Raw genomic sequence first — 43882 nt, forward strand, 5'->3', positions numbered from 1 at the left:
TTCATTCGCCAAGCGTCCACTTAATCTAAGCGGACACTAACGCCTCAAGGTACGCGTCAGTAGGCGGCCGTCGTCGTATGCATACTTCCTTTCGGGCTTTCGTCTGGTGATCACGGTCGACCGGGTAGGCGGTGGTGAGGAAGGTTCCGCGGGAAAGGCGCCGGCCCGATCCGCTCGCGGAGATTTTCGACGCCGAGATCGTGCCGCTGCTGCGGGCGGCTCCCGGAATGCAGAGCGTTTTTAGCTTGGCGTCGCGCTGAAGGGCGGGTGGCGAGAGCGCGCTGGGGTGGATCGCGACGGTGAGCTAAAAACGTGTTGGACTAAGCCGCCGGCACGGGTATCCGTTATGGGTTTTCAATTGGGGCCGCACCCATGAACAGGCATCGCATGGCGGTGCGGATGCGGTCGCGGACGCGGCGATTGAAGGCGTGGCGTGCGCCGAAAGCGGCACGGTCGGTTCCAGTATGTGAGGATCGGCGCCGCCCCTGCCTGGGAGAGGTTGCCGGTGATGACGGCGCACACTTTTGCGGGACCGGCTCAGTTTAGCTTCCGGGCGGGCCGGCGCGACTGCATGGGCGATGATCTGCGGCGGGACGATGGCGCTTGTAGCTGACGATCGCGCTGTTCATGCCATCAGTCTATGCCGCAAATCCCTGAACGCGAGTTAAGTTGATAACGCCGCTCAACCTGCCTTTGCGACCTCACGTGGAGTTTGCGACGCAAACCTGTAGTGCATGCAGCCGAGACACGGCGATCTGCGCGTCGCCAAAGTTCGGTAGTTGCGTTCATAGTCCCCGCGCAAGGAACCGTTAGACGTCTATTCAAACGCCCCCGCGCATATGATGTTTTGTGATTACGATTCCACGATCCCCGCCATCTCGACCACAGCGTGAAACAGCACGTCGCACCCTGCACCGGCCCATTCCGGATAGATTTCCTCAGCGTCATTATGCGACAGTCCATCGACGCATGGGCAGAAGATCATCGCGGTCGGCGCGACGCAATTGATCCAGCATGCGTCGTGGCCCGCGCCTGACACGATATTTCGATGTGTATACCCCAGCCGCTCGGCCGCATCGGGAACCGCTTTGACTACCCTTGTCGAAGGTGACCGGGTCGAAATGCCCGACCTGCTCGATCTCGAACTCGATATCGAGCACGTCGCAAATCGTCTCGATGCCCTCGCGGATACCCCCATCCATGGCATCCAGCACTTCCTTTGCCGGCGAACGGATGTCGATGGTGAAAACCGTCTTCCCGGCGATGATGTTGCGCGAGTTCAGGGAGATCTCCATGTGGCCGACCGCGCCGACCGCGTCCGGCTGGCAGTCCATCGATGAATGAACTCGGTGACCCGCGCCATGGCGAGGCCGGCGTTGCGCCGTTTCGGCATCGGCGTCGAGCCGGTATGTGCCGCTCTGCCGGTCAGCGTCACCTGCAGCCATTTCAGCCCCTGCCCGTGCGTGACCACGCCGATGTCGATGCCCTCGTCCTCGAGGATCGGCCCCTGCTCGATATGCAGTTCGAAGAATGCGTGGATCTTTCGGTCACCGACTTTTTCGTCGCCCTTCCAGCCGATGCGGACAAGTTCATCTCCAAAGCTTTTGCCGGCCTTGTCCTTGCGCTCATAGGCGTAGTCTTGCGTGATCATGCCAGCGAATACGGCAGACGCCATCATGGCGGGCGCGAAACGAGCGCCCTCTTCATTCGTCCAGTTCGTGACGACAACCGGATGCCTAGTCTTGATGCCGAGATCGTTCAGCGAGCGGACCACCTCGAGGCTGCCGAGCACGCCCAGTACCCCATCAAATTTGCCCCCTGTAGGCTGCGTGTCGAGATGGCTGCCAACATAGATGGGAAGCGCGTCCGGATCGGTCCCCTCGCGGCGAGCAAACATAGTGCCCATCTCGTCGATGCCTATTTCGAGCCCCGCGTACTCGCACCAGCGCAAAGCAACAGGCTGTGCTGGGCCGACGTTACCGGAGATCCACGGGCCAGCCCCATTACCAGGCTGACTTCGGTGCAGCTAAGGTTATTCAGCTCTGGCCATTTTCTGTTTCCGTTCTGTGTAGCCGTTGGCTTGCGGCCTAGGTCCGTTCTCTGGTCACCAGCTCGACCCATAGAGCAATTCCGTAGGGCAGGGCCTCGTCGTTAAAATCATATTTGTGATTATGAAGGGGGGCGGTCATACCATTGCCCATGAAGATGAAAGCGCCGGGCCGGGCCTTGAGCATGTAGGAGAAATCCTCTGCACCCATTGTGGGCGGCCTATTGCGCCGCACTGCAACTTCTCCATTCACGCGTGCCGCGGCATCCCCGAGAATGCCGGCCTGGACAGGATGATTGACTGTCGGCGGGTAACCACGGCGATAGTCGAACTCGGCCTCTGCGCCAAACGCCTTGGCGACGGAGGTGACCAGGTCGCCGACGCGGCTTTCGACTTTGTCGCGGCTGGTGTCTGACAAGGTGCGGACAGTGCCCTTCAGCACGACTTCAGACGGGATGACGTTGTAGGCATCGCCAGCGTGGATGGATGTGACCGAGAGCACGACCGGGTCTATAGGGTCGACGCTCCTTGACACGATACTGTGTAGTGCGCCGACCACGTGATTTGCGACCAGGATTGGATCGATGGTTTCGTGCGGCTGGGCCGCGTGTCCGCCCTTGCCGAGGATTTTGATGTCGAAGCGGTCGGATGCGGCGAGCATGACGCCGTCCGATATGGCGAAGGTGCCGACCTCCATGCCTGGCATGTTGTGGAGAGCGTAGACCTCCTCGATACCGAAACGCTCGAAGAGGCCCTCCTCGACCATTACCTTGGCGCCGCCGCCCCCCTCCTCCGCAGGCTGGAAGATCGCGACCAATGTGCCAGCAAAGGGGCGCGTTGCGGTAAGGTGCTTCACCGCCCCAAGCAGGATCGCCATATGCCCGTCATGCCCACAGGCATGCATGTGTCCGGGCACGGCCGAGGCGTAGGGCAGACCTGTCTCCTCAAGGATGGGCAGAGCGTCCATGTCAGCACGGATGCCGATGGTGCGACTGGTCGGTGCGGTTCGGCCTCGGATCACTGCAACGACCCCGCTTCGACCAATGCCGGTCGTAACTTCGTCGCACCCGAAGCCGCGCAGGAGGTCGGCAACGCGCGTGGCCGTCCGGTCGACGTCAAACAGAAGCTCAGGATGGCGATGGAAATCGCGGCGCCATTCGATGGCCTGCCCGCACACTGCCTCGCGTGTCTCGAAGGCCTCCGCGGCCACACTGTCGCTGCTCGGAATTGAAGAATCTTTTTTCGGCATCGCGGGGTTTCCTTCTCGCATCGATTGCTGTTTGTCCGATCCGCCCTCGCGTAGCCTCATCGGCGCAAGAGCAGGCCAGAGTGGCGGGTCAACAGGGCGACGCAGCCGAGCAAAACCACCGTGAACAATATCAGCAGCGTGGCAATTGCTGTGACCGTTGGGTCGACCTGCAGTTCCAGCCTATTGAACATAAGTTTTGGGATGGTAAAATTCGTGCCGAACAAGAAAATAGCCAGTACAACTTCATCGAAACTAACTATAAATACCAATATTCCGACAGCTGCAATTGATGGCATTACATTCGGTAATAGAACTCGAAGAAAGACTACTCGATCGCTCGCGCCAAGCGTCCGGGCAGCCTCCTCAATACGTCTGTCGAAAGAGGAGATGGCGACAGACATCATTATGACTACATATGGCACGCTTTGCAGAGTGTGCGCGATGATGACCGCAGTATGGGAGCCGAGCAGGCCAGTTCGTGCGAAGGTGATGTAGAGGGCGATCGCAAGGATGATCGACGGCAGAACCAGGGGGGCCATGAAGTTGGCCTCCATTGCCCATCGCCCGGCAAATCGACCCCGCACCAGTGCGTAAGCCGCCGCTGTGCCCATTGCGAGGGCGAGCGCCGAAGAGATGCTTGCGATGAGAAATGAATTCCACAGCGCGTTCAGCCAGGCCGGATCGTTGAAGAAGGCCGCGTACCAGCGCAGGGAAAAGCCCGGTGGCGGAAAGGTCAGCGACTGCGCAGAGGAAAACGACATCGGAACCACGATCAGGATCGGCAGAAACAGGAATAGGATCGCTGCGACTGCAAGCAGGACCACAAGAGTGCGCTCCACCATGGAAATAATCCGCTCCGCCCGTCCCTCCGATCGGTGCCCCTCTCCCCGTCGCGGCACCTCCTCGACCGAAGCAGCCGGATATCGCCCGTTGCTGTTCATACGCCCCTCTCCTTCGTCAATTCGCATCGCCAGCGCGCAGCCTTTGGTTGATCGCGTATAGAAGCAGGACTGTGATCATGAGTATGGTCGACAACGCTGCCGCTGTTTCCCAATTCGGAAGCGAGTTGATGAGATCGTCCAGCATGTTGGCAATCATGGTCACATTGCCGCCGCCTAAGATGGCAGGCGTGATGTAGAAGCCGAGCGACAGGATGAAGACGAGAGTCGCGCTCGCTGCAACTGCCGGCCCGCTCATCGGAAGGAAAAGGCGCCAGAAAATCGCGCGCCTGGAGGCACCAAGCGACGCTGCCGCCTGGAAGCATCTCTCATCGAACCGGCTGAATGCCGCATAGAGCGGAAGCACGAAAAATGGCAGCAGTACATTTATAGTGCCGATCAGAACGCCCAGCTCGTTGTAGATAAACCGGAGCGGCTCATCGACCAGTCCGATCGCAAGAAGCGCCCGATTGACGATGCCGTCATTTCCGAGAATGACAATCCAGGCATAGGTGCGGATCAATATGCTGATCCAAAACGGCAGCAACACAAGCACCAAACAGATCGAGCGTCCACGCGGCGACAGCCCCCGCATCCAATAGGTAAGCGGATAGCCCAGGATGATGCAGCCAAGCGTTGTCATGGCTGCAATGCGCATTGTGTTGCCGATCACCCGGAGATAGACCGGCGTTTCGAGAAGATAGAGGTAGTGCTGCGCTGTCGGCGTCGGGTTTGTGAAGCTCCACCCGAGCATGGTTAGGACCGGCAGATTGAACGCGAGCACCATGAATAGCAGGAGCGGGGCTGCCATGACGGCAAAACGCAGCTCTCCATTTTTCATGCGGGCCAGCCACATACCTGTTACTCCCCATCAAATCGTAAGGCGCCAAGCGAGTGCGAGAACGACGCCCGTTAAGCCTCCGCACCGAACCCAAATGACAACAGCTTGGGTTCGGTGCAGCGTTATTCCTGCTTCGGACGCGGTTCAGGTCGCCGCGTCGAGTTAACGGGCAAGCTTCCATTCTTGCCAGCGCCGCGCGACTTCCTCGCCGTGCTCGATCCACCACTTGCTGTCCGGCTGGAGCTGCCGATCCTTGTTATTGGGCGAAGTCGGCAGCTTGTCCTTGAGCTGTTGCGGCAGGTACTCGACCATCTGTGGGCTGGGACCGGGGTAGAAGACCCGTTCGGCAAAGATCGCCTGCTTCTCCGGATCGGTCATATCGTGCAGCGCCAACATCGCCGCCTCCACTTCCTGAGCAGGCGCTCCTTTCGGCACGACAAACCACGCAATGTCGACTAAAGCTTGGTTGTAGTTGAACTCGAGCGCAGGGTTGGCCATGATCCGACCATTCCATGCTAGACAATAGGAAACCTCGTTATCCACGAGGAGTTGCGTGGGCTGCTGACCCGAGGTCCACCATACCGAGACATAAGGCGCAATCTTCTCGAGGGAACGGAAGGCGCGATCAATATCGAGTGGAAAGACCTTATCGAGCGGAACGCCGTCCGCCATCAACGCTGCCGGAAGCACGTTCTCGGGTTCGTCCTGCAGGCAGCGCTTTCCGGGAAACTTCTTGACGTCCCAGAAATCCGCCCAGGTCTCAATCGGCTGCGTGCCCTTCTTCCAAGCCATGCCTGTCGAGAAATAACTCGCCCCAAAGCCGTATTCGCGCCGCGCCTCCGGGAACATCGGCAAGGGATTGATTTGGTCCCAGTTGAGCTTCTCCAACAGGCCGAGAGACAACGCCTGCTCATAGGTCTGGCTGTTTACGTCCCATAGCGAAGCGGTGACGGCACCTGATTCGACCATAGCACGAAGCTTGCCGAAGCTGGTGGGCGAGACATAATCGACTTGAATGCCGGTGCGTTCGGCGAACGGCTTGAGGAATGCCTCGACCGTAGCCTCATGGCTTGCGCCTCCGGAATCTGCAAAGGTGAATTTCTTCGCCGGCTCACTCGCTGCTATCGTTGGGTGAACCACTGTTGCGAGTGACAGGCATGAGATTGCCAAAGCAGTTGTTGCTGTAAAAAGAGATGTTATTTTCATTTGAGTTCTCCTCCTGGGTGGCATAATTATTACTTTTCACTTTCCCGGAGAAGCCACTCATCTTCAGGTCTCCAGGTAATACATACGCGATCCCCCGGTGAGAACTTGGGGACCACGTGCTGACACGACGCGATCATAGTGCCGATGGGCGGTGCCTGCACCGTGTAACGGACGATCTCACCGTGATAGACCACGTCGACAACTTCGCAATCGATGCCAAACCGGCTGGTTCGGGCGTCGGTCGTTGGTTTGAGGTTGATGCGCTCCGGCCGAACAACCATGGTCGCGCGGCTTCCGGGCAATGCGTTACCAGAGGGAAGCGGCAACTTCATTCCGCCGTCCAGAGTGAGAACCGCGCCGTCGCCCTCTCGCACCACAACGCCGTCGAGCAGGTTGGCGATGCCGAGAAAGCCCGCGACGAAGCGATTAGCAGGTTGCCTGTACAGCTCTGCCGGTGTGGCTATCTGCTGGATGAGGCCTTGTGCGAGCACAGCAATGCGGTCGCTCGTCGACATCGCTTCGTCCTGGTCATGCGTAACCAGGACGGTGGTCACGCCCAACGTGCGCTGCAGGCGGCGCAGTTCCACCCGGACCTCATCACGAAGCTTCCGGTCGAGCGCGGCCAGAGGTTCATCCAGCAGCAGAAGCCTCGGCCCGAACACCACCGCGCGGGCGATCGCGACACGCTGCTGCTGACCGCCCGAAAGCTGTGAAGGCTTCCTGTTCTCCAGGCCATTTAGGCGCACGAGGTCGATCACCCATTCGACGCGTGCCTTGATGTCGCGCTTGCTGATGCCGCGTACTGCCAAAGGGAAGGCGATGTTGCCAGCCACCGTCATGTTCGGGAACAATGCGTAGGACTGGAAAACCAAACCTATGTCGCGTTGGGCCGGGGGAACAAGGGTGACGTCACGTGATCCGATCATGATGCGGCCGCCTGTCGGTTGGACAAGTCCGGCAATCAGTCCCAGAAGAGTGGACTTGCCGGAGCCGCTTGGGCCAAGAATCGAAAGGAACTCACCCTCGGCCACCGTGAGATCGATACCCGCGACGGCGGATACCTCGCCGTAATCTTTGCGTAGCCCCGAGACCTCGATGACAGGTGACCGACTCGCTATTGGCTTGGCATTGCTAATTAATTGATGACTGGCCATGAGATCCTCGGAACATAACCCGCTCTGCTAAGCACGCGACGCGCCATCTCGCGGGCCGCGGCTAACACAGCATCCTGATCCAGTTGCGTCGCTTGGCCGTTGAGGAGCACCAGCTTTCCATTGACAAATACTGTCGAAGCGAGCGTGCTATGGCCGGTCAATAACAACTCTTGGACCGGATTGATGCCCGGCAGCGTTTCGGGCTCGCGATTGCTTCTGATCACGATATCTGCCCTTTTGCCGACCTCGATGGAGCCTATCATCTCGGACAGTCCGAGCGCCCGGGCGGCGTGTATTGTCCGCATTTCCAAAAGCCGCGTTGCGGGAATGTAGTGCTTATCCTGCCTGGCAACCAAGTATCCGATGTGTTCCAAGCCGCCGAAGGTCCACACTTTTGCTACGTCAACGCCGAAGACGACATTGCATCCGCGATCGATAAGCTCTGGAATACGGGGCTTCTTGTCGGAGCTGATGCCATAGTACATGGCGTTCCCAGGATGCCATACCAGCGACATGGCAGAGTCGAGAATGATGGGAATCTCATCATCACGGATCACGTTCATGTGGACAAACAGGCAATTTGGGCCAAGTAATCCTTGTCGAGCAAAGTGGACCATGCTGCTTCCGCCACCGAAGCGAGCATCCTCGCGCTTTGCCTGCTCCTCCGTGAAGTTGTGGTGCATGGTGAAGGTCACGCCAGCAGCATCGGCGCAATCTTTGGCGGCGCGCATTAGGTGTTCCGACTGGGAGCCCTCTCCGTAAATTGCCACGTGCCCGCGAACGAGCCCGTCAGCATCCTTATTGCGCGCCAGTTGCCCGCCAAGAACCTTAAATGCGCGCTCGGAGTCGTTCGGAATGCGCGCCGTTTTTGAGGGCCGAGAATTCCCGGCATCGCTCACATCCCAGAGATAAGGATCTGCTAGCCCGGCTCTAACTCCTACCGATTCTACGGCTGCAGCTGCCGCATCCGGTTCATAAACGGTACCTGGCTCGAGAAAGAAGGTGTAACCGCGTCTGAGCATCTCGAGGCCAACGACCTGAGTTTGGATATACTCATCTTCAGCCTCAAGTTGGTTCGTCCAGTCGGAAAATGCTAACGGTGCTGTGGTTTTCGGGTCGTCAGGTGCAATTCCTCGGATGAGGTGAATGTTCGCGTGATAGTGGCAGTCGATAAAACCCGGATGGATCACGGCGCCTTTAGCGTCAATCAGCCGGCGAGGCCGGAAACGGGCCGACAGCTCTGCATCACGACCGACGGCGATGACCGTTCTGCCATTGATCGCAACCGCACCGCAGCTGTAGACGGTGCGCTCGGCGTCCATTGTAATGAGATAGCCATTGCGGATTAGGGTGTCACAGGATTCTGGGACCGATTTGCCGGTCATAATTGGCTGCTCCCATCGACAGATGATTTCGGTAATTCGCGATCCCAGCAGTCAGCCCGAAGATCGGGCTTCTCCTCCTTGAGTTGCCGCTTGTCGACGCGTTCCGAGGGGGTACGTGGAAAGTTCTGCCGGTATTCGATGAAGCGCGGAACCTTGAAAGGCGCTAGATGACTGCTGCAGAAGGCGGCGATTCGCTCAGGCGGCAGTCCGGAGGGGTTGATATCGTCGACGAGTAGGATGTAGGCCTTGACCTCCTCGCCGCGGATTTCATCGGGCACCGGAACGACCGCCGCATCCTTGATCTCAGGCATCTGGCGGAGAACTGTTTCGACCTCTGCCGCGGAGATATTCTCGCCCGATCGCCTGACAACGTCTTTCTTGCGACCCATGAAATAGACGAATGAGCGAGCATCTTGCCTGACCAGATCGCCCGAATGGAACCAGCCATCGCACAGCGCTTCCTGCGTCGCGTCGGGCAATCGGAAATAACCGCTGAACATGCCAGGACCGCGGATCAGCGCTTCGCCGATCTGACCCGGCAGCACATCCTTGCCCACATCGTCGATGATCCGCAAATCGACCTCTGGCGCCGGTATGCCAATTGATCCCGACCCGATCATTCCGTCATGCATGTGCCAGGGCATACGGCAAATCGTGCCGGCCTCGGTGGAACCGTAATTGTCCAGCCAGGGAAACCCGAACCGTCCCACCAGCGTGGCGTGAAGATCCGCGGGAACGGCAGCGCAGATCGCATGATCCACACGATGCGCCCGTTCAAGGGGATGCGGCGGCGCCTTCGCGAGCAGCACTGGCATCGACGCGATGGCATGAACGCGCGTAACGTCAAAGCGATGAACGATGTCCCAGTATCTCGAAACGCTGAACCGGCGCGCAACCACCAATGAGCCGCCTGACTGAAGCATCATCAGAAGGAACAATGCTGGATCGGCATAGAAGAATGGTCCGGTGGAAAATGCACGGTCGCGACCACCTGGTACCATGCGTATGTCGGTATCGATCGATCGCAGCCAGCGTTCGTGACTGAAGAGACAGCCCTTCGGCACGCCGCTCGTGCCCGATGTGTAGAAGATCGCGATCATGTCATCGCGCTGGCATTGCGCGGCGCGCAGATCGAATGGTGCGGACCCGCGCTCCGGCGTCGGGAGCCCTCGTGGTTCCTGCCCGTCCAACGTGATTACCAAGCAGGGGTTTGGAAGACTTTTGGCCAGGCAAGCGAGTAAATCGCCGTTGCCGGGCTCGGTGATCAAGACAGTCGGCTCGCTGTCGCGGAGGATATACCCTGCGTCGTGCTCGCGCGCCGTAGGATTGATCGATACGAGTATGCCCCGGTTGGCCATCGCTGCGAACAATGCAACGAGATACTCGGTGCGGTTGCCGATCGCGATCGCGACACGGTCGCCCGGCTTGATGAGGGGGCGCAGATAGGCAGCGAAGCTAGAGGTTAGCTCCATGAATTCGGCGCGGCCTACCGTCACCCCGTCCTCGAACATAAGCAGCGGGCGGTCACCGTTGCGATCACACCCCGTGCAAAGCAGTTCGATCAGTGTCTTGGCAGAGCAGCCGCTCCACGGCGCTCCGGCATTCAAATGCGACACAGCTGCGCCGAGCTTTACGGCCTCGATCATGCTGCAACCTCCGCCCATCCATTGCTAACGATCCTGGTGCCCGCGCGGTCGACCGCCTCGAACACGTAATTCTTGGCCTGAAGAGTTGAGCCAGCAGGGCCGAGCCTCACGGAAATCGTCTGACCCGGCTCCATCAAGAGCAAGCCCGAGAAGCGCATAGCGAGCCTGCGCAGCCGCCGCGAGTCCCCTCCACAGCACAGATCGACCAGTGCGCGGGAAACGAAGGCCATCGTGCAGATGCCGTGAACGATCGGGCCCGGCAGACCGAGCGCCTTCGCGGCGTCGGCATCGAATGTATAGGGGCTCCGGTCGCCGGAAGCCTCTGCAAATCGCAGCGTTTGGTCAGGATCAAGCGGATAGACCAGCGTCGTGGTGAATCGATGCTTGGCACCGACTCCGCCATGGCCCGGCGCCATCCGACCGCAATCCTCGGCCGCGAACGCACCTTTTGCCAGGCTGTATTGGAAGTGCTCCGCGATCAGGTTCTCCCGTTGATCCTTCATGATCGCGTGGGTCACCACCACTGTGCCGATCGAGCGGCGCTGAATGCCGATGACCCGCGCCTCCGTGAGCACTGTCATATCCGGTTCGATTGCGCGGTGAAGGATGAGGTCATGTTCGCCGTGGAATGCGAAGCCGTCGAACACGGCGCGCCTCGCCCTGCCGATCACATCAAGCGCCGGAACGACCGCGAACACCGGCGGCGCAAGCATCCCTTCGACGTGAGATGGAATCGTATCATTGGTTGACCGTGCAAAGGCGGCGATTTGCTGCGTATCGACACCGAAACTGCCGATCTCCGGCTGGCCGCCGACCTGATCGAGAGCCCACGTCACGAACAGAGTCCTCCCTGATGCGCATGGAGGTCAGCAATCAATTCCTTCCCCGACGGGTGCGCAATGAGCCGGGGCGGAACCTCCCGGTCCAGATCCTCGAAGGCCCATTGTCCCGAAGGATTCATCAGATCGCTGACAACCTGCGGCAGGGACAGGATAAGCAACCGGCTGCCATAGACTTGGAAGAGTTGCCCATTCGCCGGACATCCCTTTGCGGCAAGCCACGCGACGACCGACGACACATTGCTCGGATCCAGCGGGTCGAAGCCGTTCTCGACGGGCGCCGTCTGAATCGATCCGATCATACGGGTGCGTGCCGATGGCGAGACCGCGTTCGAGCGCACGCCATAGCGACTGGCCTCGATCTCGATCACCCGAGAGAGTGCGACGATACCGAGCTTTGCTGCAGCATAATTGGCTTGGCCAAAATTTCCCCGATATCCGGAGACGGAGGACGTGTGGACGATGGAGGCGTCGATCTGGTGGCCGGCCTTCGCACGATCTCGCCAGTAGGTCACCGCATGCTTGGACGTCGCCGCGTGTCCCTTCAGGTGAACGGCGATCACGGCGTCCCAGTCCCTCTCTTCCATATTGGCAAAGGCGCGGTCACGAAGAATGCCTGCATTGTTTACCAGCACGTGCAGATCTCCAAAGGTGTCAATGGCGAACCTGACCATATCCGCCGCCGCGTCCCAGTCCGAGACGTCATGGCGGCTTACCACCGCCTCGCCGCCTCCAGCGCGTATTTCCGCTACGACTTCGTCAGCGGGCGAAAGTCCGGAGTGCGAGCCGTCGAGGCCCACTCCGAGATCATTGACGACCACCTTGGCGCCATGGCTCGCCAGCATCAGCGCATGCGAACGCCCGAGACCCGAGCCGGCGCCGGTGACGATGGCCACCCTCTCTTTCAGACGCGTCATTAAGCAAAACTCCCTGAGTATGGTTCGAAGACCGGCAATCGAGGCTGGACCCCACGTTCCAGCCAGGCGACCCTCACCCTGTCGCCAATTGAAGGCTCACCATTGACCAGCCTGGTCATTAGGCGCGGCCCCTCGTCGAGCTCGACAATTGCGCCCACATAAGGAGGAGGCAGTGTGGGCAGGACCTGCCGCCATACCTTGGTCTTGCTGAAGACTATACCGAGGCCAGAAGCCGCTTCCCATTCGAGGGTGTCAGAGTGGCAGCTGACGCAGAAAGGCCGTGGATAGAGACTGTTCTGACCGCAGTTCCGGCACCGCTGGAAGACCAACTCGCAACGCGCCGCGGCTTGCCAGAAGGGAGCGGAGAGAGGGTCCGAAAATTCTGCAACGAGATCCGTCACGGCCATGCCCTTTTTCAGTTCGAGCTAAGGACGAGGGTGGCTGCGGAGCCGAAACAGGCGCCGCCGATGCCGTGAACCACAGCAAGCTGGGGATCGGTCACTTGGCGAAGTCCCGCCTCCCCTCGCAATTGCCGTACCGCTTCGACGATCAACAGCAGGCCAAGCATCCCGGGATGATTGTAGGAGAGCCCCCCACCCATAGGGTTGACGGGCAGCTTGCCGCCCGGGCCAATCCGCTCGGGAGCAGCGAAGACTCCGCCTTCTCCTTTCCGGCAGAAGCCAAGGTCTTCCAGTTGCATGATCACCGCGATGGTGAAGTTGTCGTAAAGGAGGACCACGTCCATATCGTCCGGCACCACCCCGGCCATGCCATACGCTTGTCTGCTTGACGCTACACCAGGGGTGACCGTGGGGTCGGGTATCTGACTGACCATCCAATGCGTGACCTTTTCACCCATACCGAGCACACGGACGGCAGACTTACGGGCATCACGCGCCCGTGCGGCGGTCGTCACGACGGCGGCACCACCACCATCGGTCAGCAGGCAGCAGTCCAGCGTGCGCAAAGGCTCCGCGACATAGGGCGATTCCAAGACCTCGTGTTTCGTGAGCGGCGCGCGCACCCAGGCCTTGGGGTTCATCGCCGCCCATTGGCGGGCGGCAACGGCAACGCCGGCCATCTGGTCTTCAGTGGTGCCGTACTGGTGCATGTGGCGAGCAGCTATCAACGCATAGTTTCCGATGGGGCGCGGCAAACCGAAGGGGGCCTCGAACTGGCCACTTAGAGACCTGTCCTGTCCGAGACCCATCACACGGGAGCGCAAGCTACGCTGCCTAGAGGCGTATGCGATGAGTGCAACCTCGCAGCGCCCGGCCTGAACCGCAGCGAACGCGTGGTGCACGTAAGCCTCGAACGAGGCGCCGCCGATATCAGTGCTGTCGACGTAGCTTGGCTCAACGCCAAGGTACTCGGCGACTTCCGCTACCGGCTGCCTTCCAGAGACACTGACGAACAAACCACCGACGTCACGGGGCGTCATCCCAGCTTCATCCAGCGCCTCACGGCAGGCCAAGGCGATCATCGACAGCTCAGTCTGGTCTGTCACTTTGCCAAGCGGAGTCTCGGCAACGCCGGCGATAAAGACATCCTCTCGACCGCTTGCCATGATTACGTCCTCCATCGTCGTCCGAGCAGCTTGTGGGGACAATGCCTATAACGGAGCGCCGAGAATGTCCAGATATTTTCCACTATTCGGAAAGAACAATTTCAACATACGGAAATTACGCCATGAAGGTGCGCGCTTATCTTGGCCGCGCCACCGCAACGGCACGGGCCACGAGGAGGCAACGGAGTCTGCAGTCCATCTAGATTCACGAACACTATGGACATGGCTGCGAGCAGCCGTCGAAGGCGCTGGATCCCGCTGCGGGCGAGATTAGCCGTCGAGACCAAAAAGTTCCCGGCGCGCCACCGCCCCTGACGCATACATGCTCAGCACCCACTCAGCGCGGCACGAATCGCAAGCACCGCTACTCGATCGTCGATCCAACATTGATTCACGCTGACGTCGTCAGGGATGGCGGACAGCTTCACTGCTGCAAACTCAGCGTCGGGATCGACATACACGGTCTGTCCGCCATGGCCGCGCGCCCAAATAGTGCGACGGCCGGCATCTTCAATCCACCACTGGTTGTGATACGCGCCGACAGGCAACAATTGACGGTCGTCATCTTGGAGCTCGATTTTGCCGTTCCGCGTTTCTTCTATCCAGCTCTGGGGAACAATCTGACGCCCGCCCCAGGCACCTCCCTCAATCAGCAACTGGGCAAACCGTCCGAGGTCGCGCAGCGTCGCACACAAGCCTCCGCCGGCGATTCCGAAACCGGCATCGTCCACAACGATATAGGCGTCCTCTTCGGCCCCCATTGGTGCCCAGATCTCTTGGCTCATCAGGTCAGCCATCGACAGCCCGGACGCCTGCTGCAGGACAAAACCCAGCACTGAAGTCTCAATCGACCGATAATTGAACCGGGTGCCGTGCGGTCGCTCTGCTTTATCAAGCGAGAGCATCAGCTCCCAATAAGTGCGCGGCCAGCCTGGCAGGTGCTGGCGGTACCAGCCGGCGTATAGGGCTTTCCGCATGTGGGAGCCTTCGTTCAGCGACTCGTCGTAGACCACCCCGCTTGACATGTCGAGAAGGTGCTGCACCGTCGCCCCCCGGTAGGCGGTTACAGCGAATTCCGGCAGATAGTGCGTGACCTGTTTTGCAACATCGAGCAGACCTTTGTTGACCAAGATTCCGGTGAGCGTCCCCGTGAAAGATTTCGTCACCGACATCAGAAGATGCTGCTTGTGCCGGGCGAGACCATTCAAGTAACGCTCAAAGACGATCCGGCCCCGATGCAGCACCAGGAACCCGTTTGTAAAACCCCGCTGAAGGAATTCATCCACCGATCGCGTGGTACCGTCTTCGAAACCGATCACTATATCCCCGAGCGGCTGAAGGGACTCGGGCAGTGGCCGCACGGGCCCGGAGCCACGCCATACGGGAGCCGTTGGTGTCATCTCGCTCACGTGCTGAAAGGTCCACCGGTTCCAAGGTGACAAATCCCACCCATCTCGCGGGATGAGCGGCGCGCCGGGATTCCGTGGATCGCGAGGGTTAAGCGGATCGAGAGGCTTCGGGTCAGTCATATCGTTTCTTTCCCGCGGTCGTAACTGCCGCAAGGTTCAGATTGAAGTGTTGGGCTAGCGCAACCTTCCACTCCTGCCTGTGCTGCTGTGCGTCTTCGCGGTGCCTGAACCAGCATTCCTAGTCCGACGGAGCCGCCGATCTTGCTCTCAGGGCAAGTGGCTCAGGTAAACTATGACTACATCGTCCAGCGAGGATGTCCAGATCATTTTCCAATTTACGGAAAAAATAATGTCACTATACGGAAATCATGCTACACGCTCGGTGACCGCGTCGACGACTTCCGCGACGCGTCCGCGGGCATAAGGAGGTGATGGAAGTTGCGTACAGATATCGTGCGGTCCTGGGAATTCACGGCTATAGAGCATGGATATGAAAGCCGAGATGCTATCCTATATGCACTTGCGATTGGCCTGGGAGGAGATCCGCTTGATCCTGATGAGCTCCGGTTCGTGACCGAAAGCAGGCTTCAGCATCCCTTGCCGACTTTCGGCACGGTGCTCGCACGGCCGGCGCTCGATGAGCTTTTCGAAGCCGGCGAAATTGATCGCGTCAAGGTGGTACAAGGCGAGCAACGAGCGGTATTCGATCGCCCATTTCCTGCGTCTGGCCAAGTCGTCGGACGAGCGAAGGTTTCGGGCGTGTGGGACAAGGGTCCCGGACGTGGCGCGTTGATCAGATGGGATCATGAACTGTTCGACGCTCGTTCCGGAGAACGCTATTGCCTCTCACGCAGCATAACGTTCGCCCGGGGTGATGGCGGGTGCGGCGGGGATAACGGATTGCCTCCCCCGCCTCATTCTTTGCCGATGATGAAGCCCGAGGTGTTCTATGATCACGCCACGCTGCCCCAATCTGCCTTGATCTACCGACAGTTGGGCGACCGCAATCCGCTGCACAGTGATCCCCAAGTGGCGAGCCAAGCCGGTTTCAATCGCCCGATTCTGCATGGGTTGTGCACATATGGCATAGCCGGATGGGCGGTGATACGGACATTTTTGGACGGCCAGGCGGAGGATCTTGCCGAACTTGATTGCCGCTTCTCGAAACCTGTATTTCCGGGAGAAATGCTGCGAACAGAAATGTGGCAAGATGGCAACGTTGTCTCCTTCCGCGTCCTCGTATTGGGACGGGATATCGTCGCTATCGATAACGGTCGTGCACTGATCCGAAACTAAGAAACCACCATTTGCACGGCGTGTAGTGAATGGGCTTCGCTTCAATAAGTGAGAAAGTTGTTTGGGTATGTTTTCCGCCTGTGCTATTGGGGGCCAGCTATCGGAGAAGCGAAAGTGAGAACCGTAACCAGTGAAATGAATGGCGGACATCGTGCGCTGGCGCGGGCGGACTCACCATCCAAGATAGGCCGCAATTCGGATCGGGCCGCGGAAGGATCGAAAAGCCTGCGGCGAGCGCTGCTCTTGGTGCGCACCGTTGCAGCGCATGACGACACGGGCATGCGGCTGACAGACCTTGCAAGCTCGACCGAACTGCACACTACGACGACGCATCGCCTGCTTTCGGCCCTGCAGGATGAAGGCATGATCTCGTTCGATCCCAACACGAAGCTCTATAAGCTTGGCCTCGAGATGCTGCTTTTAGCGCAGTCGGCTCATCGCATGATGGTGAAAGACCAGTTGCATCCTGTTCTCATGGCGTTAGCGCAGGAGTGTGGGGAGGACGTTCATTCGGTCGTTCCGACGGGAGACGATTCTGTGCTCATTGACAAGGTGGAAGGCACCGAAGTGGGGCGCATTACGAGCCCGGCGATCGGATGCCGTCGGCCGATTGGCGTTGGTGCCGGTTCCATAGCCCTTTTGACCGCTGTTTCAGATGCGGAGGCACGCAGCCTATACGAGCGTAATTTGCCCCACTTGGCCAACGTCCGGTGGACGACGCCTGATCGCATATGGCGCGATATTGTTGCCGCTCGCCGCCGCGGCTTCTCGGTGGTCAAGGGCCAGTTGGTGAAGGACGCCACCGCAATCAGCGTCGCGGCGCTGAACAACGCCGGTGAGCCGGTGGCAAGTGTTACCGTATTTGGCCCCAACTCGAGGCTGAAACCGTCCAAATACGATCGGATCGCTGAACTGATCCGGCAAGAGATCATAGCGACGGGCGAATTCCGCACTGTTCTATGCCGGGCTCGATAGGCACGTTCGGGAATTTCCCTCTGCTGAACTCTATACCTGTACCCGGTGCGAATCATCAGCGCGGCTGCAGTGAGTCCCGAGAAAACAAGGACGCCCGGTCAAGCAGGGCAACGTAGAAGATTGCGCAAGCTCTCCGGCAGCGAAGAAACGAGAAAGCGACCCGCTACCATCGTTTGCGCCACGTAGACTGAACCGCCGCGCCTTATTGAAGCGAAACTCCGCAAATCAACGCCAAGTACCTATCTTTACGCGACCGCTGCCACCGTGATCTTGCAGGTACACGCTGGGCTAAACTTAATTAGCCGGAGCTATCACTCGACCTAGCCAAAGGTCATCTGCGAACAAAAGAAACCATCAACAGCAAGGCAATCACGCCGCGCACATTGAGCGCTGTCTCGACAGGAAACCATCGCTGCCGACCGCGACGGCGGCCGCGTCTACCTGCCGATATATGCCGACCTCGAGGGCGGGCTTTCCAAGCCTCGAGTAGCCGACGATCTTATGTTTGACGCCCACAATCAGCGGCACCTCGCGGATGGATAAGCTCGTCTTGATTTCGCGGGGTCCTCTGGGTCGTCCCTTGGTTCGATCTGGATGTGGGTACTTCGCTGAGGATGGATGTAGTCCTTGCGCAGTGTTGCAGAGTTCGCCAGATCGCGCGCCGGTTTCTGTCATTGCGAGGAGCACGCCGCGGCTCAGCGTTGAGGCCGGCGCGAGCCCCGGCCCTAATGAGAACGCTCTTAATCCAATCTGCGCCTTGCAGCTGAGCCTTTCGATACGGTTCTTGCGATCGTCCTCGCCAACGCAAAGCACAATCCCCTGACTGAACGCGGCGATGGCAACCCTCCGCAATTCATCGAGACGCTCTGTGCCCCGCCGCCGGCAACCAATGGGTGCGGCGATCAAGGTGTGATCGTTTCTCCCAGATCGCCGCGCTATAAACCAAAACGTTGCAACGTATCCTTCAACTAAATTTACAGAATCTTTGCGGCCGCAGGCTGCCGACAATGATACCTTCACCGCAACTTCTGAGAGCAGGCACGGATAAAAGCTGACCAATTTACGCTCAGAACGCCACTCGCACTCGGGGTTGGCTTGGATGTCAGCACGAGCAGGTGGAAAGCGGATGTGCAGGCGATCGAAACCTTTGGGCGCCTCGACATCCTGGTCAGCAACGCCGGCGTCCAGATCATGGCGCCGCTTGTCGAGTGAGGCGGCGATAAAGGATATCGCGTGTTCGCGTGGTGCGGTGTCCGGATGCCCGAAGTCGCGCGACAGTTACCCAAGGTAAGGAGCCAAAACATGTGCGGCATCTGTGGATGGATTGATTTCGATCGTGACCTAAGAAGTCCCGACGCGCGAAGGGAGCTTGCCCACATGACGGCCACCATGGCTTACCGCGGTCCGGACGACGAGGGGACTTGGATCGACGGGCCCGCGGCGCTGGGCCACCGCCGCCTTGCGGTCATCGACCTCGAGGGCGGCCGCCAGCCGATGACGCTCCAGGAGGACGGCCGACCCGCCTTGGTGCTCGTCTATGGCGGCGAAACTTACAACTACCGCGAGCTGCGTCAACGGCTCGTCGCCCTCGGCCATCGGTTCGACACGAGCAGCGACACCGAGGTGGTGCTGCACGCCCACCGCGAGTGGGGCTGCCGCGACCCCTGCACTGCGGTGGGCGAACTCAACGGGATGTTCGCCTACGCACTCTGGGATACCGCCAAGCGCGAACTTCTTCTCGTACGCGACCGGCTCGGCATCAAGCCGCTTTACTACTATCCCACCCAGCATGGAGTGTTGTTCGGCTCCGAGCCAAAGGCGATCCTCGCCAATGGTCTCGCGGAACGCATCATGGACGCCGACGGGCTTCGGCGCACACTATCTTTTGTCGCCGACCCGCATAACACCGTGTTCCGTGGTATGCGTGAAGTGCGGCCCGGCCACATCGTCCGCGTGACCTGCGACGGCATCCAGCAGATGACCTATTGGCAGCTCACCGACAGCGGGCACACCGACGACGTGCCTACCACCGTTCGGCGCGTCCGCGAGCTGCTCGAGGACACGGTCCAGCGGCAGCTCATCGCCGACGTGCCGCTAGGCACGCTCTTGTCGGGCGGGCTGGACTCCTCGGCTTTGACCGCACTGGCCGCGCGCTTCAGCGACGAACGGATCCGGTCCTTCGCCGTCGACTTCGCCGGCTACACTGAAAACTTTATCCCCGGCCCGTGGCACCCCACACCCGACGGGCCGTACGTGCACGAGGTCGCGAAATCCGTTGGTACCGACCACACGGACATCACGTTGTCCGCGCACGAACTCATGGACCCGAACGTGCGGGCCGCCACCCTCCACGCCCGCGACCTGCCGTTGACCATGGGCGACTTTGATAGCTCGCTCTACCTGCTGGTCCAGGCCATCGGGCAACACTCGACGGTGGTCCTGTCTGGGGAGGCAGCCGACGAGCTTTTCGGCGGCTACTTGTGGTTCCACGATCCCGCGCACGTCCAGCGCAACACGTTTCCCTGGATCGAAGACAGGGGCGATATCGTATGGCGGTCCCTAGACCACGGCCTGGTCGAAAAACTCGACCTCCCCGGCTACCTCGACGAGCAGTACCGCTGGGCACTTTCGGAAGTGCCGACCCTGACCGGGCCGGCCTCGACCGATCCGCAAGAACGTCGCATGCGCGAGGTCTGCTACCTCTTTCTCACGCGTTACCTGCCGAGGCTGCTCGACCGCAAGGACCGGATGAGCATGGCTTTGGGTCTCGAGGTGCGGGTCCCTTACTGCGACCACCGCCTCGTTGAGTACGTGTTCGGCACCCCATGGGCCCACAAGACTTTCGACGGACGCGAGAAGAGTCTGCTGCGGGCCGCCACCGCGGACCTGCTCCCGCAATCGGTGGTGCAGCGAGTGAAGAGCGCGTTTCCAGGTATCCAGGATGCCGCCTATGACAGAATGCTGCGCACGCGTTTCACTGCGCTGCTGAATGACCGCAATGCGGCAGTGGCGCCGCTGTTGTCCGTCGACCGGTCCCGCGCGTTGCTCAACGCGACCGACAACCTCAGGAGGGTAGAGCGTATCCTGACCCTGCAGGATTTCCTGACCGATTACAACGTGAGCCTCACGATCTGAGACGACGAACACTCTAGCAAAGGAGGTCCGGCGTCCGAATAGCGTTGGGCTCCCTGGCCAGGAGGCAGCAGGCCTGATATCGCGTGGCACTTATATGGGAATGGTTTTGTCAACGGCCTTTTTGCATCCAATTCCTAGCCTCGTTTGCGTTAGGAGGTCACTCCGCTGGCCCCTCGGGGCACGGGAACGGGACGTCGATACCGAGGGGAGCCTGCCGGGAGCGAGAGATACTCTCGCGTACTTGCATGCGGTGCGCTCTAGGGCCCGAACCATGAGCGAGCAAGGCTCCGGCGCGGCGCGATCATTCTTAATTACAGGACAAGCCCATGTGCCAAAGCCGGTACGCCACCGCCTCGGATCGTTCGGAACCCAGCGCGATTGGCGGCGCGCAGTGCGACGTGTGGCGGGACGATCTGGATGATACGCGCTCTCAACTTGATTGTCGCGCTGCAGCGACGCCTTGCGGGAGCTCGCCCATTGTAAGCATGCCCCACAGCGGATGAGCAGGCGTCGCGCCACGGCCACAACCATGGTCTTGCGCGTGCCGCCGCGACTATCCTCGGTCCGCAACCATTGCGCCAAAGCGCTGTCCTCCTGAAAGCGGAGAAAGCGCAGGCCAATTGGATCATCCCGCGCCGCACCTGGGCATTGCCAGCTCTCGATAGACCGCGTTCGCGCCGGCGCGCGCCTTTCATCTGGAGAGCCGGTTAGACCGGGTAGCGCGCGACCGCCTTTCGATCCCGCAGGTTGCGGGACCTCGTGCACGACTGCGTATTCCAGTGATGCGGATAGTGATTCCGACACGAAGCCGGACACCTATGGAGTGCACCCCTGGGCTGAGACAGAGAAAATAGCGGACAGTTGGCGACGACCTCGGTTGGCAAGAGGGCCTCGATTTCCATTCCCTATTGCTATCGCGTCTATCACTGGAATCTTCCGGGAAATCCGGGCGATCTGGAGCAGCGAGAAGGCCGTGTTCACCGCTTCAAGGGCCATGCAATTCGCCTGAATCTGGCGCATCGGCAGATCGACGTCGTGCGCGGCCGGGGCTCGATGCCGGACGATCCCTGGAAGAAGATGTTCGACGCTGCCATCGGGGCCGTGCCGCCCTGAGCCATTACCCCCGGAAGTTCCGGCCCGGGGCGACCCAAAGACGGGGAGCACCTCAAAAAGTGAACAGGGCTAACTTATAAACGCGGACAAAACGGGGAGCACGTCAGCTCTGATCTTGTCAACGCGCCTCAACGCAGCAGCGATATGCCGCTTATCGGAACGAACTGGGGCACGTCTGAAGATTCATTCCTCACCTCATCATAGTCTGGCGGCTGGTATCCAACGCACTTGCAGCTGCCGAAATGCTCAGTCATTTGGCCAGCTCCGCTAGCGCAGCCAGACCGCCAGATCAGAAAGAGCACGCTTGCGAAATAGGCTACCTGGAGGAGCAGCGAACAAGCCAGCGTTGTAACGACTACTGTGCGGATGGAATGAGATGCGAAGTAGATAGTCAGAGCGTTGCTGCACAGGACCAGCCACAGGACGCGACAAAAGATACCAAATGGCAACGCCGTTCTCCTGGTTTGTCCCCCAGATCATGCTGCGACCTGGTCGGCCGCAACATGTGTCTGGCAGTTCTTCGGGCAGACGCGGGCGCAGGCCCCGCAGCCAATGCAGCGGCCGGCATGATCGACGACCATGATCATGCGATTGAGCTCGCCGTCGAAATCCTTGTCTTCGCCATCGCAGGCGCCGAGGATTTCACCCGCGTCATCGACGCCGTAAAGATGCATGACCTCGCGCGAGCAGACTTTGAAACAGCGGCCGCAGCCGATGCAGGTCGTGCCGTCTATAGCGGTGAGATATTCCGGCATCCATCCGGAGCCGTCGCGGGTGGTGAATGTGCTCCTCATCGTAACTTCTTCATTGTAGCGAGCTCTCTCTTGGCACCATCCAACTCGGCAAAAACGGCGGACGTTTCCTGGGCAACTTTCTCTATCTCCGTCCATTTTCCCGGGAGATCCTCTGCAAGTTCGCGCAATTTCATCTTGGCAACTGCCGCGCGCAGCTGAAGCTTTCGGACTTTCTTCCCCATCTCTTCTAGCTTTGACATAACCCTTCCTCGAAAATCGGTTTCATCACGCCCGCGCCAGGTCGCGATAGGCTTCAGTGGCTGAGGTCGCATCGTCGACTAGTTTCGTACCGGCCTCCGCGAGTTGCCGGAACGCCTCGAAGCCGAACCGATGGACGTCTGGACAGAACGACGAGCTGCCCGACCGTGAAAAGCACGGGCCCGAAGGCCTTACGGTTTTCGTCTCCACGATTGGCGATGTCACCAGGCGGAAACGCTCCGCAATCGCAAGCCCGACGGCGGTGTAAAACATATCGAGCCTCCACAGCACGTTCGGATCGGGATAGCCCATGCCACGGATCGCATGGCGCTTTTTTCTGGTGACGATGAAGTCGGCCAGTAACGTGGCGTCCGATTTGCCTTCCCGACTCCTGAGCACGGATCAGCCGCACGAGGCATTTGACGAACGGGGTGGCAAGCGCCGCCTCGTCCTCGTTGACAGCAGGGCTAACCGCAGCGTCAGACACTTCATTTTCTCCTCATTTCAGTCCTCTTCTTCGAAGCACGATGTCTGTTTTCTGGGACGCCTACTTCGGGCACACCTGCGCACCCGACGCCCGGCTCGGGGCGGCCGATTCCACGCAATCGATGTCCCCGTGGCCGACCTTGAACACCTCCTCGACTGCGAAGTCCTCCACGCGAATTCGCGTCGAACATCACTTCCGCCGTGATGCAGCCGGAGGTCATGAAGATTCGAGCCTCGATCCTGCTGCAAACGATCGACCACGTGCTGCATGGACCCTCCTTGCTGCGGCCACGCCAGGAAAATGGACGAATTGGCCAGTAAGCCATTTCGACCAATTATCCTTTTTTATCTTTCCTCCTCGGTCGACCGCGCTTTGATACCTTCGGGAAATTTTTTTGCGGAACCAAACAGAGCGCGCCGTAACAAACGTTCTCAGCTTGTAGTTGGCCAGGGCCTGCAGCAAATCCGGTAGAAGGTGCTGTTTCCAGTTCGTCCGGCACAGGCTCCGGACCGTCCAGCGACGTCTTGCCAGCTCGACCAACTCGATCGCGCGAACTTCGTTGCCGTTCTCATGGTACCGAGCGATCGCCGGATAGGACCAGAACTTAGGGTCGTCGCCTTGCGGGGGGTTCAGTGCCAGGATGTGTTCGGACAGCTCTTTGCCCATCGCGAAGCGCTCAGCAGACGGAAAGCGCGAATGGTCATTAGTCGGATGGAAGAGTTGGTCTAGCGCCATGATCATCGAATCCTCGGAGTTTCTGTCGAGTCGCGTCGCGAACCAATTGGCGCATCACGGGCAAGCCGGTCCACATGTCTTGAATTTTGTGAAGCAACAGATGCGCATGAGCCAGGCGGAAATTGATGTCTTCCGGCATCAAAGCGATGCCCTCTTCGATCGCCCAGAGCGCCGTCTTCCAATCTTCTAACTTCACCGCCGCCCAGAATCTGTCATCGATCGGCTTCTTCAACGCTTGTTGGCGCGGCATGGGTTCGCTTGTGGCGATCCGCTCCGTATCGGCGGCTTTCGCTTTGTCGCTGGTGCGCCAGCTGCCGTTGAGCACTTCCGGCAAAATCTCAGCGAGTTGGCTTGGATGACCGATAAAGGCGATCTGGCCGTCTCGGTCGACCACGAACGAGGTCGGAAGCCCGGCGGAAAAGCTGGGTTTCATCCAAAGCTTGTTCATTTCGCCTGTGTAGTTGAACGCGATCCGATAGTTCAGATTCGAGCACTTTTCGGTCAACCAAGCGTTTAACTTGGTGCGAGCCTCAACGGCTGTTGGCGCGTCTTCATTAGCCGCGACTGCGACGACCTCAAGTCCGCTCTCCCTGTATTTCGCCTGCAGCCGCATCAAATGGAGCATCTCCGCCACACCTGGTCGGCACCAAGTTGCCCAAAATTCGACGATATAGACTTTGCCGGGCTGGAAGTTCGCAAGGGGCTCGCCACGCAGCCAGTCCTCCACTTTGATCGAAGGAGCCGGTGACCCCATCCGCAACACCATTTTGCTCTCCAAAGCTGTTGCCAAAGGTTGCGTGACCTTATGCGCAAGTTTGTTCCCCCTTTGAGACGGGGCACGAGGGTTCAAAGAAGGGAGAGCATCGCTCGTCTTGCGCATCTGCGTGCAGTCAGCTTTCACTCAGTGTTGCTGAATCTCAATTCGCAAAGGCCGTGCCAACGCGCTCGCTGCGCACTAAGCGCTTGATTTGGCTTTGAAAAACCTTCAAATGCCAAGATGGCCCGTTGTATTGAAGCCGACATGTTTCTGCCCCTGTCAGGTTTTGAACAAACATCACGCGCTTCACGTCGGCAGAAAAGCGTGGCCCGGACGACTCAATATGTATTCGGGCCGAGGGACGAGGCTGATGGACATCATGACAGCGTTGGCTGCCGCCAGGCCCGTCATCATCGTCCGCTTCACGCCACCGGCTTGAGCGTCTTGCCGTTCCGGTCCCTCAGGCGGTAGCGGATCTCACCATTTGCGGTTGCAGGAGGCGCTCCATCCCGACCGAGCGCCGCCTGCGCCCTGCCCTCTTGCGCATTGCGATTGAATTCCTGGGCTGACGACACGGGAGTTTTTCACGACCGAAGCCGTCCAGCTGTGGCTCACCAAACAGCCATCGTCAGATCGACGGTAATGTCGTGGCGAAAAAAGTCAGGCCGAGTGCCGGCATGTGCCGGCCGGTGAACTCTCCGGGGTTCCTGCTTTGTGCCGGATATTTCTGTGTTCCCTGTGCTTAGGCGCTGCAGGGACCGCCTGGTGCGAATGTGAGCGTTGTCGGATTTGACCAGCCCCAAAGACCGCTTGGTCGCCACGCGGGTGGGGGCCGGACCGACTGAACCGCTGAAGATGCGGCCGTCCTCGCCGCTAACCCGGCTACCATCCCAGGCGGTGACAACGTGATTGATGCCATCGATTCCCGCCGACTCCGGCAAAGCACGAAGTCCAGACTCGAAGTCGAGGGCCTTGGCCACGGCACAGCCATTGCGTCGTTCAGCTCCCAGCCAGTAGCGAGGAGATCGTGATAGCGCCCGTGCAATGCCGCTACGGGTCCGAACTCGGCCTGCCGCGCTGAAACGACGCTCTTTCTCGACCTGCGCCGACCTGCGAAGCCCCGGTTTTGACTGCATTGAGGAGCGCCTGTACCTCTGCCGGCCGTTGGTGTCCACGTTACGGATCATCTCGCGCGAGCACAACCCGGAGAGCGCGCTGGAGACGTCCGGGATGTTCTTGGCGAGGGCGCGTGCAGATTGGCTCCGAGGAGCTTCGCGAACTTGCGCGTTTGCCGCGGCCTTTCTCCGACTTGGCATCAGGATAGGTGACCCAGGGGAGTAGAGCTTCGAACAGCATCGGTGCTGCTTCAGAACCCGTCAGCGAGCCAAAAACAGCGGCAATGGCGGCTTCCCCACTATCCATCTCGTTACGCCACCGAAGAGCCGCTCGCGCAGCCGGCGGCTGCCATAAGCGCCCATCACTATCATGTCGGCAGACGTGTCGATTGCGTGCTGCGCGAGCAGCGTGGCCACTGGTTTGCCGGCGCTCGCCAGCCGGTCAACCGACACCCAAGCACCGTGCCGAGTGAGATAGGCAGCGATGTCGGCTCCCGGCTCGGTACCGTTTCCGGTGCAGGTCGCCTCCGGATCGACTAATGCGACGCGAACTTCCTCAGCACCGGTTAGCAGATCCAGCGCTTCCCGAACCGAACGGGACGCCTCGACTCGCGAATCCCAGCCGACCAGCACGCGCCGTGGCGACAGAGTCGCCTCAGCGCCCTTCGGCACGACAAGCACCGGCTTTCCCGTATCGAACAGGCTGCCGTTGATAACAAGGGGTCCGAGATTAATGTCGTTGAGAAGTGCGGGGCCGACGATTGTCAGGTCGTTGCAGCGCGCCCGCTGTCGCACCGCGTCACCGACGCTGGCCTGATCGCAGTTGGCAATATCGACATCATAGCACCGCCACGTGGCTCTCAGCAGTTTGTGAATTTCCCGGGATGTCTTTTCCAGACTGGCCGTGTCCTGTGAAAATCTTTCGATCTGCCTAAACCGTTTGTCCAGTCTGGCGATGGCCTGTGCGCGTTGTCCAGGCCACTCGGGGATGCCATCGCCGAGCAGCGGAGAAGGCATAATGAGCGGCGGTGGCGACATCACCAGTACGGAAAGATACGCGCCGACTTCGGCACACAAGCTGGCAGCTGTTCTGACATCCTGATCGGAGTGGTCAGCTCCCGTCACACTGAGTACGCTTCTGAAAGCCATTTGACTGCTTCTTTCTGAATATGTCGTACCTGCCGGCGCGTTTCGAAGCCGCAAGGCTTGCCCTCAGCACGGCGGAAATGCGGAGTGGCACCACATCGGTTATCTATTCAGCCGTCCGGCCACTCGAGCGAGTAGCCGGCCGACCTGACGGTACGAATGACGCTGGAGGGGGAGGCCGCCTTCAGAGCCCTTCTGAGCCGGCTGATATGGACATCCACGGTGCGTACACCGACATGGATATTGGCCGGCCAGGCCGCGCTGATCAGCTCGTCTCTGGTGAAGACCTTGCCGGGAGTCTCAAGCAAAAGCCGCAGCAGGTTGAACTCGATCGGCCCAAGGTGGACTTCGTGGCCATTACCCCTAACGCGGCGGGCATCGAGCCTTATCTCAAGGTCGCCACAGGAGATCCAGCCGCCGTTTTCAATCCCGTTCGAACCCGGCTTTGGCAGCGCCAGCTTCATCCGTAGACAGTCAAGCAGCTTGGCCGGCGCGAAGGGCCGCACAAAGCTCTCGTCAATACCAGCCTTCAAGAGATCGAGGTGCTGGTTCTCGGCGCCGGGCGCGATCAGCGCAATTACGGGCAGGCCGCCGGTCCGGGGCTCCCCCTTGAACCGGGCGCAGATTGTGGAGCCTGTCGCGCTTGCCGGTCCGCAGTCCAGCACTACCGCCTGGAGCTCCCGTTCATCGGCCAATGCAAGTGCTTCCTTCACGCCGCCTGCCGGCTCACTCGTGAAGCCGTCCACTCCCAGAATGTGGCTGAGGAACAGATACAACTCAGCATCTTGCGAACAGATCAGGACCAATGGCTTCATCAGAGCTACCCCAAGAACCAAATCGGCATCGACCGCCTTGGCTGAGTGGGTTGAGCATGGCCTGTCCTCAAGGCTTGGCATGATCCCCGGGCTCGAAGAGCCGGTTCCATCATGCCCGCGCCACCTCGGGATAGGCTTCAATGGCTGTGATCGCATCGCCGGCCAGTTGCGTGCCCGCCGCGGCGAGTTTCCAGAACGTCTCGAAGCCGAACCGGTGGACGTCGCGCAGAGTCTTCGAAACAACGACCAACCGCCCGGCCGTGAGAAGCACGCGCCCGAAGCCCTCATGGCTCATCTCCATCATCGGCGGTGCCATCAGGCCGGAGCGCTCCTCGATCGCAAGCCCGACGGCGGTGTAAAACATCTCGAGCCTCCACAGCACGTCCGGATCGGGATCGCTGATGATCGGGATCGCACGGCGCTGTTCCCTGGTGATGATGAAGTCGCCCAGCAGCTCGGCGTCCGATTTGCCTTCCCAAGACCCGTGGGAATCATGAGCCCGGACCAGCCGCACAAGACATTTGACGAACGGGGTGGCAAGGGCCGCCTCGTCTTCGGCGACAGCAGGGCTAACCACGGCGTCAGACATTTCGCCTACTCCTCATTTCAGTCCTCGTCCTCGAAGGACGGTTTCTGTACGGCGACCCCTGCCTGCGCCAGCACCTTGCGAAGCCAAGGGGGAGGACACGTCCTGAGCATCATCTGCGTACGCAACAGCACCTCTTGGATGGTTTGGGGCTGCGGCACTTTGATCGGATGAATTTTTGCCGAAACAACCTTGGCTGCCGAAGGCCCCCCGATAGCCAGACAAAACAGGAGATGACAGCCCTTCAGCGCCTCCACCTTGGGGGTGATGCGGTCGTCGCCCTCAGTCCGATGCTTCCCGCTCTCGTCGGAAACGTCATCGAAGGCCACGGCTTCCACGAGATTCCACTCCTCGCGCATCACGTCGTAGACAGCAAAGCGCCTGGCCGACCCGAAATGGGCGTTGAGGTTCTTCATGTCCTGCGTGGCGATCGCCACGCGCAATGCGCCGGCTTGGCGTTCCGGCGTCGGTGCGTGAACCTCGTCAGTGACGAGCGAGAGGCGACGAACGGAGCTCATCTGGCATTTCTCGCTTACGGAGTGGATCAAGCGCCTCGGGCGTCGGCGCGTGCCGGTTGGCTTCAAAAATATTAGCGACCTCGAAGATCAGCTCGCGGGTCCCCTGGTAGAGGATTGTGAGCTTGTGCTGGCTGCCGAGCCGGTCGAAGATCGGGAAGCCGACCCGCATGAGCGGAATGCCGAGGCGCTGCGCCGCCTGGCGGCCGTGGGAATGGGTGACGAGAAGATCAGCGCCGGCGCCAAGAGCTTCCAAATCGCCGAGATCGCCGATTTGAACCGACTGCGCCGGTACTTCCTCCAAAATTTTCGACATGTCGGTCGTGGTGACCGCCGTCGCGATTTCGGAGCCCATTCCGATGAAGAAGCTCGCGAGTTGGTAGAGTTGGTCTGGTTCAGCAGCGATCGCAATTTTCTTGCCTCCAAAGTGGAAATGTCCGTCGAGCAACGCGTCCTGCAACTGCGCCCGGCGACGGCGCACCCCAGCCGGCGCCGCCGCGCCCGAAACCGCGGACAGCAGCGAGACGAACCGGTCGGCGTCCTTCAATCCAGTCAGCGACCGGAACAGCACGTAAGGCACGCTGGTTAACCTCTGCAGCAGCTCGGCCGGGCGGCGCATATGCTCACCGATGACGATGCATTGCTCGGCCGTGCCAAGCTCACGGATATCGTCGACACTGGTGCCGCCATAGCTGGTCGTGACCCAGCGGTCGGGCACCGTACCGTCGAGCGAGCCGGAGACGTCCGGCAGAATCACGGGCTTCAGTCCAAAGCTTTCAACCATCTCACGTAAATGCTCGATATCAGCCACAGTGAGGTTCCAGCCAGGCAGGATCACGATCTTCTTCGACTGCCGGGCCTGCTCGCCGGGCCGTGTAATCCTTTCGATCATCGCGCTGACAGCCTTGGCCCAGCCCTCTTCGATCGCGCCGCCGAAATCCGGTGTGTTGGCTAGCACCACCTCCGTACCCGCGAGTTCTTCCGTGCGCTTCAGCCTGATATTGGCGATATCTCCTGCGCAGTCTTCGCCTCGGGTTTCCACCAGCGCCGTCGTGCAGACCCCGATCAGCGTTGGCTTTGCGCGGGCCTTGAGGTTGAAGACCGCCTCTTCCAGATGGTCTGCCCCGCCGAGAATCGTCGCCACCTCGTCCATCGCGGTTGTCTGCAAGGGGATGGCTTCCTTGAAATGCCGCACGAAGAGCACGAGCGCGAAGCTGGTGCACCCCTGGCTGCCGTGGAACAACGGCATCGCGCCGTCGACGCCAAGAAAGGCCAAGGCGGCACCCAGCGGCTGCGATGACTTCAGCGGATTGACCGCCGCCGCTTTGGTCTGGGGAAGGATGCGGACCATCGGCTTTCCTCAACACTCGCCGAAATCGTCGGCCGTCGTGCCGGCGAATTCCTGGACAGCATGCAAGGTCGCGGTCTCGCTTTTCGTGCTCGGCAGTTCCTCCCTCACCGCAGGCTGGCAATCCCATGGTGCCGGTTCCCGCACCTGGCGCCAGATCGGGTTATGAATGGCGAGGTCGATCTGGCGTACGAGTTCCACCATGCCGTCATAGCCGGCGTAAGGATGTTGGCGCTCCTGGTTGATATCGAGCCAGGGTGTCTTGGCCTTCAGCGCGATGAACTGCGTGCGCCCGCCCGACAGCATAATATCGGCCTTGTGTTCTGACAGCATGGCGTAAAGGTCACGCGGCGTCATCTGCTCGAACATGTGGTTGTCGTCCTTGAGGATCTGCTTGATGCGCTCCTTGTCTCCGACGGTCGACTTCTTGACAGAGGTGCCGACGATCTTGATGCCGATCTCCATCAGCGCATGGACGACCGACCAGGACTTCACACCGCCGGTGTTGAGCAGCACGCGCTTGCCTTCGAGCCTCGGCCGGTAGGCCGCGAGCTTCTTCCATGCGATCGCCTCCTCATCTGCAATCAATGCCTCGGTGCGGCCGAGCATCTCCGGATCGGCACCCTTCTTCACGAGCAGCTGAGAGATCTGTCGGAGCGCTTCCGAGGTGTCGGTGATGCCGTAGAAGGAGCCCTCGAAGAACGGAATATCCCAGCGCTGCTCCATCTTGCGGGCGAGATTGATGAGCGCGGTCGAGCACACCATCATAGCCGCCCGGGCGCGGTGCGCGGAGGCAATGTCGAGGTAGCGCGCGTCGCCCGGAATGCAGGCGCGCACCCGGACGCCCAGCCGATCAAGGAGCGGCTTCACCAGCCAGAATTCGCCCGAGAGGTTGAATTCGCCAAGAATGTTGATGTCGTAAGGGCCGGCATCGTCGGGCTCCACCGTGCCGATGACATGCTCGAGCAACGCCTCGCCGGCAAGCTTGTTGCCGAGATTCTTGGAGCCGACGAAGCCCGGCGCATTGACCGGCACCACCGGCAGGCCGAACTTTTCCGCCGCGCGCTTGCAGACGGCCTCGATGTCGTCGCCGATCAGCGCCGTAACACAGGTCGGATAGACGAAGATCGCCGGCGGCCCATACGCCTCCTTGATCTCGCGGATCGCTTTGAAGAGCTTCCGCTCGCCCTGCCCCATCACAACATCGAGTTCGGTGAGGTCGGTCGTGAAGCTTGTGCGCCACAGCGTTGGCCCGGACGAAGCCGCACCGCGGTTGTCCCAGGAATTGCCCTCGCAGGCGAGCGGCGCATGGATCAAATGCGCAACGTCGGTGATCGGCTGCAACACGATCTTGGCGCCATCGAAGGCACAGCCGCCGGCCGCCGCCCCGGGGGTCAGTGGCTTCGAACAGCCCTTTTTGCTCGCCTTGGCATCCTTGCCGCGGTTCTTCTCGCAGGCAGGCTCGTTGAAGACATCCTGGATTTTGGCTCTGAGCAAGGACATTGCGTCGGTCTCCAAAGTCCCTCGGGAAGACGACCGGCCAAAGCCGACCGTCACGCTTAGCGGGTGAGGTCATACGAATAGTCGGTCACACCCGTCTCGCTTGTCTGGCGATCGAGCTGGTCGAAGATCTTGTCGAGGATCGTCGTCAGGACGCGCAACCCGCCTTGGTAGCCCATAAGCGCAAAGCGATGGTGATGGTGGCGGTCGAAGATCGGAAACGCCAGCCGGATCAGCGGCGTGCCGGTGTCGCGCTCCAGATACTTGCCATAGGAGTTGCCGATCAGCAGGTCCACCGGCTCGGTGAAGAGCAGCGAGCGCATCGCCCAGAGGTCATTGCCCGCCCAGACTTGAGCATCCTTGCCGAAGGGCGATGATGCAAGCAGTTCCTTCAACTCCGCTTCCCATGCCGAGGTGCCGTTGGTGGCGAGGCAATGGGTCGGCTCGCCACCCGTCTCCATGATGAAGCGGGCCATGGCGTAGACAAAGTCCGGATCGCCGTAGATGGCGTATTTCTTACCGTGCAGCCAAGATTGGCTGTCCGCCATGGCGTCAACAAGTCGGCCGCGCTCCAGGCGGATTGCCTCGGGGATTTCCTTGCCGGAAATCGCGGAGACCTCCATCAGGAAGTCGTCGGTTGCCTGGACTCCGAGAGGGTAATGGAACGAGGCAGTCGCCTGCCCTACCGCCTCGCAATACTCCAGTGTTTTTCGGGTGTTGTAATGCTGTAGCGAAAGTGTCGCCTCGGCGTTGAGTGCCTTCCTCACGTCTTCGATCTTCGTGCCGCCGTCATACATGCGGTATTCGCCGTCCGACGGCGTGTCGAACTGATCAGAGGCGTCTTGGATGAAGGTATAGGACACGCCTATCACATCGAGCAGGCGCTTAAGTTCCCGGTTGTTGCCAACGCAAAAGCCGTCGAAACCCGGAATGATGTTGATGATTCCCTCCGCTTCCGTTCGCTCCTCGCCTTTCCAGAAGTGCTCCAAAATGCCCTTGATCGTTACGTCATAGCCGTCGACATGACTACCGACGAAGGCCGGCGTGTGGGCGAAGGGCACGTCGAAGTCGCGCGGGACCGAGCCTTCGTCCTTGGCGTTCTCGATGAAGCTGTGCAGGTCGTCGCCAATGACCTCGGCCATACAAGTGGTCGAGACGGCGATCATCTTCGGGTCGTAGAGTTGATACGTGTTGGCTAGCCCGTCGACCATGTTCTTCAGACCGCCGAACACTGCCGCGTCCTCGGTCATCGAGGAGGAAACTGCCGAAGCAGGCTCCTTGAAATGGCGCGACAGGTGCGAGCGGTAATAGGCCACGCAGCCCTGGCTGCCGTGGACGAAGGACATGGTTCGCTCGAAGCCTGCGGCCGCGAACACCGCGCCGAGCGGCTGGCAGGCCTTGGCGGGGTTCACGACAAGCGCTTCGCGAGCAAGGTTCTTTTCGCGGTATTCCCACGTCTTGGTGAATTCGCGTTGGTCGGTAACGACCTGGTCCGGGTGCGGACATTCGAAATTCAGCCTCTTCTCGGCGAGCATCTGCCTGTATTCCGGCTCGCGGAACAGGGGCGCGTGGTCGAGAACTTTTTCAGCCGACTGCGGCATGGGTGGTTACCTCTTTCCATCTGGCCCGCCATACGGCGGCACAGGGACGTCGAAACGTTTCAGGTCTCCCGCGGACAAAGGGCCACAGGCGTTCAACGGCCTCCCGGCTTCCGGGAGGCCAGGTTTTCATTCGGCTGCGATCGCCGCCGACGGCTCGGCTTTTTTCTTCCAGGGGGCGTCGTAGAGGTTCCAGACCGGGTTGTTGATGGCGAGATCCATGTCGCGGGCGAAGATGGCGAAGCCGTCGTAGCCGTGATACGGGCCGGAATAATCCCAGGAATGCATTTGACGGAACGGTATGCCCATCTTCTGGACCGGGTACTTTTCTTTGATGCCGGAGCCAACGAGATCAGGACGGATCCCCTCGATGAACTTCTCCAGCTCGTAACCAGTCACGTCGTCATAGATCAGCGTGCCCTTCTTCACGTAATGGCCGGTACGCTGATAGTCGTCGTTATGGCCAAATTCGTACCCAGTGCCGACGATCACCATGCCCAGGTCCTCATATGCCGTGACGACGTGACGGGGGCGCAGCCCGCCGACATAGAGCATCACCGTCCTGCCTTCGAGGCGCGGCCGGTACTTGGCGATGACGGCATCGACCAACGGCCGGTATTTGGCGATGACCGCCTCGGCCTTGGCCTCGATTTCCGGCCCGAAATGCTTGGCTATCTTGCGCAGAGAGGCTTCGGTCTGGGAGGGGCCGAAGAAATTGTACTCCATCCAGTCGATGCCATACTTTTCCTCCATATGCCGGCAGATGTAGTTCATCGACCTGTAGCAATGGATGAGATTGAGCTTGGCCTTCGGCGCGCGCTCTATTTCGGCCAGCGTAGCGTCGCCCGACCAGTTGCCGACCACGCGCAGGCCCATCTCCTCGAGCAGGATGCGCGAAGCCCAGGCGTCGCCGCCGATATTGTAGTCGCCGATCACATTGACATCGTACGGGCTGGCCTCGAACTCGACGTCCTTCTTCTCGAACACCCAGTCGCGGATCGCGTCGTTGGCAATGTGGTGGCCGAGTGATTGCGAGACGCCGCGGAAGCCCTCGCAGCGCACCGGCACGATCGTCTTTTCGTGCTCCTTGGCCTTGTTGCGGGACACCGCTTCGGTGTCGTCGCCAATCAGGCCGATCGGACATTCGGATTGCACGCTCATGCCCTTGTTCAGCGGAAACAGTTCCTCGATCTCGTCGATGATCCGTTCCAGCTTCTTGTCGCCACCAAAAACAATGTCCTTCTCCTGGAAATCGGAGGTGAACTGCATCGTGACGAACGTGTCGATGCCGGTCGTGCCGACGTAGTAGTTGCGGCGTTGCGACCAGGAATATTGCCCGCAGCCGACCGGGCCGTGCGAGATATGGACCATATCCTTGACTGGACCCCACACCACGCCTTTCGAGCCGGCATAGGCGCAGCCGCGAATCGTCATCACGCCGGGGATGGACTTGATGTTCGATTTGACCTCGCATTCGGAAAGGACCTCGCTTTCATTGCCAGCCTCGTCGCCGCTCTTTGCGACGCTGAGGTGCTTCTTGCGGCGCTTCGCCGCCTTGTCAGGATATTGCGACAGCACCTCCTCGATAAGCTTCGCATGGAGGGCGCCGTCATTCTCGTATTCCAGGCTCATGGGACCCCTTTCAAGGTTCAGGGTGACGCCTCACCGACGAGGCGCCGTTCTTTGAAAGGCGCGCCAGGTCAGGCCGCGCCCCCAGTCAGTAGCGGTCGTTACTGTGCGGCCGCCTTCGCCGCTTCCTTGACCTGAAGCTCGGCAAGCATCTGCTCATCCGTCTTCATGATGCCGAAGTCGAGCAGCATGTCCTCGAGCTCCTCCATGGTGATCGGGGTGGGGATGGTGCCCTGGCCCGAATTGGCATGGATCTTCTCGGCCAGCGCCCGGTATTCCCCGGCCTGCTTGGAGTCCGGCGCATACTGGATGACAGACATCTTCCTGAGTTCGGCGTGCTGGACGATGTTGTCGCGCGGCACGAAGTGGATGAGCTTGGAATTGAGCCTGGAAGCCAGCGCTTCGGCGAGGTCGAGCTCGCGGTCGGTTTGGCGCTCGTTGCAGATCAGGCCGCCGAGCCGCACGCCGCCCGAATGGGCGTATTTCAGGATGCCCTTGGCGATGTTGTTGGCCGCATAGAGCGCCATCATCTCGCCGGACATGACGATATAGATTTCCTGGGCCTTGTTCTCGCGGATCGGCATCGCGAAACCGCCGCACACCACATCCCCGAGCACGTCGTAGGAGACATAGTCGACATCGTCGTAGGCACCGTTCTCCTCGAGGAAGTTGATCGAGGTGATCACACCGCGGCCGGCGCAGCCGACACCCGGCTCAGGGCCGCCCGACTCCACGCATTTGATGCCTTTGTAGCCGACCTTGAGCACGTCCGCGAGTTCCAGGTCTTCCACCGAACCTTCCTCTGCCGCGAGGTGCAGGACCGTATCCTGCGCCTTCGCGTTCAGGATCAGGCGGGTGGAGTCGGCTTTCGGGTCGCAGCCGACGATGAGGATTCTCTGCCCGAGGTCGACAAGGGCGGCGAGCGTATTTTGGGAGGTGGTGGACTTGCCGATGCCGCCCTTGCCGTAAAAGGCGATCTGACGCAAACCTGACATGTAGCTTTCCTTCCTTCGTTCCATTCATCGCGGCTGCCGCGACATGAATGCCGGTCGGGCAGCTGTCGCCGCCTCGCACCCAAGGATCTCAAGACTCGTGCCAACTTGGCTGATCGAACCGAAGAATAATTTCGTGGTTGCTTTTCAGGGATTTAGCTCGAGGCCAAAGAAAGGATCGTCGGAACAAGCCGTGTAGCGGACCCGACAATGGCGACACAAAGCGTCGGATCGCAATCCTCAGTCACCGCATTCGTTCGAACCGCATCGTTGTGTTGAGGTGGGCGAACAGCATCTCGACCCTCTAGCGTTAATTGCGGCACCGTGATGGAGCCGGAGGACGAGGCTGACAGCAGCAACACCGCCTGCAGAATTGCAGTGGAGTTCATCGCAGCGTTCACTTCGGCGAGGTTCCGGCGATCTTCTCCAGCGTAGACCGCGCCTGTGGAATGAACCGTGTCGCCACTGCGGGTGCGAGCGTGAGAAGCAGTTCGGCGGCGGACGCGATCGTTCGCTCGGGTCGCGCAAGCACAGCCTCGACCGGCGGCACCGTGGTCGCCGGAAACGAAAGGCGGAAGCGGCCGTTGCTGACCAGATAGGCGCACCCACCGAAAATCCACGCCACGAGCGGCTCTTCAACACCGAGACGGAGCCGCGAGGCATTGACATGGAACAGTAGCCATGCGCTTGCCCAGCAGAATTCGGCGGGGCGCGCCGTTAGGTCCTCGCGCAGCAGCCAGATCGTGTTGGCGGCGCCATCTCGATCGGTCGCGATTATCGTAAGGTCGCCACGCATGCGGCGAAGCAAGGAATGAAGTGCTCCGATCTCGGACGAGGCCAATCCCTCATGAACAACTGCGTCGATCGCGTCGAAAGCGCCGGCGAGCGCCGCGGCCGTGGCGAAGCTCAACAGATAGTCTTCAGCCGCACGGCGCAGGTCCTCATCGGCGTCTTGACGAATCGTCGCCAACGGTATCGTGCCGCGTCTGGGGTTCTTGAGCGCAGCGTCGGTTTCGAGCCACTCACCGGAGGCGACCATTTCGGCGACCGAGGCATGGCGCCGCACTCGCTGGACGAAATTGGTAGGATCGCGGGTTGCGATAGTCCTTCGATCCTCGGCGATCGCCGCTGAAAGCTCCGACGAGACGATCGGGCCCTCTACGAGATAGTCACGAAAATCGCGATAGAAGCCGGTGGGTGCCGCGAGTGCTTCGTCCGCATCGGCGAGTAGGTAGAAGGCGACGTCGAGGGCGACGACTGGATGTTCGCGGATAGCTTCAAGCGGCTCGGTGTTGCTGGCGCAGCCAGGCGAATAGATCACTTCTTCCTGAGCGCCGGCCTTGGTCCCCGTGATTTCGCGGTAAAGCCAGAGCAGGCCATGGCGCACGACACGGTGGCAATGGGCTTCGGCTAGCGTACCCTCCGGGTCGATGCCAGGCAGGGCCGACAGGGCGTCGCGCATCTTGACGATCGCGATTTCAGGCCGGCCCGCGCAATAAGCGGCATGGGCGGTATCGGCGAGCAGCCCGATCGCCATCGCGCGCACCGAAGGCATCTTGTCGAGCGTCGAAGCCTCCCCCTGAGCACGTTCGAACCATTGCTGGGCGGCTGCCCAGTCGCCGAGCGTCGCGGCGCTTATGCCAGCCTCGCGAGCGGTATAGGCCCGTTCGATAGTGTCCTGGCCGCCGGCTTCTGCAGCCGCTGTCAGCAGCGGCCGCCGCGGCATGATCGCGCCTGAGCCAATGGATCTTGGCCCGGGCGCGCGAAATTGCGATGTCGAAGCCGAATTTGTCCTCGGCTTGCGCGAGGCAGGCAAGTGCCCGTTCGGCATCGTCGCCATTCTCGTCGAGGCAAATGGCCCGCGCTATCGCGCAGCGCGTCGCGAGCATGGCATTGCCCCAGCTGATCGCGAGGTCTGCGCAGGCGGCATAATCGCGGGCAGCGGCCTCCCAATCAAACGTGTCGGTTCGCGATTCCTTGAGCCAGCCATGGTTGACGAGGATCGAAATATCGCCTCGCCCAGGCTGGAAGGATGAGAGGACCCGGTCGCGCGTCGCGGGCTCTTCATTATCAAGTCGCTCCAGGATTTCCTTGAACCGAGCGACCGTTCGGACGTTGCCAAGTTGCGCCCCAAACAACACGCCGCTCACATGCGGATCGCCGGCAACGGACTTGAAGTTGCTGTTGGCCGTGGCGAGTTGGGGCGAGATCCCAAGCAGCCGGTCGAACCGAAGTAGTATCTCCAACCAATCGGAAAAGAGCTCGCCGGTGCGCGGATGAAGTAGGAGCTTGGAAAGCGTGAAGCCCTCGATGAGTTCCGGTCCCGTCACATGAAAACGCTCGCGTTCGAAGGCGTCCCAGGCAGCCCGAGCATTCCCGGGAGTGCCATAAGGAAGAAGGACGAGCAACTGGGCCAGTCGCAGCTCGCCGACGCTGCGAGGTCTTGCGGGAAGATCGGCGTGTCGGTTGCGAAGGCCATAAGCTCGCCCAGGAAGGGAGCGAGAAAATCCAGCACCTCGACCGGGCAGGTGATCACACTATGCGCGAAGGCGAAGACGAAGCCACCCTCCTCGCTCCTGAGCGCGTGATGCATCGCTGCGGGCGCATCAAGTACGGAGATGCTCCTGGCCCGGAACATCGCGTCGGCAATGCGGCGATGAACGGCGCGGCATTCTGCGGAGGTGAGCACATCCTCAGCGGCATCTTCGAGCAATGGCGAAACCCGCAGTCGCTTTGTCCGATAGGGCTCGATCCAAGGACCAACGAGTTGGTCGAGCAGAAGGCCGGGAAGCGGTACGATCGGTTCCAGCCCCGCGATCTCTAGGGCAAGGCCGCGGTCGAACCCACCGCGGATCAGGCTAGCGCGCAGCAGCAGCGTCTGTGCGTCGGTCGGAAACGCCGCGATCAGGCGTTGTCGCGCTGCGCGCCGTTCCGCGCCCAGTTCGTCGGGGATCTGCCCGCCCAGGACCGCGCCAATCGATGCCCTTGACCAATTTGCTGACTTGAGATGGAGCAGCGCCGCCATGGTGAGCTGAGGATGGCCGCGTGCCGCAGCGCGATAGACCGCACCGGCGTAGTTGGTATCGCCGCCGGCCAACGCGACGAGTTCGGTAACTTCCTCCTCCGCCAGATACGCGACCTCGACTGCTGAGGGCGCCTCGGGTGCCAGTTGGTAATGGGTAGCCTTGGTCGGTGCGCGATAGCTTGTGATTACCGCAGTACAATCACGTCGCCGAAGGCTGGTGACGACGCGCAGCAGCGCATCACGTACGGCAGGATCGTCGATCTCGTTCACGTCATCCAGAATAAGGTGCGTTGCGGACGTGGCAGCCAGTTCCCCCCGCAGAAGCGACAACCGTGCGGCGGTCTCGGCGGGAGATAAGTTGCGGAAGTCGACGATCGACCACCGCCCTTCACAGCAGTCTGCCACGACGCGCGCGGCGAGCGACTTGCCCAATCCCGTCGCGCCGCTCGCGATCGCAACCCCTGCTGTGCGGCGTGCGGTGTCGAGCGCGGCGACCAAGTCTAATTCGCGGAGCCCGGATCGCGGGAAGAGGTAAGTCGCTCGCCGGTACCAGCAAGGCCGGTCGCGTGAAGGTCGCGCCTGTACCGCCGCCCTGGAACGCCGCCGATAGTTGCTGCAGAGGAACTGCAACAATGGCTGTCTCGTCGATTAGCACGAGGAGATCGGCACGACGCAATTGTCGCGCATTGCCAGTAACCGCCGTCATCAGCAGGCGCTCGACAACCGCCGGCAAAACAGCCCTCCCCGTATGGCTTGAGAGCCGTCTTGCGGATGCAACATATTCGATAAGCCCAGCCTCAAGCTCGTCGCGCATGCCCGCAATGCCCGGTGCGCCACAATCCCAGTGTATGCGCCGGAGGAAATCGCTCCGGAACGCATCGTCGTCCGTCAGTGCTTCGAGATGGGCTTTCGTGGACGGCTCGAGATCGAGCGCTGCCACCAGCGTGCGTAAGGGCCCGACATCGGCTCCCGCCGCGGCCCGGCGCCAATAATGAAGTGCGGCACCTCCTGCGATGCGATGCGCCTTGCTTCGCTCCACGCCGATTTCAGACGTGGTCAGATAGTGGAACGAAACAGCGCGCTTGGGATTGCGGTGCACGAGATCGAAGAAGGAATCGATTGCGGCGCGAACACCTGCCGACTGGAGGGTGATGTTCGCGCGTCCGCCCGTGTCTTTGACTTGGGTTCCTGCGAGCGCGTCACGTGTTGCGACTGCATAGTCTTCGGCCACTTCGAGGTGGAGGATCTCGCCGTCTCCCAAACCCAGCCAGGCCAAGCCTGATGCGTAGAGCTGATAGCCATAACCGCGCAGCGCAGCGGTTGCCTGGCGCGCGACATCACCCTTTGGTGCATCGAGGCTTGGTCCTGACCCGAAAACGCTCGTCAATAAAGCTCCTCCAGCACGGCACACCCCCGGCTCACGCTCGGTCGTCATAAATGCTCGCAAACGCTGTGCTCAGACCTGGATTGCGAGTCTCCCTGAATCGTACAACGGGGAGACGACGTTGCGCTACGAGGAAAGCTTTCCACCTAACCGCAGTCGCTCACCTGGTTTTTCGCGCACTCGAATACCTGTTGAAAAAGACCGCAAGCCGGCTGACGGCCTAGTGCCAACATTTCTCCTTCTCGGCCCAACACCCATGCCACCGGTAGGCCTCGGGCGATGCGGGCACCGCAAGCCATCACAGCGCGAGAACCAGCCACCGCCGTTCATCGCTAAGCCTTTTAGCGATGAACGGCCGCGCCTGGCACGCCGGGTCTGGCGAATCGCTAGATCAAATGCAAACTCGCGACTATGGTGTGAACCAATCCCGCAATGTGCAAAACAGGGTTCGAACACAAGACCTTACATACTCTGCGGACATTAGGCCGAAGGGCCACAATGTGCGATCTGCTTCAAAACTTTTAAAAGAAACAGCCGACAAACCGACGCGCCATGCGCGCTTTATCCTTCCATCTTAATCGGTTGTGTTTGGCAATACTTTTTATTCATCGTCGTTCCTCCTTACGGCTACGATAACATACGAATCTATTCTCTGTGCTACGATTCCGCTTTTGAACGTCGAGTTCCGATGCGCCGTGCAATCTTCCGCGCTCTGCGACGGGGTTAGTCGGCTGCATTGGTGCAGCGCTCGAACCGTCGTGGCGCTCGTCGAGACGGTTTTGCATTTGCTGGCAAAGGAAGCGTTTCGCAGCAATCCGAAGCTGATCCTGCCAGAGCGGCTTGGGCTCGATAACAAACGCCTGGTGATGAAGCCCAGCCTGGAGGTCGAAACCGAATTTCTTCGGCTCGAGTACAACGATTCCAAGACCATCATTCCCGACCTGTATGTTCGCGCGCTCGGCTATGACCTGTTCGTCGAGGTCGCCGTCACCCATTTCGCGGACAGCGCCAAAATCCAGCGCCTCAGGGAACACAAGATCCCCGCCGTCGAAATCGATCTATACAAGCCTCCGCGTGACTCGCTAAGGGTTGCCATCAACGAGGCGGTGCTGAAAACCGCAACGCGTCGGTGGCTCTATCATCCAGGCATCGAAGCTGCGCGGGCCAAGCAAGACGCAGATGAGCTCAAATGGCAGCAAGAACGGGGCAGGCGCGAGGCTGCCGCGACAGCCAAATACCGAAGCTGGGTTGAGCAAACAGCGGCAGCATACAGACAGGCACTGGCGAACCCGGTCGGCCGTGACTTCGTCGTCCCACGCGAGGTCGAGCTTCAAGCGATCGGTCTTGCAAAGTTTGTCGGCCGCGACGTCCCGGGCTTCGCCTGTTTTTCCGAACCGCCGGCGGTATGGCAAGCCATCATCCTGGCCGAGGTCTTTCATGATCGCTGCCTCGGCAACGCTCAGTGCAAAGCCGTGCCGATCGTCAACCATTTGGAAAAACGCCGGCTGATCCAAAAGGCCTTTCTGCGTGTGTCTGGCGAGGTGGCAGACGATGTCACCGCGATCGATGCCCGCTTCGCCCCGGCTTGGAAGGCAGTCGACAATTATCTGAATATTTGCTCGGTGAGGGTGTCCTTATCCCGCAAGGCTTCGGTTTCATACTCGCCCCGGCGTTCGCTAAACCATGGAACGAGAGGACCCTGGCAGCAAACCAAAGAACCACTTTGATTCAGGAGACCGTGCAGCGGGTAGGGTGGATACTTGGCGAGCTTCCCGAAGACGAACGCGCCGGCACAACGGTCGAGCAGTGGCTGCAATCGATCCACCAGGAATCCGGTTTGACGTATGACAGGGCACTGCGGTCGGAGGTCGAGGCGCCCAAGATCATGGGCGAAATCGAAACCATTGTGCAGATGCTGGAAGGAAACGGTCCTCTTTTCTATGGGAGCGCAGGGCTGCCTATCGGCAATGCGATTTCCCGCCGCAAAGCCAAGATGGAAGAACAGGCCGAAGTGCGCCGCCAACGGCAGCTGCTGGAAGCAAGTCGCCTTCGTCACTCGCGGCGGAGCGTCCTCGATGGGAACCTCCTGTTTCGTAACCTGCCGTACTTCATGAAGATCGAAAGGCGACCCACGCGTAGATGCCTACGAGGGCATGCATGTGGACGCGCCGAATAACGACGTAACCATCACTAACGTAACGACCGGGCAGAAGATTGTTGGCCGCTTCGCCTACCACAACGAGCTGAAACGGCCGGAGCTTATTTTCTGCTTTTGCCTCTCTATGGCTTATGATGACGGTTTGCGAAAATTCGGGGGAGCGCGCATAGAAATTACCGATGAGCAGGCATTGCGCGACCGCATCGCTGGCGCCTTATTGCGCCGAAGCCGTTACCGGCTCGATCGACCATTGTTGCGAGCCGACCGGATCACCTACTACCGAACTGATGCCGCCGTGGCCGAAGGGGTCGATATCAAGAACCCGACACACCTTCCTTTTTTGAAGCGCGATACCTACGCTGCGGAGCAGGAATACAGATATGTCTTTGCAAAGCGGGGAGGTTACGAGCTCAATCAGGTCATCGTGAACAGGCATCATGAGCGCAACGCCGACATTGGCAAATTGGAGGCTGACGAGATTACGGTTCGCATCGGCTCCATCCGAGATATTGCAAAGGTGAGGGCCGCCTGAGCTATCATTTGCATAGACTTGAACCTCTCACGCGCAGCTACGCTTTCATCACCACCCGGATGGGAGTTTGTGGTCTGCACAATCCCTTCGCCGTGCCCTGCGATCTCAAGTGCGAGATGCCGCGACGTCTAGTTGAGGCCGGCGAGCCATTTCTAAAAAAAGGCCCCGTGACAGAGGGGCCTCTGAATTATATCCAGCGTCGCTGACAAACCGTGGCATAGCGTAGACGAGATCAGCATAGGAAATGCCCTTCGTGATGGCCCCTTAAAGGCCTCATGAAGATCTACGCATACTGCCTCAACATCGAACAGGGCATTGCCCTAGGAAATCCGCCAGATGCCCTGCGGGTGAAATGCGAAAAACGGTCTACCATCCTTGGGTGGCTCTTCGGTAGGAACCCGTCGAGGTTCAGATATTGGGGTGGACTGTTCACCGATAGTGATGGGGTGGACGCCCCCTCGACGGCATCGATGTGCCAGAATGGTGGTGTTTGACAGCCACCGTAAGAGAGGGAGCGTCCACAATGGAAGTTAACACGATCGGGTTGGACCTAGCGAAGAATGTGTTTCAGGCGCATGGAGCCGATGCGGCGGGCGCCATTGTTTTCCGCAAGCAACTGCGACGCGACAAGGTGCTTGCGTTTCTCGCTGGGCAGCCGGCCTGCTTGGTCGCCATGGAGGCCTGTTCTGGGGCGCATCACTGGGCGCGCGAGATCGGCAAGCTCGGGCACACCGTTCGTCTGATCCCGCCATCCTATGTGAAGCCTTTCGTGAAGCGGCAGAAGAACGACGCCGCCGATGCCGAGGCGATCTGCGAGGCCGCGCAGCGGCCGACCATGCGCTTTGTCGCCG

Annotated in this window: 40 protein-coding genes and 2 pseudogenes; 9 read left to right on the plus strand and 33 right to left on the minus strand. The window is 60.2% G+C overall.

Annotation, left to right across the window (positions count from 1 at the left end):
- Positions 1-853: 853 nt before the first annotated feature.
- The 13 genes and pseudogenes from NKK47_RS28190 to NKK47_RS28250 all read right to left on the minus strand — a co-directional run.
- Positions 854-1972, minus strand: a pseudogene (locus tag NKK47_RS28190) (Zn-dependent hydrolase); the annotation flags it as partial.
- Positions 1973-2087: 115 nt separating this feature from the next.
- Complete coding sequence (locus NKK47_RS28195) at positions 2088-3296, minus strand: M20 aminoacylase family protein (protein WP_352579058.1); 1209 nt, start codon at positions 3294-3296, stop codon at positions 2088-2090.
- Between the two features lie 56 nt (positions 3297-3352).
- Positions 3353-4237, minus strand: coding sequence for an ABC transporter permease (locus NKK47_RS28200; protein WP_352579059.1), 885 nt, complete (start codon positions 4235-4237; stop codon positions 3353-3355).
- 16 nt (positions 4238-4253) lie between these two features.
- Entirely contained in the window at positions 4254-5075 is an 822-nt protein-coding gene (locus NKK47_RS28205; RefSeq protein WP_352579060.1) for an ABC transporter permease, read from the minus strand.
- Positions 5076-5237: 162 nt separating this feature from the next.
- A complete protein-coding gene (locus NKK47_RS28210; protein ID WP_352579061.1) occupies positions 5238-6281 on the minus strand; it encodes an extracellular solute-binding protein in 1044 nt (347 codons plus the stop codon).
- Positions 6282-6310: 29 nt separating this feature from the next.
- A complete protein-coding gene (locus tag NKK47_RS28215) occupies positions 6311-7435 on the minus strand; it encodes an ABC transporter ATP-binding protein (protein WP_352579062.1) in 1125 nt (374 codons plus the stop codon).
- Entirely contained in the window at positions 7417-8820 is a 1404-nt protein-coding gene (locus NKK47_RS28220) for an amidohydrolase family protein (RefSeq protein ID WP_352579063.1), read from the minus strand. The genes NKK47_RS28215 and NKK47_RS28220 overlap by 19 nt, the downstream gene beginning before the upstream one ends.
- On the minus strand, positions 8817-10466 hold the full coding sequence (locus NKK47_RS28225) for a class I adenylate-forming enzyme family protein (RefSeq protein WP_352579064.1): 1650 nt from the start codon (positions 10464-10466) through the stop codon (positions 8817-8819). Before NKK47_RS28225 ends, NKK47_RS28220 begins: the two co-directional genes overlap by 4 nt.
- The gene (locus NKK47_RS28230) at positions 10463-11113 is read right to left on the minus strand and encodes a MaoC/PaaZ C-terminal domain-containing protein (RefSeq protein ID WP_352579065.1); all 651 of its coding nucleotides are present in this window, start codon (positions 11111-11113) and stop codon (positions 10463-10465) included. The genes NKK47_RS28225 and NKK47_RS28230 overlap by 4 nt, the downstream gene beginning before the upstream one ends.
- A gap of 185 nt (positions 11114-11298) precedes the next feature.
- Positions 11299-12222, minus strand: a complete 924-nt coding sequence (locus NKK47_RS28235) for an SDR family NAD(P)-dependent oxidoreductase (RefSeq protein WP_352579066.1) — start codon at positions 12220-12222, stop codon at positions 11299-11301.
- Positions 12222-12629, minus strand: a complete 408-nt coding sequence (locus NKK47_RS28240; RefSeq protein ID WP_352579067.1) for a Zn-ribbon domain-containing OB-fold protein — start codon at positions 12627-12629, stop codon at positions 12222-12224. The genes NKK47_RS28235 and NKK47_RS28240 overlap by 1 nt, the downstream gene beginning before the upstream one ends.
- Before the next feature lie 8 nt (positions 12630-12637).
- Positions 12638-13789, minus strand: a complete 1152-nt coding sequence (locus NKK47_RS28245) for an acetyl-CoA acetyltransferase (RefSeq protein WP_352579068.1) — start codon at positions 13787-13789, stop codon at positions 12638-12640.
- Positions 13790-14115: 326 nt separating this feature from the next.
- Positions 14116-15108, minus strand: coding sequence for a serine hydrolase domain-containing protein (locus NKK47_RS28250; RefSeq protein WP_352579069.1), 993 nt, complete (start codon positions 15106-15108; stop codon positions 14116-14118).
- Between the two features lie 528 nt (positions 15109-15636).
- Between NKK47_RS28250 and NKK47_RS28255 the strand changes: the two genes are divergently transcribed.
- Positions 15637-16494: a MaoC/PaaZ C-terminal domain-containing protein gene (locus NKK47_RS28255; protein WP_352579070.1), complete on the plus strand. Its 858-nt coding sequence runs from the start codon at positions 15637-15639 to the stop codon at positions 16492-16494.
- A 114-nt stretch (positions 16495-16608) separates the two neighbouring features.
- Positions 16609-17469 (plus strand): IclR family transcriptional regulator, encoded by an 861-nt coding sequence (locus NKK47_RS28260; RefSeq protein WP_352579071.1) that lies wholly within the window; start codon positions 16609-16611, stop codon positions 17467-17469.
- A 369-nt stretch (positions 17470-17838) separates the two neighbouring features.
- On the opposite strand, the gene NKK47_RS28265 is transcribed toward NKK47_RS28260, so the two are convergent.
- On the minus strand, positions 17839-18375 hold the full coding sequence (locus NKK47_RS28265) for a hypothetical protein (RefSeq protein WP_352579072.1): 537 nt from the start codon (positions 18373-18375) through the stop codon (positions 17839-17841).
- A gap of 396 nt (positions 18376-18771) precedes the next feature.
- Between NKK47_RS28265 and asnB the strand changes: the two genes are divergently transcribed.
- Positions 18772-20604 carry an asparagine synthase (glutamine-hydrolyzing) gene (gene asnB / locus NKK47_RS28270; RefSeq protein ID WP_352579073.1) on the plus strand — a complete coding sequence of 611 codons (1833 nt, stop codon included), beginning with the start codon at positions 18772-18774 and terminating at the stop codon, positions 20602-20604.
- Positions 20605-21034: 430 nt separating this feature from the next.
- Here the strand turns inward: asnB and NKK47_RS35260 are convergent.
- Positions 21035-21359 (minus strand): annotated as a pseudogene (locus NKK47_RS35260) (transposase); the annotation flags it as partial.
- 106 nt (positions 21360-21465) lie between these two features.
- Here NKK47_RS35260 and NKK47_RS28275 point away from each other — a divergent pair.
- Positions 21466-21717 carry a hypothetical protein gene (locus NKK47_RS28275; RefSeq protein ID WP_352579074.1) on the plus strand — a complete coding sequence of 84 codons (252 nt, stop codon included), beginning with the start codon at positions 21466-21468 and terminating at the stop codon, positions 21715-21717.
- 128 nt (positions 21718-21845) lie between these two features.
- Here NKK47_RS28275 and NKK47_RS28280 read toward each other — a convergent pair whose 3' ends face one another.
- The 16 genes from NKK47_RS28280 to NKK47_RS28360 form a co-directional block, all read right to left on the minus strand.
- On the minus strand, positions 21846-22166 hold the full coding sequence (locus tag NKK47_RS28280) for an exopolysaccharide production repressor protein (protein WP_352579075.1): 321 nt from the start codon (positions 22164-22166) through the stop codon (positions 21846-21848).
- A 27-nt stretch (positions 22167-22193) separates the two neighbouring features.
- The gene (fdxB, locus tag NKK47_RS28285) at positions 22194-22511 is read right to left on the minus strand and encodes a ferredoxin III, nif-specific (RefSeq protein WP_352579076.1); all 318 of its coding nucleotides are present in this window, start codon (positions 22509-22511) and stop codon (positions 22194-22196) included.
- Positions 22508-22711: a CCE_0567 family metalloprotein gene (locus NKK47_RS28290; RefSeq protein WP_352579077.1), complete on the minus strand. Its 204-nt coding sequence runs from the start codon at positions 22709-22711 to the stop codon at positions 22508-22510. The genes fdxB and NKK47_RS28290 overlap by 4 nt, the downstream gene beginning before the upstream one ends.
- Positions 22712-22736: 25 nt before the next feature.
- Positions 22737-23108, minus strand: coding sequence for a DUF269 domain-containing protein (locus tag NKK47_RS28295; protein ID WP_352579078.1), 372 nt, complete (start codon positions 23106-23108; stop codon positions 22737-22739).
- 304 nt (positions 23109-23412) lie between these two features.
- Entirely contained in the window at positions 23413-23937 is a 525-nt protein-coding gene (locus NKK47_RS28305) for a hypothetical protein (RefSeq protein WP_352579079.1), read from the minus strand.
- Complete coding sequence (locus NKK47_RS28310; RefSeq protein ID WP_352579080.1) at positions 23900-24697, minus strand: TlpA disulfide reductase family protein; 798 nt, start codon at positions 24695-24697, stop codon at positions 23900-23902. The genes NKK47_RS28305 and NKK47_RS28310 overlap by 38 nt, the downstream gene beginning before the upstream one ends.
- Before the next feature lie 1367 nt (positions 24698-26064).
- Positions 26065-26952 (minus strand): universal stress protein, encoded by an 888-nt coding sequence (locus tag NKK47_RS28315; protein ID WP_352579081.1) that lies wholly within the window; start codon positions 26950-26952, stop codon positions 26065-26067.
- A 107-nt stretch (positions 26953-27059) separates the two neighbouring features.
- Positions 27060-27764, minus strand: coding sequence for a response regulator transcription factor (locus tag NKK47_RS28320; RefSeq protein ID WP_352579082.1), 705 nt, complete (start codon positions 27762-27764; stop codon positions 27060-27062).
- Positions 27765-27873: 109 nt separating this feature from the next.
- Positions 27874-28353: a NifX-associated nitrogen fixation protein gene (locus tag NKK47_RS28325; RefSeq protein WP_352579083.1), complete on the minus strand. Its 480-nt coding sequence runs from the start codon at positions 28351-28353 to the stop codon at positions 27874-27876.
- Between the two features lie 17 nt (positions 28354-28370).
- Positions 28371-28868 (minus strand): nitrogen fixation protein NifX, encoded by a 498-nt coding sequence (gene nifX, locus NKK47_RS28330; RefSeq protein ID WP_352579084.1) that lies wholly within the window; start codon positions 28866-28868, stop codon positions 28371-28373.
- Entirely contained in the window at positions 28834-30216 is a 1383-nt protein-coding gene (nifN, locus tag NKK47_RS28335) for a nitrogenase iron-molybdenum cofactor biosynthesis protein NifN (protein ID WP_352579085.1), read from the minus strand. The genes nifX and nifN overlap by 35 nt, the downstream gene beginning before the upstream one ends.
- A gap of 9 nt (positions 30217-30225) precedes the next feature.
- Complete coding sequence (gene nifE, locus NKK47_RS28340) at positions 30226-31716, minus strand: nitrogenase iron-molybdenum cofactor biosynthesis protein NifE (protein WP_352579086.1); 1491 nt, start codon at positions 31714-31716, stop codon at positions 30226-30228.
- 56 nt (positions 31717-31772) lie between these two features.
- Entirely contained in the window at positions 31773-33314 is a 1542-nt protein-coding gene (gene nifK / locus NKK47_RS28345; protein WP_352579087.1) for a nitrogenase molybdenum-iron protein subunit beta, read from the minus strand.
- Between the two features lie 126 nt (positions 33315-33440).
- Positions 33441-34943: a nitrogenase molybdenum-iron protein alpha chain gene (gene nifD / locus NKK47_RS28350; protein WP_352579088.1), complete on the minus strand. Its 1503-nt coding sequence runs from the start codon at positions 34941-34943 to the stop codon at positions 33441-33443.
- A gap of 98 nt (positions 34944-35041) precedes the next feature.
- A complete protein-coding gene (nifH, locus tag NKK47_RS28355) occupies positions 35042-35935 on the minus strand; it encodes a nitrogenase iron protein (RefSeq protein WP_023801970.1) in 894 nt (297 codons plus the stop codon).
- Positions 35936-36329: 394 nt separating this feature from the next.
- Positions 36330-37658: a hypothetical protein gene (locus tag NKK47_RS28360; protein ID WP_352579089.1), complete on the minus strand. Its 1329-nt coding sequence runs from the start codon at positions 37656-37658 to the stop codon at positions 36330-36332.
- Between NKK47_RS28360 and NKK47_RS28365 the strand changes: the two genes are divergently transcribed.
- Positions 37657-37968 (plus strand): hypothetical protein, encoded by a 312-nt coding sequence (locus NKK47_RS28365; RefSeq protein WP_352579090.1) that lies wholly within the window; start codon positions 37657-37659, stop codon positions 37966-37968. The two genes, NKK47_RS28360 and NKK47_RS28365, sit on opposite strands and share 2 nt — an antisense overlap.
- Before the next feature lie 290 nt (positions 37969-38258).
- Here the strand turns inward: NKK47_RS28365 and NKK47_RS28370 are convergent, their stop codons facing one another.
- Entirely contained in the window at positions 38259-39455 is a 1197-nt protein-coding gene (locus NKK47_RS28370; RefSeq protein WP_352579091.1) for a hypothetical protein, read from the minus strand.
- Positions 39346-40392 (minus strand): hypothetical protein, encoded by a 1047-nt coding sequence (locus NKK47_RS28375; protein ID WP_352579092.1) that lies wholly within the window; start codon positions 40390-40392, stop codon positions 39346-39348. Before NKK47_RS28375 ends, NKK47_RS28370 begins: the two co-directional genes overlap by 110 nt.
- Before the next feature lie 707 nt (positions 40393-41099).
- On the opposite strand from NKK47_RS28375, the gene NKK47_RS28380 reads away from it, so the two are divergent.
- From NKK47_RS28380 to NKK47_RS28395, 4 genes are all read left to right on the plus strand, one after another.
- Positions 41100-42068, plus strand: coding sequence for a hypothetical protein (locus NKK47_RS28380; RefSeq protein WP_352579093.1), 969 nt, complete (start codon positions 41100-41102; stop codon positions 42066-42068).
- On the plus strand, positions 42065-42517 hold the full coding sequence (locus tag NKK47_RS28385) for a hypothetical protein (protein ID WP_352579094.1): 453 nt from the start codon (positions 42065-42067) through the stop codon (positions 42515-42517). Before NKK47_RS28380 ends, NKK47_RS28385 begins: the two co-directional genes overlap by 4 nt.
- Positions 42501-43031, plus strand: coding sequence for a hypothetical protein (locus NKK47_RS28390; RefSeq protein ID WP_352579095.1), 531 nt, complete (start codon positions 42501-42503; stop codon positions 43029-43031). The genes NKK47_RS28385 and NKK47_RS28390 overlap by 17 nt, the downstream gene beginning before the upstream one ends.
- A gap of 523 nt (positions 43032-43554) precedes the next feature.
- On the plus strand, positions 43555-43882 hold a 328-nt coding region (locus NKK47_RS28395; protein WP_352579096.1), incomplete at its 3' end, for an IS110 family transposase.

The sequence above is a fragment of the Mesorhizobium sp. M0019 genome (genome assembly GCF_040323975.1).
Taxonomy (GTDB): Bacteria; Pseudomonadota; Alphaproteobacteria; order Rhizobiales; family Rhizobiaceae; genus Mesorhizobium.

Coding starts and splice junctions, on each gene's coding strand:
- NKK47_RS28245 (WP_352579068.1), bottom strand. CDS start 13,789: ATGGCAAGCGGTCGAGAGGATGTCTTTATCGCCGGCGTTGCCGAGACT.
- NKK47_RS28215 (WP_352579062.1), bottom strand. CDS start 7,435: ATGGCCAGTCATCAATTAATTAGCAATGCCAAGCCAATAGCGAGTCGG.
- NKK47_RS28225 (WP_352579064.1), bottom strand. CDS start 10,466: ATGATCGAGGCCGTAAAGCTCGGCGCAGCTGTGTCGCATTTGAATGCC.
- nifE (WP_352579086.1), bottom strand. CDS start 31,716: ATGTCCTTGCTCAGAGCCAAAATCCAGGATGTCTTCAACGAGCCTGCC.
- NKK47_RS28365 (WP_352579090.1), top strand. CDS start 37,657: ATGATCGCGCCTGAGCCAATGGATCTTGGCCCGGGCGCGCGAAATTGC.
- fdxB (WP_352579076.1), bottom strand. CDS start 22,511: ATGAGGAGCACATTCACCACCCGCGACGGCTCCGGATGGATGCCGGAA.
- NKK47_RS28210 (WP_352579061.1), bottom strand. CDS start 6,281: ATGAAAATAACATCTCTTTTTACAGCAACAACTGCTTTGGCAATCTCA.
- NKK47_RS28325 (WP_352579083.1), bottom strand. CDS start 28,353: ATGTCTGACGCCGTGGTTAGCCCTGCTGTCGCCGAAGACGAGGCGGCC.
- asnB (WP_352579073.1), top strand. CDS start 18,772: ATGTGCGGCATCTGTGGATGGATTGATTTCGATCGTGACCTAAGAAGT.
- nifK (WP_352579087.1), bottom strand. CDS start 33,314: ATGCCGCAGTCGGCTGAAAAAGTTCTCGACCACGCGCCCCTGTTCCGC.
- NKK47_RS28290 (WP_352579077.1), bottom strand. CDS start 22,711: ATGTCAAAGCTAGAAGAGATGGGGAAGAAAGTCCGAAAGCTTCAGCTG.
- NKK47_RS28315 (WP_352579081.1), bottom strand. CDS start 26,952: ATGGCTTTCAGAAGCGTACTCAGTGTGACGGGAGCTGACCACTCCGAT.
- NKK47_RS28310 (WP_352579080.1), bottom strand. CDS start 24,697: ATGGTGTTGCGGATGGGGTCACCGGCTCCTTCGATCAAAGTGGAGGAC.
- NKK47_RS28375 (WP_352579092.1), bottom strand. CDS start 40,392: ATGACGACCGAGCGTGAGCCGGGGGTGTGCCGTGCTGGAGGAGCTTTA.
- nifX (WP_352579084.1), bottom strand. CDS start 28,868: ATGAGCTCCGTTCGTCGCCTCTCGCTCGTCACTGACGAGGTTCACGCA.
- NKK47_RS28195 (WP_352579058.1), bottom strand. CDS start 3,296: ATGCCGAAAAAAGATTCTTCAATTCCGAGCAGCGACAGTGTGGCCGCG.
- NKK47_RS28240 (WP_352579067.1), bottom strand. CDS start 12,629: ATGGCCGTGACGGATCTCGTTGCAGAATTTTCGGACCCTCTCTCCGCT.
- NKK47_RS28320 (WP_352579082.1), bottom strand. CDS start 27,764: ATGAAGCCATTGGTCCTGATCTGTTCGCAAGATGCTGAGTTGTATCTG.
- NKK47_RS28235 (WP_352579066.1), bottom strand. CDS start 12,222: ATGACGCGTCTGAAAGAGAGGGTGGCCATCGTCACCGGCGCCGGCTCG.
- NKK47_RS28205 (WP_352579060.1), bottom strand. CDS start 5,075: ATGAAAAATGGAGAGCTGCGTTTTGCCGTCATGGCAGCCCCGCTCCTG.
- NKK47_RS28360 (WP_352579089.1), bottom strand. CDS start 37,658: ATGCCGCGGCGGCCGCTGCTGACAGCGGCTGCAGAAGCCGGCGGCCAG.
- NKK47_RS28305 (WP_352579079.1), bottom strand. CDS start 23,937: ATGATCATGGCGCTAGACCAACTCTTCCATCCGACTAATGACCATTCG.
- NKK47_RS28220 (WP_352579063.1), bottom strand. CDS start 8,820: ATGACCGGCAAATCGGTCCCAGAATCCTGTGACACCCTAATCCGCAAT.
- NKK47_RS28200 (WP_352579059.1), bottom strand. CDS start 4,237: ATGAACAGCAACGGGCGATATCCGGCTGCTTCGGTCGAGGAGGTGCCG.
- nifD (WP_352579088.1), bottom strand. CDS start 34,943: ATGAGCCTGGAATACGAGAATGACGGCGCCCTCCATGCGAAGCTTATC.
- nifN (WP_352579085.1), bottom strand. CDS start 30,216: ATGGTCCGCATCCTTCCCCAGACCAAAGCGGCGGCGGTCAATCCGCTG.
- nifH (WP_023801970.1), bottom strand. CDS start 35,935: ATGTCAGGTTTGCGTCAGATCGCCTTTTACGGCAAGGGCGGCATCGGC.